Source organism: Nonomuraea sp. NPDC049419 (genome assembly GCF_040676995.1).
Taxonomy (GTDB): Bacteria; Actinomycetota; Actinomycetes; order Streptosporangiales; family Streptosporangiaceae; genus Nonomuraea; species Nonomuraea salmonea.
In genome coordinates this window covers 1-57,671 of the sequence record NZ_JBFAQB010000006.1, presented here as the reverse complement: position 1 = coordinate 57,671, position 57,671 = coordinate 1, and the positions used below count along the sequence as shown (strand labels likewise).

Sequence of the window (57,671 nt, the reverse complement as noted above, 5' to 3'; positions counted from 1 at the left end):
CTGCGCGGCCAGCGACCCGGCCAGAGCCAGCACCAGGACGATCGGCAGGAAACGGCCGAAGGCCATGCACAGGCCGAGCGCCACGGCGTACCAGGGAGTGCCGGCCGTGAGGCCGGCGAAGGCGGAGCCGTTGTTGTTCGAGGCGCTGGTGAAGGCGTACAGGACCTCCGACAGGCCGTGCGGGCCGGCGTTCAGCATGGCCGCACGCCCCTCGCCCGAGCCCAGCGCGGCGGCGCTGCCTGACAGCACCAGCACCGGCGTGACCAGGAAGTACAGCGAGGCCAGCTTGATCTCGCGGGCGCCGATCCGCTTGCCGAGGTATTCCGGGGTGCGCCCGACCAGCAGCCCGGCGACGAACACCGTGATGACGGCCAGCACGAGCATGCCGTACAGGCCCGCGCCGACCCCGCCGGGCGCGACCTCGCCCAGCATCATGTTCAGGAGCGTCATCATGCCGCCGAACGGGGTGAAGGAGTCGTGGGAGGAGTTCACCGCGCCGGTGCTCGTGAGCGTGGTGGCGGCGGCGAACGTGGCCGAGCCTGACACGCCGAAGCGCAGCTCCTTGCCCTCCATCGCGGCGCCGGCCGCCTGCGGCACGGTGGCGGCGCCGGACAGCTCGAAGACGTTCGTGAGCAGCACGCTCGCCACCGCGAGCACGCCCATCACCGCCAGGATCGCATAGCCCTGCCTGGCCTGGCCCACCAGGCGGCCGAAGGTACGGGTGAGCGCGAACGGGATCACCAGGAGCAGGACGATCTCGAACCAGTTCGTCCAGCTCGTCGGGTTCTCGAACGGGTGGGCCGAGTTCGCGTTGTAGAAGCCCCCGCCGTTGGTGCCCAGCTCCTTGATGGCCTCCTGGGAGGCGACAGGCCCGCCGGTGATGGCCTGCGTGCCGCCGGTCAGGGTCGTCACGTGCTGGACGCCGGAGAGGTTCTGCACCACGCCGCCCGCCACCAGCACCAGCGCGCCGGCGAAGGCGATCGGCAGCAGGATGCGCAGCGTGCCGCGGACCAGGTCCACCCAGAAGTTGCCGATCGTGGCCGACTCGCGGCGGGCGAAGCCGCGTACCAGGGCGACCGCGACCGCCATGCCGACCGCGGCCGAGACGAAGTTCTGCACGGCCAGCGCGGCCATCTGCGTCAGCTGTCCCATGGTGGACTCGCCGGCGTACGCCTGCCAGTTGGTGTTGGTGACGAAGCTGATCGCGGTGTTCCAGGCGATGTGGCCGGTCACCGGTTCCATGCCGAGGCTCAGCGGCAGCCGGTCCTGCAGGCGCTGCATGCCGTACACGACGAGGACCGAGACCAGCGAGAACGCCAGCAGGGCGCGGGCGTAGACGGGCCAGCTCTGCTCGGCGTCCGCGCGGACCCCCAGCAGGCGGTAGACGCCGCGCTCGGCGGCGGTGTGCCGGGACGTCGCGTAGACGCGGTACATGTGGTCGCCGAGCGGCTTCCAGGCCAGCGCCAGCGCGGCGATCAGGGAGCCGGCGAAGAGCGTGGCGGCCATCAGAAGCGCTCCGGGAACAGCAGGGCCGCGATCATGAAGACCACCAGGGCGGCGGCCACGATGAGGCCGATGGCGTCGACGGCGCTCACAGCCGCTCCACCGCCCGTACGACCAGCCCGAAGACCGCGAAGATCGCGATCGTCATGGCGACGAAGATGACGTCGGCCATCCCCACTCCTCAGCTCGGATGATCAGATCGCCGCTCCTGGATGGGCGGCGCAGATCAAGCAAACGTCGGAAATATGGGTGTTTCGCCGTTCTTGACGGGATTCATACGGCAGCGGCCCGAATATTGACGACCTCGCTACGCCTGCAACCTGCCGGCGCTCGGACACCCGGCAAGTCCTGCCGCTCAGCCTGAGGTGAGCAGCGAGGTGTAGGCGCTGGAGTGCTGCTGGCCGGACATGAAGGAGACGAACTGCCGGACGAACGCGCTGCGCGAGTAGCCGTCGCCGCTGCCTGCCAGGTCGCGGTGGAAGGCCGTGCGGAACAGGTTGCGGTATTCGCCGGCGTCGATCTTCTCGTCGTCGTCGGTGTCGGTGACGTCGAACAGCACGTCGGCGATCCTGATGAGGCCGGTGCCGGGCAGGCGGGCCGCCGCGGCGGCGTACTCCTCGCGGGTGACCCGCCCGTCGCCGTCGCGGTCGAGCGCGGCCTGCAGCTCGGCCCACCACGCGGCGTACGCCTGGAACAGCCGCTCCTCCTCCTGTCCCCCGAGGTCGAGCCGGGTGGCGATCTCGCGCGCCATGGCGGCCAGGTCGGGCCAGCGCAGGCAGCCGTCGCCGGTCTGGTCGAGCACCTCGGTGAAGAACCGGTCGGCCGAGCGGGTCACCTGCTCGCCCTCGTCGTCGCCGGCAGGGGTGAGCAGGCGTACGAGGGCCGCGGCCTTGCCGGCCTGCCTGCGTACGGTCTCCCACGGGGCTTCGCCCTGGCCGTCCAGGAGGTTCATGAAAAGGTCCACCCGCGTCCAGCTCGCCGGCAGGTGGCGGGTGGCGAGGGCGGCGCCCAGGTAGGCGCTCTGCATGAGCGTGCGGGCGCCCGGCAGGTCGGGCAGCGCGACCCGCCTGCTGAACGCCTCGGGGAGCGAGGCGATGGTGATCGCCGTGGCCAGCGGGCTCGCCACGGCCCGGCCCGCCGTCCACAACGCCGGGTGGGCGCGCAGCACGGGAGGAGCGGGCACGTTCGCGAAGAGCCGGTAGAGGATGACGCCGACCGCCTCGTTGTTCTCCAGGCGGCGCTCGACGATGTCGTCGAAGTAGGGCCAGAACTCGGGCAGCGTCGCGGGCAGGTGGTCGGCGGTGCCCTCCATCAGCGCGAGGAACGTACGGTGTTCGTCGTAGAGGCGGCGCATCGCGTCGGCGCCGAGCGCGTCGCCGCTCAGCCGGCACATCGTCACCGTCGAATCGAACAGGGTGGCCACCACCCACGCGCGCGCCTCGGGGTCGGTCGCGTCGTAGGGGCGGCCCTGGGCGTCGGTGCCGGACATGCGGGCGTGCAGGCGGTTGAGCCGGACCGCCTCGCGGTCGCGTACGCGCGGGTCGGGGTCGAGCAGCCGCCGCGCGCTCGTGACGGTGTTGCGCAGCCGCCGCCACGGATGCGTCAGGAACGTGGAGTTCTCCATCAGCGCCGCGCCGATCTGCGGATGGGCGGCCTCCAGCAGGGTGGCCCTGGTCACCGCGAGCCCCCAGCGCGCCTCGGAGGCCAGGGGGCGCAGGAGCGAGTCGGGGCCGAAGACGTCCTGCTGCGGGTCGGTGTGGCTCAACGAAGGCCCTTTCCTGTCGCGGTGGTGGGATGGACGTCGCCGAAGCGGCGCCGGCGCCGCAGGTAGGCGTCGAGGCATTCGGCGAAGTGGGCGGCGCGGAAGTCGGGCCAGAGCACCTGGGGGAACACCCACTCGGCGTAGGCGACCTGCCAGAGCATGAAGTTGGAGATGCGCTGCTCGCCCGAGGTGCGGATGACGAGATCGACGTCGGGGGTGTCGGGGTAGGGCAGGTGGGCGGCGAAGCCGGCCTCGGTGACCTCGTCGGCCGGCGTCGCGGACCTGATCAGCGAGCGGGCGGCCTGCACGATGTCGCGGCGGCCGCCGTGGTCGAAGGCGACGGTCAGCGTCATGCGGGTGTTGTCGCGGGTGAGCGTCATCAGGTCGGTGATGTCGCGGACCAGCGGGGCGGGGATGCGCGGGTCGCTCATGCCGAGGAAGCGGCAGCGGATGCCGCGGGTGTGCAGCGCGGGCGCGTGCTTGCGGATGGCGCGGCGCACGAGCCGCATGAGGATGTCGATCTCGCCTGCCGGGCGCCGCCAGTTCTCGGTGGAGAAGGCGTACAGGCTGAGCCAGGTGACGCCGGCGGCGCGGGCCGCCTCGATGACGTCCATGACGGCGGCCTCCGCGGCCTCGTGACCCGCGGTGCGCGGCAGCGAGCGCTGCTCGGCCCAGCGGCCGTTCCCATCCATCACGCAGGCCACGTGACGTGGCACGGCCATGACCACCTCCATAGCTGAGTGTTACTGTCCCCATACTTTAAGTGATTCGTAGGTGGGAGTGACAGGTCCTGGATGCCCTTCGGCGCGAAGATCGTTCTGTTCGACATGGATCGAACCAACCTCGCAGGCTTCCTCCGGTGGCGGCGCGCCGTCGCGCTGTCCGCTCTCCTGCTCACCGCCCTTCCCCACGCCGGGACGAGCCTCCGCGACGTACGGGTGCTCGCCCGCTTCGACCGCGCCGCTGGCCAGGCCGCCGAGAGCATCGCCCCGGAGCCCGCGGACACCGCCGCCATCAACCAGAGCAGCCAGCTCGTACGGGTGAACGCGGACGGCACCGGCGAGGTCCTGCTGGACGCCTCCGACGGCATGCAGGGCACCACGGCCGTCGCCGTACGGGGAAACCGCGCGTACATCACCAATGGCGCCACCATCGTAGGCAGGGACTCCAACCTGCTGGTGGCCGACCTGCGCCGCGGCTGAGCAGCGCGGCGCGCCCGGTGATGGGGCAGAATCTTTGGTGTCCGGGTCCTGCAGCGTCGATGACGGTAGGAGCAGGTTTGGCACACCGCGAGCGGCCGTTGGACGAAGGGGACCGGGTGACCCGGTTCGGCATTCTGGGTCAGCTCGACGTGGTGCGCGCGGGCCGGCGGATCGCGGTCCCGGCCGCCAAGCAGCGGATCGCCCTGGCCACCCTGCTGCTGGATGCCAACCAGTACGTCTCCAGCGACCGGCTCATCGGCCACATGTGGCCCGGCTCCGCCCCCGCCAACGCGCAGGCGGCGCTGCACACCCACATCGCCCGCCTGCGCCACACGCTGGACTGCGACGGAGAGCAGCTGATCCAGACCCGCCAGCAGGGATACCTCATCAGGCTCGAAACCGACCAGCTCGACCTCACCCGGTTCCGCGACCTCGTGAGCAGGGCCGGCGACGCGGCACGTTCGGCCGATCCCGGCGAGGCCGCCCTGCTCCGCGAGGCGCTCGACTTATGGCGCGGCCCCGCCCTGGCCGACATCCCGGCGGAGTCGCTGCGCCACGACCACGCCGCCCGCCTCGACGAGGAGCGGCTCAGGACGCTGGAACGCTGGCTCGAGCTCGCCCTGCAGGCCGGCCGGCACGAAGAGGTCGTCCCCGAGCTGATCGCGGCGACGACCGCGCAGCCCCATCGCGAACGGCTGTGGGCCCAGCTCATGCTCGCCCTCTACCGCTGCGGCCGCCAGGCGGAAGCCCTGCGCGCCTACCAGACCGTCGCCGACCTGCTGAGGGACGAGCTGGGCGTCGACCCAGGCGACGAGTTACGCCGGCTGCACCAGGCGATCCTGACCACCGACCCCGCACTCGTCCCGCGCCCCGCGGCCGAGGAGCCGCCGCCGGGGCTGCGCCCGCGCCAGCTGCCCACGGACATCGCCGCGTTCACCGGCCGCGACGACCAGCTCAGAGCCTTGGACGGGCTCCTGCCGGTCACCGGCGGCCGGGCGACGGGCCCGGTCAGGATCGCCGTGATCACCGGAACCGCCGGCGTCGGCAAGACCGCCCTGGCCGTCCACTGGGCCCATCTGGCTCACGAGCACTTCCCCGACGGGCAGCTCTACGTGGACCTGCGCGGCTTCGCGTCGGGCCCGTCCCTCGACCCCGCCACCGCCCTGGAGACGCTGCTCCTCGGACTCAACGTCCCGGTCGAGCGTATCCCCACCGAGCTGGACGCCCGCTCGGCGCTCCTGCGCAGCGCGCTCGCCCAGCGCCGCATGCTGCTGGTCCTGGACAACGCGCGCGACGCCGGGCAGGTACGTCCGCTCCTTCCCGGCTCCGACTGCGTCGTCCTGATAACCAGCCGCGACCAGCTGCGCGCGCTGTCCGTGCACGGCGACACCGTCCACCTGCCCCTCGCCGTCATGTCGCCGGAGGAGTCCACGAACCTGCTCGCCTCCGTCCTCGGCGCCGGCCGGGTGCGGGCCGAGCCCGAGGCCACCGCGGAGCTGGCCCGCCTGTGCGCGCACCTGCCCCTGGCCCTGCGCATCGCGGCCGCCAACCTCGCCGTCGACCACTACCAGAGCGTCGCCGGGTACGTCGCGGAGCTGCGCGCCAGAGGTCCCCTCACCACGCTGCGGATCGAGGGCGACGAGCAGACCGCGATCCGCGCTACCCTGAACCTCTCCTACGCCGCCCTGCCGGGCTCCGCGCGGGCGGCGTTCCGGCTGCTCGGTCTCGTGCCAGGGCCTGACTTCACGCCCGAGGCCGCCGCGGCGCTGAGCGGCACCCCGGTCGAGGAGGGGCGGCGCGAGCTCGGCCGGCTGGCCGGCGCCCACCTGATCTACCGCAACGCGCCCGGCCGCTATCGCTTCCACGACCTGCTGCGCCTGTACGCCGCGGAGCGCGCCCGGGAGGAGGAGGGCCCCGAGACGCTGGAGCGGGCCAGGCAGCGGTTGTACGGCTGGTACCTGCTGAACACGCGCGCCGCCGGCGGCCGCCTCCATCCCTCCTGGTCCAGGCTGCCGCCTCCGGCGACGCGGGCCGACGTGCCGGTGGCCGCCTTCGACGACCCGGGGCCCGCATCGGAGTGGCTGGCCGCCGAGTACGGCAACCTCGTCGCCGCCATCCACCAGGCCGTCTCCGCAGGCCCCCGGAGGTTCGTGTGGCTGCTCTTCGACGCGATGCGCAGCTACTTCTGGATGAGCCGGCGCATGAGCGACTGGCTCTCCTGCGCGGAGGCGGCGGTCGCGGTGGCCGGCGAGGAGGGCGACGCGATGGCGATGGTCGCGGCGCTGCGCGGCCTGGCCGCCGCCCACTCCTACCAGAAGCCGCACGAGGCCATCCCCCTGTACACCCGGGCCCTGTCGTACGCCGACGAGGCCGGATGGCGGGAGGGCAAGAGCGCCACCCTGTCCAGCCTCGCCAACACCTACTGGCGGCTCGGGCAGCTCGCCGACGCGGCCCGCTGCCTGGAGGACGGCATGCGGCTGGACAGGCGTACCGGCCTGACGAGCATGCAGGCCGTCAAGCACACCAATCTCGCGGTGGTGCACACCCAGCTCGGCAACCTGCACGTCGCGTTCGACCATCTCCAGGAGGCCCTGCGGCTCAAACCGGATCACGACGGCGCCAAGCACACCAACCTCGGCGAGGTCTGCCACCTGCTGGGCCGCTTCGACGAGGCGCTGAAGCACCTCCAGGTGTCGCTGGCCCGCATGGCGGCCCGCGGGAACCACGCCGGCGAGCCCTACTGCCTCGTCGTCCTCACCGATCTGCACAGCGACCTCGGCCGCCACGCCGAAGCGCTGGGCTTCGGCGAACGGGCGCTGACCCGCAGCCGCGACATCGAGGACCGTCATGCCGAGGCGCTGGCGCTCACCGCCCTAGGCCGGGTCCACCACGCCGCCGGCCGCCCCGCACAGGCCGTGGACCACCACCGCAGGGCCATCGAGGCGGCCGGCGAGGACAACCTGTTGCCCAGGATCGCCGCGCTGATCGGGCTCGCCGACGCCGTTGAGGACCACGCCGAGGCGGTTTCCTGCGCAGAGGAGGCGCTCCGGCTCGCCCGCGAGCGTTCGTCCCGGCTCCTGGAGGGCCAGGCGCTCACCGCGCTCGCCGAACGCGCGCTCACCGCAGGAGACCGCGCCACGGCGGTCCGGCACGCGGAGCAGGCCCTGCGCGCCCATCGCGACACCGGCCACCGCCTGGGCGAGGCCCGCACCCTGCGCACGCTCGGCGACGCCGGGCACGGGCCGGAGTTCCGCAAGCTCGCCGCCGAACTCTTCGCCGAGTTAGGCGTCACTCAGGCGTCCGACTCCTGATCAGCTTTCTGTGAACCACTCGAACCACCAGCCGGTGGCGTCGTTCCAGTAGCAGGCGCTGACGTAGTGGTCGATGTCCCATTCGCGCTTGGCCTTGTTGCACTCGCCCAGGGTCGGGAACGGCCCCGTCCTGCCGTACGGCGGATCGGCCTGAACGGCCGATGCGGGAGCGTGGCTGGTCGCGATGGCCGGTACCGCCGGTACGGCCACGGCGGCGGCGATGAACGCCCCGGCCGTCAGCTTCTTGATGAGTCCCATCGGTGATCCTTCCTTTCTGGTTGCGACGGATGTTCCGTCGTGGCAGTGCCCCCGGTCAGGTAGCCGGAGGCCTGGAGGGTGAACAGGCGGCTGTAGGTGCCGCCGGCCGCCATGAGGTCCTCGTGCCGGCCGCATTCGGTGATCGAACCGTCCGCGAGGACGACGATGAGATCGGCCTCCCGTACGGCGCCGAGCCGGTGGGAGACGAGCAGGCTCGTCCGGCCGGCACGGATCTCCCGCAGCCTGGCGTGCACGTCGTGCTCGGCCTGCGCGTCGAGCCCCGCGCCAGGTTCGTCCAGGATCATCAGGTCACGCCCGGCCCGCAGGAACGCCCGCGCGATGGCGATCCGCTGCCACTGCCCGCCGGACAGCAGCACGCCGGCGCTCTCGTCGTCGCGGTCGGTGAGCGTGAGGAACGTCCTGGTCAGCAGGGTGTCGTAGCCGCGCGGCAGGCTCCGCAGCACCTCGTGGACGCCGGCCCGGCGCGCCGCCGCCTCGATCGTGGGCAGGTCGCCTGCCGCCGACAGGTCACCGACGGCGATGTTGTCGGCGGCGGTGAAGTCGTAGGTCATGAAGTCCTGGAACACCGCGCCGATCCGGGCACGAAGCTCGCCGGCGGGCACGTCGCGCACGTCGACCCCGTCCCACAGGATCGAGCCGCGTACCGGGTCGTAGAACCGGCACAGCAGCTTGACCAGGGTGCTCTTCCCCGATCCGTTGAGCCCTACCAGGGCGACGCATCGGCCGTACGGGATGAACAGGTGCACGCCGCGCAGGATCCACGGGTGGTCGTCGCTGTAGCGGAACCACACGTCGCGCAGCTCGACTCCGCGCCGCAGAGCGGGCAGGCGCCGCGGCGCGGCCGCCTGGGGCAGGTCGGGTTCGGCGCGGAGCACCGCCATGTAGTGCCCGAACGCCAGAAGCTGGAGATGGACGCCGCCGGCGGCCGACACCGCACCCCCGAGCGCTGTGTGCACGCCTCCCAGCGTGCCGACGAGCATGGCGACGTCCCCGATCGTGCCCTGCCCGCCGGCCACCATGGTGATCATCCAGATCAGGCCGAACCCGGAGACGACGGCCGACATCAGCACCAGCGCGCCGTGCGTGACGAGCTCGCGCCGGTCCATGGCCTGCTGGGCCGCGTTGGCCGCCCGCACCTCGGCGCGGATCCGCCCCCGCAGGAACACCCCGAGGCCGAGCAGCCGTACCTCCTTGGCCGCGTGCCCGCCTCCCAGCAGGTCCTGGTAGAAGAGCTCGCGGCGCTGGGCCGGGGTGATGGCCTGCATCATCCCGGCCCGCCGGCGCGACAGGCGCAGCTCCATGAGCACCATCGGCAGGCCGGAGGCGAGGACGACGGCGGTGATGAGAGGGCTGACCACGGTCAGCGAGCCGAGCAGGCCCAGCACCGTCATCACGTTGCGTCCCACGCCGATGGCGGACTCCAGCATGCTGCCCGGCGCGGCGGCGCTCTGCTGGGCGAGCCGCAGCCGATCGAGGAAGGCCGGATCCTCGAACCGGACGAGCCCCGTCTGACGTTCCAGAGCGGCGAACAGCTCATCCCTGGCCGTCAGGGCCATCCTGCGGTTCGACTCGGCCACGAGGTAGCGGCCGGCCTGCGGGCAGACGGCGCTCAGCAGCCCGGCCCCGGCCAGGCCGGCCGCCAGGAGCCACGCGGTGTCCCGCGAGCCGGGCGCCGCCAGCCCGTCCACGGTCATCTTCGTCAGCCACACCGTCACGATCGGTGCGGCGACGGAGACGGCCGTCAGCCCGAGGTGGCCGAGCAGCCGGCCGGCGGCCGCGCGGCGCGCCAGCGAGACCGTCTGTGCCAGGCCGGACACCATCGAGATCCTGTCCGTGCTCATCCCCGATCCTTCGAGTGAGGTCGCCGGCGGGGCGTGACCCCGCCGGCGTGCCGATCTCAGCGGTGAGTCACCGGCCGGTCGTGAGGTGCGGTCATTCCGACTTGTGGGTCTGGGTGACGAACGGCGTCTCACCGTCGTCGCCGGCGGCCTGCGCCACCGACGCCGCGCCCACTACGGCCGCCGCCGCTATGAGCACGGCTCCGGCCATTGCGGCGGCACTGGAGATCTTGCGCATCACGGTTCTCCTTCTCCTTGTGTTGCGGACGCGTGCCAGCATCGCCGACGGCCCTGTCGACGCCCTGTCGGCGCCCTGTCGCGGCGGTGACGCCGGCGCATGCCTGCCGAAAGCACGACGAAAGGGCTCACACGAGCAGCAGCCGGGCCCAGGCCGGCACCTGCTCGCCGCCCGCCGCCAGCAGTGCCAGCGCGACCCCCGCGGCGCCCCTGAGCAGGCCGGGATTGTCGACCCGGCGCCCGTCGGCCTCCACGTCCGCGTAGCCGAGCAGCGACTGTGGCCGGAAGCGGCCGAGCAGCGCTCCGGCGTGGCCGGCGGCGGCCGAGCGGAGCACGGGGTCGCCCGTGTCCGCGGCGAAGGCCGCCGTGAGCAGCCATCTCCCGGCCAGGCCGTGGCAGAGACTCGGTGAGGGCACCGGTACGGGACCGTGGCAGCGCAGGCGTACCGCGTCCACCGCGAAGTCGCGGATGTCCGCGTCGTCCAGCGCCTCGCCGGCGTGGAAAAGGGCACGGGCGATGCCGGCGTCCCCGTGACACCACGAGCCGCCGCCCGAGCGTCTGCCGTCGTCGGGGCGGGGGCCGAGGTCCACGCGGGCCGGCCACATGCCGTCGCGGACGTGATCCATGAGGAAGCGGGCGCCCCACCGTACGGCCGCGGCGGCGTCCCGGTCCGGTGTCCGCCGGTGCAGCAGGGAGAGCGCGGCGAGCACGCCCGCCACGCCGTGTGCCAGGCCGAGGTCCACCACGGGTCTGCCCGGTTCCAGGAGATAGCCGAGGTTCTCGATCCCGCGCGGGCTCAGCAGCCGGACGAGCGGGCTGGTGACGGCGGAACAGGCCGCGTCCACGGCGGGGGTGCGTTCGCGTACGACGAGGTATCCCACCCAGCCGGAGATCCCGGAGACCACGTCGTAGTAGCTCGGCCCGGACGGCAGCCGGCCCGGCAGGCTCCCCATGAGCGGCAGCATGGCCGCGTCGAGCGCCTCGGTGAGGTCGCGGTAGCGGGAGCCGCCCCGGCTGCAGGCCCACACCGCCGCCGCGTACCCGACACGGCCGGAGAACAGCGCCAGCGAGCCGTCGGGCCGGCCGGCCGTCTCCAGGCCGGCAGCGAGGAACTCGTGCGCCCGCGCGTCCCAGCCCTCCCCGGGGCGGGTCTCGTCCAGCGCGGCGCACAGCAGCGCCAGCCCGGCGTCGCCTCTGGACAGGCCGTCCCGGCTCCAGCCGGCGACCTGCGGCCTGAGCGTGGTCCGCGCCAGGCGGGCCAGGGACTCCTCCCGCAGCGCCGGGTCGATCACGAGCCGGGCGACCCGGCCGGCGGCGTCCTGCATCGTTCCTCCCGCTGAGGTGGGATAGCCGGCCGGCATCGGATTCTTAGCGGACGTTCCTACGATTCGGCCCATGGCGCGAAACCTCCTGTCGATCCTCGATCTCGTTCCTCTGACCCCCTCCGCCGGCCCGGCCGCGGCGCTGCGCGCCAGTACGGAACTGGCCCGCCTGGCCGAGTCGCTGGGCTTTCACCGCTACTGGGTGGGGGAGCATCACGGCGTGGCAGGCGTCGGCGCCTCCGCGCCCGCCGTGCTGATCGCCCACCTCGCCGCCGCGACCTCGACGATCCGGCTGGGCGCCGGCGGGGTGATGCTGTCCAACCACGCCCCGATGGTCGTCGCGGAGCAGTTCGCCACCCTCGAAGGGCTGCATCCTGGACGCATCGACCTCGGCGTCGGCAGCGCCGCCGGGGCCACCGCCGAGGTCGCGCAGGCGCTGCGCCAGGGCGCCCAGGAGAGGTTCGCCGGCAAGCTCGCCGACCTTTCCTGCTTCCTCGGCGGCGCCTTCCCGCCCGGCCATCGTCACGCCGGCATCCAGGTGAGCCCCGCCGCCGTGCCGGCGCCTCCGCTGTGGCTGCTCGGCGCGAGCGAGTCCAGCGCCCTCCTCGCCGGGGAGCTCGGGCTGCCGTACGCCTTCGCCCACCACCTGAACGCGGCAGGAGCAGAAGGCGCGCTGGCGGCGTACCGGGGCTCGTTCCGGCCATCGGAGCGGCAGATCCGCCCGTACGCCCTGGTCAGCGTGGCCGTCGTGGCCGCCGACACGGGGGCGGGCGCGCACCGGCTGGCGCGGGACGCCGGCCTGCCCGACGGCGCGCTCGTGGGCGACGGGCCCGCCGTGCGCGCGGCCCTGAAGGTCATGCGGGACGAGCTCGGCGCCGACGAGCTCATGATCGTCACGAACGTCGTCGACGCGGCGGCCCGCAGGCGCTCGTACACCTTGCTCGCGCCCCTCAGCCGATGAGCAGGGCGGCGTCCCACCGGCTCGTGGGAGCGCCGCCGATGGCGTAGGCGTGCAGGGCCAGTGCGGTGCCGCCGGAGCCGTCGAGCAGCCCGGCACCGTCGGCGGGCGGCTCGTCCGCCGCGATCGGGTAGCGGAACCCGAACGGCAGTGCGGGGTCGAAGTGCCCGATCGTGTGCCGGGCGGCGAGGCCGGCCACCAGGTGGGCGGCCTCGTCAGCGTCGCCGGCGCCGTCCGCGGCGATCCGCCGGGCGATGTGCAGCAGCCCGGCCCAGCCGTGGCACAGACCGGCCCCCGCCAGGTGAAGCCGCCCGGCCGGCCGCTCGATCAGGGAGCGCATGGCGTCGTCGGCGACGCGCGACCAGTCGGTTCGTCCGAGGGCGAGCCCCGCGAGCTGGATGGCGCGGGCGATGCCGGGGACGCCGTAACACCAGGTGGCGTTGCACACGACCGGCGGCTCGTCGTGGCCGAGCCATTGGCCGAGGGTGAGCGTGCCGGGCCAGCCGTCCGGTCGCCGCCATCGCAGCAGGACGTCCGTGATGGCGGTGATCGCCCGCCGCTGGCCCGGCACCCGCCGGCCTTCCCGCCAGGCGATGGCGAGCAGCGCGAGCGGGCCGGCGATGCCGTGCGCGAGCCCGAGGTTGGCGTGGCCGTGCGCGTAGCGGGGGTCGTGCCGGGCCTGGAACCACGGCGGCCCCGTGACCCACCAGCCGGGCACCTCGTGGCCGGCGACCTCGGCCGGCTCGTCCGTGAGGGAGACCAGGAAGGACAGCACCTCGCGCAGGGCGATTCCGCCGGGGTCGGCCATGAGGAGGTAGCGGCCGAGCCCGGTCAGTCCCTGGATGACGTCGTAGCCCGCCATGGTGAGGGTCGCCGGCGCCCGCCGGGTCAGGCGCTCGACGCGCAGGAGGGCCAGGTCGGCCACGTACGGGTCGAGCTGGGCCAGCAGGAGGCGGTAGTCGTCCGGGGTGGCGGCCGTGGCGCGGGCGGCGAAGGCCAGGGCGGGCAGGCCGTCGTACAGGGCGCCGCCGTCGGAGGGAGGCTCCTGCGCGATGGCCCGCGCCAGCAGGGCGTGTGCCGTCCGGCGGCCCTCCGGCCGGGTCGCCGCCAGCTCGGCGTGCAACAGGGCGGCGGCCGGGAGACCGGTGCTGAGGGACAGACCTGAACGGCCCGTCTCCCTGCGCACCGACCGCTCGGCCAGGCGCTCGACGGCGTCCACGTCCGCCAGCCGCCCGGCCAGCAGCGTGGTGATGTCCGCGGCGGTGCCGCGCAGGTCGTTCGTCGTGCCCGCGCCGCTCATAGGGCGTGCCTCCTGTGCCTGGCCGGCAGCGTCGTGACGTCGGCGGTGGTGCTCATCCGGCATGCCTCCTGCGCCCCGCGTCGGCGTCGAGGACGCCTCTGAACGTGGCCAGCGCGTGCCCCTCCGCTTCCCGGTCGAGGCCGAGGAGCCGGTTGGCGTGCATGTGCTGCACGCTCCTGACGATGTCGAGCCGTTTCCGTGTGTCGGTGGCGGCCAGCTCGGCGGCGTAGTCCGCGAGCGCCGTGCGGCGCCGGCGCCAGGTCTCGACGAGCTGCGCGCCGCCCGGCTCGGCCGCCAGGGCCTCCCAGTCGCCATGCGGGTCGATGAGCCGGACCGCCGCCCTCCTGTGCCGCTGGAAGACGGCGTGATGGTCGCCCTTCGGGACGAGGTCCAGGTAGCCGGCGGCCCAGTCGTCACCGCCGAGGTGGCGGGCGATCTCCATCAGGTTCATCGCGGCCACGGACCACGGATCCCAGGGGAGCACGCCGTCGCGGAGCAGGCGCAGTTGCCGCAGCACGGAGTCGCTGTCGGCGTGGAAGAGCCGTTCGGCCGCCGGCATCGCCTTCTCGCCGCCGTAGCGGACGTACTCGGGCTCGTAGGTGTCGAGCGTCATCCGCCGCAGGGCGCCCGCCGCGCAGCCGGCCGCCACCCAGTCGTGCAGCGCCGGCAGCACCTGGCCGGTCAGTACGCCGGGGGTCCCGGCCAGACGCAGCCGCACATGGGGATCAGGGTCGCGGTAGCGCAGGAAGTGCCAGTGATCGACGGCGGGGCCGACCTGCTCAAGCAGCGCGGGCAACCGGTCGACGAGCAGCTCGTCCTGGTGCTCCTCGATGAGGTAGAGCTTGGCGTAGAGCCACTCCCCGCCGGCGTGGTGGCGCCGCCGCGGCCAGTCGAGCGTGACGGCGGGCGGCGTGGGCGGCGGTGTGACGGACCGTCCGGTCAGCGGCACGACGATCTCGTTGCCGTGACCGTCGCACCACCCTGTCCCAGGTGAGCCGCCACCCGGTGGTTCCGCCAGCACGGCCGCGCGGTCCCTGTCCAGCTCCCGCCTGAGCAGCCGCTGGTGCGGGGCGACGGTCAGATCGAGCGGGAGCCGCAGGTCGTGCGAGACGACCTCGACGTGGTCGGGCACCGACCAGCGCCCCCGCCAGGCGCGCAGCGCCTCGCGCCAGCCGTCCCACGACAGGCTGGTGTCGCGCAGCTCGGGGCCGGGCAGCCAGCGGGCCGAGAACAGCACGGTACGCCCGTACCGCACCCGTGGCAGGTACGGCAGATCGGCGAGGCCGTCCCACGACCAGGCCGAGACGCCGCCGGCCCGGCGGGAGGCGATCTCGCCGAGCAGCCGTGCCACGTTCGGCTGCCGGTACGGGTTGAGCATGTTGAAGGACATCGGGACGATCTCGCGTCCGAGCGGCGTGGCATGGACGTACAGGCGGTGGAGGTCGGCCGTGACGACCAGGTCGTCGAGACCCAGCACGCCGTCTCGCCCGCGGTCGGTGTACATGCCGAGCGCCACCTGGTGCGGCAGGACCGGCGGCACGTGGATGACGTTGCCGGAGCGTTCCTCGTTCGGCTGGTAGAACAGCTGCACGGGCACCGCGCCCTGACCCGTGTCGCCGGGCGGCGACACGACCTGCCGCAGCCGGTCCGCCAGGCCGCCGAACATGGCGGTGAAGCGGCCGAAGAACGAGCCGGGGCCGATGGAGCCCAGTCCGGCCGCCACGACCAGCCGGAAGTCCCCGCGCGCGATCTCGGCCATGGAGCCGGCCAGCAGGGAGACGCACACGTCCAGGTCAGGGGCCGGCCTGGAGGTGCCGTCGTGGCGTACCAGCGCGGCGATCGACTCCTCGTCCAGGACGACCTCCTCGTGTCCCGACCCGATCACCTCCATGGCGAGCTCTGCGAGCCGCCGTCGCCGCTGCGTGTCCGCCGGCGGCGGGCGATGAGTGAGCCGGCGGGAGCCGGCGGGCAACGCGTACGTGGCGGGCGCGTCCAGGCCGCGGGCCGGATCCAGCAGTTCGCGCAGCGGGACGGCGCAGCCAACGCCGTAGCGTTCCACGAATGCCCGGTGGTATTCGGCGTAATGCTCTGGCACGTCGTCGGGGGTCATCCGCCACAGCAGGTCCACCGCGCTCTCCAGCTCGCGCAGCACCACGCCGGGCAATCTCACCTCGGCTCCGGCGCGCAGGTCGACCTGCAGCGGCCGCTCGCTCGCGTGCAGGCGCGACATCGAGGAGCCGAGCGAGCGCAGCCGCGCGGTGCCCGCGCCCGGCGGGCTCGAGGCGTACGCGCCGATCGCGGCCTGGATGTCGCGCAGCGCCCTGGCGCGGCCCGCGTCCAGGCGGTCGATGACGTGTCCCAGCGGGTCGGCGCTGTGCGGTGGCGGCGGCAGCTCGCTGACCAGGAACTCCTGCTCCAGGAGGGCGTCGATCAGGCCCGCCGCGGTGTCCTCGGACACGCCGGGGAACGCTGCGCGCAGCTTCGTCAGGAGGACCTCGTGGGGTACGGGCCGGTGGGCCGCCTCCATGCACAGGCGCACCGCCTCGGTGCCGCGTACCGACGTCTCGAAGCCGGCCCCCTTGCCGTGGGCGGCGCGTGTGTACGGCAGGACGAGCCGGTCACCGCGCCACGTCGCCAGGTCGTTGCGGACCAGCAGGAGCCGCGCACGGACGTCGGGCAGGCGCTCCCACTCGCGCACGAGCCCGAGCAGCCAGTCCATGGACGGGCGCACGGCCTTCACGGACGGCCCGCCCCTGAACTCCGCGGGCCCGTCGAACCGCACGACGGTCACGGCGGCCATGAGCCCGAACGGGGTCGGCCTGGACGACATGCGCAGCAGGTATTTCGTCACGGCGTAGGCGGCACGGCGCAGTTTCGGGAACGGGACCGGCCCGCCGCCTTCGATCGTGGCGAGATCGCGCGCGAGCGAACCGCTCGACACTTCCAGTGCCTCACGTACGAAGGGGTCGGCGACGATCTGCTCGATGTACGCCCGCAGCCGGCCGGACGCGGCGGGATCGTCGAAGTCAGGGCAGGTCAGGGTGATGGCGGCCGCCCCGGGTCGCCGGGTGGGAATTCGCAGCAGCCCGAAAGGGGCGCCGCTGAAATTCATGGGCATGAGCCGATGCTAGAAACGCCCGCTAACATTTCCCTGTTATTTCCATGAATTGCGGAAGTGTGGTTGACAATTGCTTTTCCGGGTGCCAGCCTCCGATTTTGAGAAAGGAGGAGAAATGACTCGTAGCAGCGATGTGAACAATGGGGCGTTCGACTTGCAGTTGCGCGTGCTGCCTGCTCGGGGCGGGGTGGCGGCGGCTCAGGAGATGACCGTCCCCACCGCGATCACCTGCAATGAATGCGTGTCCGTCGTGGGTTCCAACACGTGCTGGAGCACCTGCAAGGACACCTGCTGCCCGGCACAGACCCAGACCAGGGTCTGCTGATCCGAACGTGACGGGCGCTCCCGGCGGCCGGCGCCAGAGGTGGCCGGCCGCCGGGACAGCGGGACGACGGAGCGACGACAGGCGGCGGAAAGCGCCGGCGGATCTCCTTGAAGGATGAAGCGTTCATCGCAGAGTCTCGTCAAGGACCCGGAGCCGTCCATGGCCGCCGTCCCCGCCCGCCGCTTCGGCGTGCTCGGCACGTTGCGGCTGGACATCGGCGGCGCAGCGGTCGCCGTCACCGCCGGGAAGATGAAGGTCGTGCTCGCGGCGCTGCTGCTCAACGAGAACGAGCCCGTGACCGGCGACAGGCTGATCGAGTACATGTGGGACATGCCCCCGGCCTCCGCACGCACGCTGCTGCACTCGGTCATCCTGCGGCTGCGCAGGATCGCCGGCGACCGCGGGTTCATCCTGACCCGCGGATCCAACTACGTCCTGAAGGTGGAGCCGGGCGAGCTCGACCTGCACGACCTCGCCGCGCTGCTGGAGCAGGCGGACCGGGCGCGCGCCCGCTCCGACGTCGCCACCGAGCACGCCTGCCTCACCCGGGCCGTCGAGTTGTGGCGTGGGCCGACGCTGGCCGACGTGCCCTCGCCGGCACTGCGGCTGGGGATCGCCACGCGGTTCGACGAGATGCGGCTGCAGGCACTGAACCGGCGCATCGACCTGGACCTCGCCCTGGGCCGGCACGCGCAGGCTGTCAGCCGGTTGCGTGAGCTGACGCACGAGCATCCGTACAACGAGCATTTCTGGGCGCAGCTGATGACCGCGCTGTCCCGCTGCGGGCGGCAGGCGGAGGCGCTGGGCGCCTATCACGAGCTGCGCCGCGTGCTGGGCGGGGAACTCGGCATCGAGCCGGGGCCTGACGTCAGGGCCGTCTTCCTGTCCATTCTGGGGCCCCGCCGCGACGGGGCGCCACGACTACGCAACGTGACGGGCGGTTGACTCTCGCGGGTGTGGCGGTCTGGGGAGAGGGATTCGGGGGCACATCAGGAGATCGGGCTCTTCGGGTGGTAGGGACGGATCGGCGCATCTGCGCAGGTCAAGCCGATGGCTGCGGCGATGGTCACGCATCGTGATCATGGGAACGCTACCAAGCCGTTTTCGTCCCGTTTTAAGGGCATTTATGGGCATTCTTGAGTGCCGTCCACACCATTTGACTATCTTGGTCTGCCCGGAATACTGGGTGGGCGAACGGCGCCGGTTCGCCCTTTCCTCCTAGCTCAGGACTGTCATGCCGTCAGATTTTGTCAGCGTCGCGATAGTGGCAGGCGTCGTCGCCATCGCTCTCGCCGCCGTGCTGATCTACCGAAACCGCGCCGGCCGTGAGCTCGCGCAGACCCGCGCGCAGCTGACCGAAACCCGGCGCGCGCACGAACGCCTGTCCCGCGAGGGCAGCCAGTGGGAGCAGCGCCTGCGGCAGGCCGAACACCAGGCCAGAGAGGCCGAACGCCAGATCAGGGAGGCCGAGCACAAGGTCAGGGAGGCCGAGCACCAGGCCAGGGAGGCCGAGCACCAGGCCAGGGAGAGCGAACGGCAGGCCCGCGAGGTCGAACGGCAGGCCCGCGAGGCCGTCGAGGAGGCCCGCGAGCTGCGCGCCCAGCAGGACCTCGCCCGCGCCGAGACCGACCACCTGCTGACCACCCGCATCCCCGCCCTGGTCTCCCACCTGCGCGCCTCCCACGTCACCGTGCCAGGACTGCAGAACGCGAAGCTGGCCGGCACCGACATCGACCGCCAGCACCTCGCCGTGCTCGACGCGATCTCCAGCGCGGTGCGCGAGGAGTCCGTACGCATCGACGAGGCCGCCCAGGCGATCGTGCGCGGCGCGATGTCGCGCGTGCAGACCCAGGCCCTGCGCGCCCAGGACCTGCTGTCGTCCGTCCAGCAGCGCTACAGCGGCGACGAGCACACCGACCTGCTGCGCGAGGTGCTCGGCCTCGACATGTTCAACGAACTCATCATCCGTCGCGCCCAGGCCACCGGCATCGCCTGTGGCGCCACCGCCGGCCTGTCGCGCGACGACACCTACCTCGTCGACCTCGTGGTCGGCGCCGTCGCCCGCGTCGAGAACTTCGACCAGCGCATCGACGGGCCAGCCAACCACCTGCGCCGCCGCGTCGGCGTGGCCGCCAGGGCCGCCGAGCCGATCCTGTTCGTCACCTCCGAGCTGCTCGCCAACGCCGTCCACCACTCCCACGGCACGCTCAAGGTGACCATCGCCCTCCACGAGACCAACACCGGCGCGGCCATCGTCATCGACGACGCCGGCGTCGGCCTCAACGAGGAGCAGTACGCCCGCGCCGGGCGGCTGCTCAGCGGCCGGCACTCCGTACGCCTGGTCGACCTCGGCAACCCGCCCCACACCGGGTGGGCCGCCATCGGCCGGCAGGTCGCGCAGTACGGCATGCAGGTCACGGTGAAGAAGAGCGCCTACGGCGGCGTCCAGGCCGTGGTGAGCGTCCCCGCGGGACTGCTGGTGGAGATGCCGGAGAACACCCGCCCGTCCGTGCTCGCGCCCGAGCCGGTCAGGGCCGTCGTCGCGACGTCGCCGTACCAGCAGCGCCTGCCCGAGGCGGCGCCGGTGCCCGCCGCGATCGCCCCGCGCCCCATGCGCGCCCCCGAGCCGCCCGAGCAGCGGCCGGTGCGCACGGCCTCCCTGACGGACGCGCCCACCGACCCGGGCACCGGCCCAGCGGCCCTCTCGGACACCGGGATCGACGGCCTGCCAGGGCTGCCGCAGCGCCGCCGTCAGACGCCGCGGCGCGCCCCCACGGGCCCCGCCACCACCCCGCTCACCACCCCCGAGGAGGCCCAGAAGCGGTGGGGCGACTTCCAGACGGGCGCAGAAGCGGGCCGCCGCGAAGCGCTGCCGTCTCAGCACGACGACGCGACCGAAGGGAACTGAACCCTCCATGGACCACACCCCCGCCGCCACCCCCCGCCCGCGCCGCCGGCCGCTGACGCTCGACGTCTCCTGGGTCCTGTCACCGCTCCTCGCGCTGCCCGGCGTCACCAGCGGCGTGGTGCTGAGCCGCGACGGGCTCATCCTCGGCGGCTCCGCCAACGTGAGCGTCGAGGCGGGAGAGCGTACGGCCGCGATGACGAGTTCGGTGCTGGGAGCCGCCCGCGCCCTGTGCGAGGGGCTCAGCAACGGCGCCGACGGCGAGGTCGTGGACATCGTCATCTCCGCGGGCACCGGCTACTACTACCTCGCTCCCGCCGGTGACCGCGCCGCCATCGTCGTGGCCGCCACCGGCGCCGTCCAGATCGGGTCTCTCGCGTACGAGGTGCAGCTCCAGGTGCAGAAGCTCATCAAGGCGCTCAACGACGCCAGCGCCGCCAGGACGCCGGAAGCCCCGGCATGACCTCCGGACGGCAGCGGCGGCGTGTCGTCCCCGACTTCATGGCCGCCGCCAAGCTGGCCGTGCCAGAACACATCAGCGTCGAACGGACGACCCTCGTCTACGTCGCCCCCGAGGCGGTCCACGGCGCGCTGGACCCACCGGGCTCTCACCTGGTGAACCTCCTGGAGGAGGGCCCGCTGTCCGTCTATGAGTGCGCGGCGCACCTGGGCCTGCCGTACTGCGTGGTACGGCTGCTCGTGGCGGGGCTGGCGGCCTCCGGCACGCTGCTGACCCGGGATCCGCCGCGCGCGGACGGACCCGACATAGAAATCTTGGAGTTGGTACTCAGTGGCCTCCGCGCTCTCTGAAAGCCGGATCAGCGCCGACCACATCCCGGTCAAGCTGATCATCGCCGGACCCTTCGGCGTGGGCAAGACGACCATGGTCAGTGCCCTGTCGGAGATCGAGCCCCTCAACACCGAAGAGGTCCTCACCCAGGCGGGCACACTGGTCGACGACCTCACCGGCGTCAACGAGAAGACCACGACCACCACCGCGATCGACTTCGGCCGGCTTACCCTGCCCGGCGTGGTGCTGTACCTCTTCGGCGCTCCCGGGCAGACCCGCTTCCAGGTGCTGTGGGAGGAGCTGGCGCGCGGCGCGCTCGGCGTGCTGGTGCTCGCCGACACCCGCCGCATCGACGACAGCTTCGCCGTGCTCGACCTGGTCGAGAACGCCGGCATCCGGTACGCGGTCGCGGTCAACCACTTCCCCGACTCGCCCGAGTACCCGGCCGAGGCGCTGCGGCAGGCCCTGGACCTCGACCCGCGCACCCCGCTGCTGGTGTGCGACGCCCGCGACCCCGTCTCCGCCCGCGCCTCCCTCATCGCGCTGGTGGAGCACATCAAGGAACTGATGTCGACATGACCCTGCGTTATCTGCCCGACGCGGGCAAGCTGTACGGGCCCGAGTTCACCAACGACCCGCAGGCGGTCTACGCGCGGTTGCGCGAGCGCCACGGGGCCGTCGCGCCCGTGGAGATCGCCCCCGGCGTCCAGGCGCACCTGGTGATCGGCTACCAGGCCGCGCTCGACGTGCTGACCAACGCCGGCGGCGTCTGGAGCAAGGACTCGCGTCCATGGCAGGTCAGGCTGCCGGACACGCCCGGCGCGGCGGCCGCGCTCGGCATGCTCGCCCACCGCGACAACGTGCTGTTCTCCGACGGCGCCGACCACGCCCGCTACCGCCGGGTGGTGATCGACTGCTACAGCATGATCCAGCCGCACAAGCTGCGCGACATGGTGATCGAGGTCTCCGACTCGCTGATCCGCGGCTTCGCCGCCAAGGGCTCGGCCGACCTGGTGCACGAGTTCGCCAGGCCGATCCCGCTGCGCGTGTTCAACCTGCTGCTCGGCCGCCCCGACTCCGACAGCGCCGCGCTCATCTCGGCCCTGTACGACATGATGGAGGCCGACCCCGAGGCGGGCGCGCGCGGCTCCGAGAACTACTACCGCTACATCATCGAGCTGATCGAGTCGAAGTACGCCAGCCGCGGCGACGACCTGACCTCGTGGTTCATCGACCATCCCGCCGGGCTGACCCAGCAGGAGGTCATCGAGGCGCTCGTCGTCACGCTGGCCGCCGGCTTCGACCCGATGGCGAGCCTCATCTCCAACACGATCTCCCGCATGGTCAGCGACGACCGCTACTACAGCTCGCTGACCAACGGCGCGCTCAGCACGTACGACGCGCTCATGGAGGCGCTGCGCGCCGAACCGGCCATGGCCAACTACGGCCCCTACTTCACCACGCGGGCGGTCGACTTCCACGGCACCTGGATCCAGCCGGCCGAGCTGGTCCTGGTGTCCTACGCGGCGGCCAACACCGAGCCGACCCACCTACCGGACGAGCTGCGCTCCGACGGCGGCTCCTACCTGGGCTTCGGCGCCGGCGCGCACCGCTGCCCCGCCTCCGACCCGGCGACGCTCATCGCCATGACCGCCATCGAGCGGCTCACCTCGTACCTGAGCGACCTCGAGCTGGACGTGCCGCGCGAGAAGCTCGAGTGGCGGCCGGGGCCGTTCATCCGCTCACTGGCCGCCCTTCCGGTCAGTTTCACCCCCATCCGCCCCGACCAGCCTGGAGAATCCCCTTGGTCAGCGCAGAGCGCGTCGCCCTCGACCCCTTCGGAACCGACCTTCCCGGCGAGTCCCGCCGACTACGCGACCTCGGCCCCCTGGTCCTCGTAGAGCTCGCCGGCGGCATCCCCGCCTGGGCGGTCACCCGGCACGACCTGCTCAAGGAGCTCGTGCTCAATCCGCTGGTCAGCAAGGACAAGCAGCACTGGCGGCTGTGGGAGGAGGTCGGCGGCCGGCCCGAGTGGATGTGGATCGCGGGCTGGATCGGCGTGCGCAACATGCTCAGCACGTACGGCGCCGACCACCGCAGGCTGCGCAAGCTCATCGCGCCGAGCTTCACCGCCCGCCGCAGCAAGGCGCTGCAGCCCGTCATCGAGCGCATCATCGCCGAGCTGCTCGACGACATGGCCGCCACGCCCCCCGGGCAGCCGGTCGATCTGCGGTCGGCGTACGCGCACCCGCTGCCGATGCGGGTGATCTGCGAGCTGTTCGGGGTGCCCGAGCACATGCGGACCGACATGGCCGAGATCATGGAAGCGGTCATGGACACCACGGCCACGCCCGAGGCGACGGCGGCCAACCTGCAGCGCATCGCCACCGTGCTGCCCGCCCTGGTCGCCTACAAGCGCGAGCACCCCGGCGACGACCTCACCACGGAGCTGATCGAGGCCCGCGACCAGGGCGACCGGCTCAGCGACGACGAGCTGCGCGACACGCTGCTGCTGCTCATCGCCGCCGGGCACGAGACCACCGTCAACCTGATCGGCAACGCGGTCCACGCCCTGCTCACCCACCCCGAGCAGCTCCGCCGGGTGCTGGCCGGGGAGATCACGTGGGAGGCGGCGGTGGAGGAGACGCTGCGCTGGGCGCCGTCCATCGCCAACCTGCCGCTGCGTTTCGCGATCGAGGACATCGAGATCGCCGGTACGCGGATCCCGGCCGGCGACGCCATCATCACCACGTACCTGGCGGCCAACCACGACCCCGCCCAGCACGGCGAGGACGCCGACCGGTTCGACGTCGCCCGGGAGCAGGCGGAGCACCTGGCCTTCGGCGTCGGCGTGCACCGCTGCATCGGCGCGCCGCTGGCCAGGCAGGAGGCGCTCACCGCGCTGCCCGCCCTGTTCGCCCGCTTCCCCCATTTGCGCCTGGCCGAGCCGAGCGGCGAGGCGCCGCACGTGCCGTCGTTCATCGCGCACGGCTGGAGCGAGCTGCCGCTGCTGCTCGACGACCCGTCCTGACGCCGTGACACGATCATGACATCGCGCTGACGGCGCGCGGACATCGCCGCACCACAGTGATTCGGAGCCGCCCCCGGGCCGGCTCCGAACCACTGCAGGAAGGCTGATGAATCGTGACAGAACGCGTACGCGTGGCCGTCTTGGGAGGCGGGCCGTCCGCCGAGCACGAGGTGTCGCTGCAGTCGGCGCAGGCCGTGCTCGACGCCTTGCCCGCCGACCTTTATGAGCCCATCCCGGTCATCATCGACCGGCGCGGCCGGTGGCCGGTGGAGCTGCGGCGCGACGTGGTGGACGTGGTCTTCCCCGTGCTGCACGGCCCGTACGGCGAGGACGGCGTCGTCCAGGGGCACCTGGAGGCGCTCGGCCTGCCGTACGTGGGGTGCGGCGTGCCGGCCTCGGCCGTCGCGATGGACAAGGTCGCGATGCGGCGCGCGTTCGTCGCGGAGGACGTGCCGGTCACCCCGCACGTGTGGTTCTCCGGCCGCGAGTGGCGCGCCACCACCGACCCGTGGGCGCTGGTGAAGCCGCTCGACTGGCCGATGTACGTCAAACCGGCCAACATGGGCTCCTCCATCGGCATCTCCCGCGTCACCTCCATGGACGAGCTGCGGGCCGGCGTGGAGCTGGCGCTCACCCACGACCGGGTGGTGGTCGTCGAGCAGGGCGTGACCGCGCGGGAGTTCGTGTGCGGCGTGCTGGGCGACCACGACGAGCCGGACGTCTCGGTGCCCGGCGAGCTGCTCGTGCCCGGCGACTGGCTCGACTACGAGGCCAAGTACCTCGGCCAGGCCGAGATCGCCGCCATCCCCGCCGTCCTGCCCGACCGGATCGCGGGCGATGTGCGCGAGCTGTCCCTGCGCGCCTACCGCGCGATCGGCGGCTACGGGCTGGCCCGGGTCGACTTCCTCTACGAGGAGGAGACGGGCCGCCTGTACGTCGGCGAGATCAACACGATGCCCGGCTTCACCGCGCGGTCCGTCTACGCCAGGTGCTGGGAGGCGAGCGGCGTCCCGTACCCGGAGCTCCTGCGCCGCCTGATCGACCTCGCGTTCGCGCGGAGCCGCGGATGATCCCCATGACGCTGCGCGAGATCGCCGAGGTCGTCGGCGCGCGCCTGCACGACGTGGCCCGCCCCGGGACGGTGGTGTCGGCCCCGGCTGCGGTGGACTCCCGCGAGGTGCGGCAGGGCGGGCTGTTCGCCGCCACGGCCGGCGCCCACGTGGACGGGCACGACTTCGCCGGTGCCGCCGTCGCGGGCGGCGCCGTCGCGGTGCTCGCCGCGCGGCCCGTCGGGGCGCCCGCGCTGGTCGTCGAGGACGTCCAGCTCGCGCTCGGGCGGCTGGCCGGGCACGTGCTCCGGCGGCTGCGCCCGGCGGTGATCGGCCTGACCGGGTCCGTCGGCAAGACCACGACCAAGGACCTGCTGGCCCAGGTGCTCGAACCGCACGGGCCGACCGTGGCCACCGAGCGGTCGTTCAACAACGAGCTGGGGCTGCCGCTCACCGTGCTGCGGGCCGACGCCGGCACCCGCTACCTGGTGCTGGAGATGGGGGCGAGCAGGAAGGGCGATCTGACCTATCTGACCGGCATCGCGCCGCCCGGGCTCGGGCTGGTGCTGAACGTCGGGGCCGCGCACGTGGAGCGCATGGGCGGCGGGCTCGCCGACGTGGCCGCGGCCAAGGGCGAGCTGGTCGAGGCGCTGCCCGCCGACGGGTGCGCGCTGCTCAACGCCGACGACCCGTACGTGCTGGGCATGGCCGGCCGTACCCGGGCGCCGATCCTGCTGTACGGGCGCGCGCCGCAGGCCCAGGTGCGGGCCGAGCACGTGCGGCTGGACGGGCGGGCACGTGCCGCGTTCGACCTGATCACCCCGACCGGCCGGGCCCCGGTCCAGCTGGACCTCATCGGCGCGCACCAGGTCGCCAACGCCCTGGCGGCCGCCGCCGTCGCCACCGCGCTCGGCCTGGACGCCGCCGGGATCGCCGCGGGCCTGACCGCCGCCCGGCGCCGCTCGGCCGGCCGCCTGGAGATCGTCGAACGGCCCGACGGCGTCACCGTCGTGGACGACGCCTACAACGCCAATCCCGAGTCCATGCGGGCCGGGTTGCGGGCGGTCCGGGCCCTGGCCGGCGACCGCCGTACCGTCGCCGTGCTCGGGGCGATGGGGCAGCAGGCCGACGCCTCCCGCGCCCGGCACGCCGACGTCGGCGCGCTCGTCGCGCTGCTCGGCTTCGACGTGCTGATCGCGGTCGGCGCGGGCGACCCGCAGGCCATGGCGGAGGCCGCGGCATCCCGCGGCGTGCACGTCCACACCGTCGCCGACCCCGCCGAGGCCGCCGCCCTGGCCTCCGCGCTGCTGCGGCCAGGGGACGTGGTGTTCGTCAAGGCGTCCAGCGAGATCGGGCTCGGCGCCTGCGCCCGCGCCCTCACCCACTGAACGGAGAACGCACATGCGCGCGATCGGCCTCATCGGCGGGCTGAGCTGGGAATCGACCGTCATCTACTACCAGATCATCAACCAGCGGGTACGCGAGCGGCTCGGCGGCAGCCACTCGGCCGACAGCCTCATCTGGTCCGTCGACTACACCACCGTAGAGGACCTCATCTTCGCCGGCCGCTGGGACGAGGTGAGCGCCCTGCTGGCCGACGCCGGCCGCAAGCTGGAGGACCTCGGCGCCGGCGTGCTGCTCGTCTGCAGCAACACCTTCAGCAAGGTCAGCGACGACGTGGCACGGGCCACCGGCGTGCCCGTGCTGCACATCGCCGACGCCGTGGGCGCCGAGGTCCGCTCCCGGGGCATGCGCAAGGTCGGCCTGCTCGGCACCCGCTTCACCATGGAGCAGCGTTTCTACCGCGACCGCCTGGCCTCCCACGGCTTCGAGGTGATCGTCCCGCCGCGCGAGCAGCGGGACCTGGTGCACGACGTGATCTTCGGCGAGCTGGTGCGCGGCGTGATCCGCGAGGCGTCCAGGGACGCCTACGCCGAGATCATCGACGGCCTCGCCGCCGCCGGGGCCGAGGGCGTCATCCTCGGCTGCACGGAGATCGAGCTCCTGATCACCGAGAAGGACACCACCGTCCCGCTGCTCCCCACCGCCCGCCTGCACGCCGAAGCCGCGGCCACCTTCGCCCTGTCGGGCTGACCCCAGGGGAGCCGCCTTGACCTTGGCGGGCCGGCCCCGGATCGCCGCCTTCACCCCGGCAGGCCGGCCTCAGGGCGCCACGCGTGAGCGCGGGCGCCCTGGGCGGTCATGGGGCGGTGAGCAGCGCGTGCAGGTTGCGGCATTCGTGGGCGAAGCGGGACTTTCTGCGGGTGCCGGCGTGGCCGGTGATGACCGGGATCTCGCCGCGGGCGTCCGTCCACGCGGCCACCTCGGCGGCGAAGGCGACCCAGGTGGTGTGGGTGACGGTGATGCGCCGATCCGTCCCCGTACCGGGGACCAGCTCGGGGAGCAGGCCCCGCAGGATGCGCCACACCTCGTGGTGGCCTCCCGCCTCGGCCAGCTCGGTCAGCGCCGCGATGGCCGCCTTGGTCTCCCGCCAGGTGCGGCGCAGCACCAGCGCGAGCTGCCGGCCGATCGCCTCGCACGGCAGCGTGCCCCGCGCGGCCAGGCTGAGGACCAGCGGCAGCGTGCCGTGCAGCTGACCGCCCAGCATGAACGCGATGATCACCCCCGTGGCCTCACCCAGCGGACCGTCCGAGAGCTCCAGGGCGGCGACGTCCGCGGGGAACAGCCCCGCACCCCAGTAGTCGTGGAGCAGGGCGGGCAGGGCGCTGACGGCCACGATCTCGGGATGCGAGGGCACCATCGCCGCCCAGGCGGAAAGCCGGCCGCGCGACTCGTCCCGCCGCCAGTAGTCCGGCTCCCGCAGCAGCACCTCGTCGATCAGCCGATGACCGCTCGGCGCCGTCACCCGCACCACGGGCCGCAGCTTGACCTCGGTGAAGTGCTCGGGCTCGCTGTCGCCGAAGTCCACCATGGACGCGCCGACCATGTGCTGCCACACGTGCCCGCACTCGGGGTCGGCCATGCCGCCCTCGGCCAGCCACCGGGCGGCCGAGGCCGCCGCCTCCGAGCCGATCTCCGCCGCCCGCGCGGCCGCCGCAGGGTGCGTTCCGCGCGGCAGCCGCAGCAGCGCCTGGGCCAGGTCGGCGGGCAGCGGCTCCACCCCGGCGGCGGCGCAGAGCGCCAAACGATCGACCAGCACGCCGGGGTCGAGGTGACCGCTCGTCGAGGTCGGCGTGGCCAGCAGCACCGGCGGCAAGGCGTCGGCGCGCAGGGCCTCGGCCAGCTCGGCGTAGCGGTGCAGCAGGAAGTCGTGCAGCGGGGCGACCGAGCCGCCACGCGGCAGCCGGTTGCGCCGCCGCCACTCCTCGGGCTCGGGCAGCTCCTCCGGCATGAAGGACCGCAGCCGGGCCGGCATGTAGGAGACGGTCACCTCGACCAGCGGCTCGTCCGGGGCCGGCGCGGGCACCGGCTGCCCGGCGCGCATCGCCGCGATCCTGTCAGGGGCGACGCCCAGCTCGGCCATGCGCTCGTAGACGTCCTCGAGGATGTGGAACGGCATGGCCTCGTCGGAGGCGTCGTAGCGGACGCCGGGCCGCGACCGTGACGCGCGGCGGTGGACAGGCGCCCCGAAGAACGCGTGGTCCTCTTCGTCCTCCCCAGGGGCCGGAGCGGTGAGGACGTCCCACCGAGACTCCTCTTCCGGTTGCCGGTGGTCAGCGGGGGAGTCGAGGTGGATCCGGCCGCCGCTGAGGGGGACCTCCTTGCCGTTCTCGCGGGCCACCGCGGCGCCCGGACCCTCGTCGCTGGTCCAGGTGATGTCGATGACGCGCAGCGGGCTGTCGTCGTCGAGGTAGCGGCCAGGACGGTAGCCGCCGAACACCACGAACCCTCTGACACCGCGACGCGGCTCCGGCGGGGGCTCCTCGCCGCGCGGGATGGCGCGTACCCGTACGGAATGGCTCGCGTTGTCCCAGGCTTTCTGCGGCTGGACCGGCGGCACCTCCGGCAGAGCGCCGGGAGTCACCAGCTCGGAGGCCAGCGCCAGCTGCCAGTGGTCGGGCTCCTTGAGCACCTTCCTGGGATGCCAGTGGCCGCGCTCGACCTGCGGCTTCAGCTCGCCGCTCAGGCGGGCCCGGTCGTCGGCGACGCCCGCGACGAAGGCCGCGAGCCAGCACTCCCTGCGCACCCAGTGCTCCTCGGCGTCCGGCTGGATCGACGGCTCGGGGAACGGCTCCGCCTGCCGCGGCGCGGGCAGCGGCGGGAACACCCTGCGCTGCTGCTCCTCGACCGGGACCTCCCCGCCGAACCGCGCGGCCAGCCGCGCCCGCTGGTCGGCGGGCAGGTGCTCGAAGCCGTCGCGGACGGCCTCGGCGTGATCGGCGAGCAGCCCGGCGTGCTTGAGCGTCAGCTCCACCGCGCGGTTGCGCACCTCGAAGGACGTGTGCGCGTACGCGGTCGTCAGCGCCGGAACGAAGTCGCCGGCCGTGTCGGGCGTGTCGGGCGTGGCCCGCAGCCCCTCGTCGAGCCAGCGCAGGCCCATGACCGCGAGCTTGGCCTCGGCTCTGAACGTGAGCGCCTCCACCGCCTCGACCAGGTCGGCGTGGCCGAGCGGCGGCGCCGCGCGCACCTGCCCGGCGGCCAGCTCGGCGACCGTGCCGGGCGCCGACGGCAGCAGCCGCAGGTAGTCGCGCAGGCGGGCGGCGGACTCGGCGGGCGTGGGCTCCAGCAGCGTGTGCAGCCGGACGAAGAACCGCAGGTCCTGAATGTCGCCGCCGCGCAGGAAACGGCTCACGCACCCGTCGAGCGCCTCCTGCCGCGGCAGCTGGCGCGCGGCGGCGGCCAGCCAGCGGGTCGGGCGAGGCTCCAGGCGTTCCTCACGCAGGACGCGGCCCGCGCCGTCGGCGGTGAAGATGCGGGGCAGCAGCACCGGCAGCAGGGGATCGTCGGACACGCCGGGCGCGGCCAGCCAGGCGGCCACCAGCGGGTCGTGGTCGGGCGGCGTGGCACCGGATGCGCGCAGCAGCGCCACGGCCAGTGGCGCGATGCGATCGGCCGGACGGCGCACCCGCAGCGCCAGCCGGGCCGCGACCTCACGACGCCACTCCGGCGAGCGCGCGGCGGCCACCCGGCACACCTGGGCGACGTCGATGTCGCGGGCCCAGCGGCGGTTGACGTCGCGGCTGGTCATCCACGACACCGCCGCAGCGGGCCCGCCGATGACCCCCACCCCGGCCAGCAGCAGCCCACCGGCCACCATCCTGATCGCGTCGGCGACCTGCCAGGAGATCATATCCTCGTGGCTCTCGTGGTATTCGGCGCGCAGCTTCTCCGTTAACGCCTCGCGCAGCTCCTTGACCAGGCCGGGCAACCGGCCCGCCAGCTCCGCGCGCTCCTCGTCCGTGAGCGCGACCAGGCGGTCCGCCAGTCTGGCGGTCCGGTTCTCGCTGATCAGCGTACGGATCTCCGTCCAGAGGCTCATCGGGAGACCTCCACGGCGGCGCGGGCGACGATCCTGGCCGCGAGCACGTGCTTGCACGGCCCGCGGGAGCCGCGATGGTCCCACCACCACTCGCACGTACACGACCCGTCGGTCAGCGACACCCGCCGCTCGCCGCCCGAGGTGCGCACGGTCGCCAGCTCGCCCTCAAGCCGCACCGCGCCTGCCTCGACCAGCTTGCGCGCCTTGGCCAGGCGCGGGTTGAGCAGCAGCACGTTGTCCTTGTCGTACGGCAGCTCGCGGTGGAAGTGCGCGGCCTCCGCCAGGTCGTATCCGACCCGGCCGGCGACGCCGAGCTGCGTCAGCGCGGCGCGTACGCGGCCGGCCGGGATGCCCGCCCGGTCGGCCAGCAGGCCGATCTCGACCTCGGGCTCGAAGTTGAGCAGCATGCCCACCACGTCGGCGTCGTTCTCGGCCTCGTCGGTGGCGAGGTCGTGGAGCACCGCGCCCTCGCCCGAGAAGCCACGCCAGCCCTCGGGGGAGAGGGTCAGCGTGTAACGCATGCCGGGCAGCTCCAGCTCCCAGGCGCTGGAGGCGGCGTCGGCGGCGCCGTAGACGCGCAGGGTCTTGGCGAAACGCAGCAGCGGCAGCAGGGTGGCCAGCCGGTTGGGGCCGGCCAGGCGTACGGACCCCGGAGCCTGCCGCTCCGACGCCTTCAGCTCCCGCCCCGCCTGCGTCACCCACAGCGTGCCGCGCTTGGGCAGCCCGCGCAGGAACCGCACCGCCGCCATGCCCGCCAGCTCGCCCCGCTGGTCCATGCCCGAGGCGATCACCTGCACCTCGGCGAACCCGCGCAGCCAGCGCTCGGGCAGCGGCACCTTCTTCTCCACCACCGCGCCGTCGCCCGTGGTCACCACCAGCTCGTCGAGGCCGACCCCGAGGTGCAGCGGGTCGCGCGCGCCGATGCGGGCCAGCGCCTCGCGCAGGGGCGCGTTCACGTCGACGTTGGTGGTGCCCCGGTCGAACACCTCGCCGTCGAGCGCGCCGCCCAGCAGGTCGAGCCGGGCGTAGACGCCGCCGCAGGCGGAGAACGACTCGAAGCGCAGCCGGTCGCCGTTGCACGTGACGACGGGGTCGCGCACCCAGCCGGGCCGCGACTGCGGCTGGTGGTAGCGGGCGAGCGCCACATCGGCGACGCCGAGCAGCGCCGCCGCGGCCGGAGCCGCCTGAGTGACCACGCCGCTGAAGAAGCGGGGGGCGAGGGCGGGCCCGGACAGGGCCCTGCCACCGGAGGTCGCCAATCCGAGGCGGCCGTCGACAAGGGAGGAAGGCGCGGCGTACGTGTACGCCTGCGTCGCTGCAGTCATGGCGGGGACGATAGATCGCCCCACCGACAATCTTGGACCCGGAACGATCGGGGCCCGGCTGGAACAAGCCTGGACCGTGCCAAGGCGGTCGCCCATCATGGCTTCATGACAGCCCCAGAAGACCAAGCACCTCCGCCGGACGACCTCCAAGAACCGGTTGCGCCGGGGAAGTCGCCCGACGATCCTCCACTAACGGTGGCGGCCCAGAAGAAGCGGCCACCGGACCGCAGCACGAGCTGGGCGCCTCCAACGGAGAGCCCTCCTTCTTACCGCGAAGCCCCACCTGCGGTCCGACCCGTTCAGCCGCCCGGCCAGGAGAAGCCCGGCGAAGATCGATCCCAGCGCAGGATCGCCATACTCACCGGCGTCACCGTGCCGATCGTGCTGGCCGTCATAGTTTTCGTGGCCACGGTAGTAGCCGGACCTTTCCAGGAGGACGTCAAAGAAGGGGTGTCCGCAGCGGAGCCACCGGTCCGAGTCGGCATCGAGGAGTCGTGGAACGAGGATGTCGACATGGGGTGGGTGTTCGATGAGCCGTTACCGGAGCACGCGCTGAACGAACTGAGGAATCTGCCGTCCACGCCGAGGTCGGTGATCGACTTCGCCGCCGCCAATGGCGGCATCCGATACTCAAGCTACTGCCTGACCTCGGCCTGCGACGCGGCCAGGACTCGCTTCAAGTTGTCGCTGACCGGACGCAGAAGGGGTGAAGTCAGAATCACCGATGTCGTCGGCAGGGTTCTGGAACGTCGAAAGCCGCCAACGGGATTCAAGCTCAGGGGCCCTACCGGCGGTGCCGAAGAAATCGAACCCGGCATCCTCATCTTTGACGCGAGCTCGACCATGGAGCGTCTCAGGAGCGTCGACGAGAGCGGACGACCGGGGCGCGCGTACTTCGATGAGAAGTTCGTCTATCTCACTCTTAACGAACCGATAGTCTTCGAGGTTCTCGCCGTCAGCTCCACCTGGGATATCGACTGGGAGCTCGTCGTCAAGGTGATCGTCGATGGAAAGCCTGGCGAAATGATCGTGAGATCCGACGGCACACCTGCCGGCAAGCCCTTCCGCAACCCGGGAAAGCTCCACGAGCACACCGCCTACCAGGGCGGTTACATGTGCGAGGTGGGCGCTCCGTCCTGCGAGCCCATGAGGGGATTCTGACGTCGATGCCGGCCCTCATGCTTCGAGGACGGTCTTCACCCGCTGCGTCGCCGAAGGCATGCCGCACGACCTCGGCCAAGGATCTGCGTCCCTCGTCGGGAACGATGACGGTCCAGCACATGGCCACCGAGAGCCGCCCGATCTCGCGTCACAGCGCCCTGTAGTGCTCGAACGTCTCCACCCGGGAGGCTCTCATGCGTCGTCTCGTGTGTCAGACGGGTGGGGCGGTGCTTGCGCGGATGATGAGTTCGGTGGCCAGCTCGACGCGGTTTTGCGTCAGTTGTTCGCCTTGGGCCAATGTCAGGAGCATCGACGTCGCGGCGGCGGCCATGTCGGCCAGCGGCTGGCGGATCGTGGTCAAGGGTGGGATGGCCCAGCGGACCGAGGGCAGGTCGTCGAAGCCGATGACGCTCAGGTCCTCGGGGATGCGCAGGCCGAGCTGGTGGGCGGCGTGGTAGACGCCGATGGCCTGGCCGTCGTTGGTGGCGAAGAAGGCCGTGGGGCGGTCGGGCAGGCGCAGCATGCGCAGGGCCTCGGTCAGGCCGCCCTGGATGAGGAAGTCGCCGCGGCCGATCAGCGCGGGGTCGACGGGCAGGCCGGCCATGTCGAGGGCGGTGCGGTAGCCGTCGAGGCGGGCGCGGCTGGACAGCGCGGAGTCGGGCCCCGTGATGATGGCGATGCGGCGGTGGCCGAGGTCGAGGAGGTGGCGGGTGGCGGTCAGGCCGCCGTGCCAGTTGCCCGCCCCGACGGACGGGACGTCGCCGCCGGGGGTGTCGGCGGGGTCGAGCAGGACGAGCGGGATCTCGCGGCGGGCGAGCAGGTCGTGCTGGGCCAGGGTCAGGCCGGAGAACACCGCGATCACGCCGCTCGGCCGCCGCCGCAGCACGCCCTCCAGCCAGGCGTCGCCCTCGGCGCTGTCACGGTGGACGTCGGAGACCGCCACCGTCAGCTCGTGCTTGCGGGCGACCTGCGCCACGCCCTTGGTGATCTCGACGGGGTAGTCGCCCTCGAGGGCGTGGAAGACCAGCTCGACCAGGGCCGTGGGGGTGGAGCGGCGGCGCTGGCGGCGGTAGCCGTGGCGGCGGATGAGCTCTTCGACGGCGGCGCGGGTCTCGGAGGACACCTCTGAACGGCCGTTCACGACCTTGGAGACCGTCGCGGTGGAGACGCCGGCCAGCTCGGCGAGCTGAGCGATGGTGAGAGGAGACGACTCCGTGGTCATGGCCGCAGTCTAGCCAGGCGAAGCCCGAACCAGGGCGATCCCCGCCTGTCAAGATCAGGCCCTCAGCGTACGTTTCGCGCTCTGGCGGTGCTGTCGCGGGCTATGAGCTGGGGCGGAACGACCAGCACCTCGTGAGCGACAGGTTCCGTCGCGTCCATCCGCCCGAGCAGCAGCTCGATGCTCAGCCTGCCGACCTGTCCGAAGTCCTGCCGGACGGTGGTGAGGGCGGGGGTGAAGTACGCGGACTCGGGAACGTCGTCGAACCCCACCACGGACACCTGCTCGGGCACCCTGATCCCCGCCTCGCTGAACGCCCGCAGCAGGCCGAGCGCCATCTGGTCGTTCGCCACGAACACCGCGCTCAGTCCGGAGACCCGGGCCAGCTCCCCGCCTGCCGCGTATCCGGATCTGGGCGTCCAGTCGCCCGTCAGCGGCTCGGGGATCCCGCGTCCCGCAGCCGACAGGGCGGCTCGCCATCCCTCGCGTCGTCCCTCGGACTCCAGCCAGCCGTCCGGGCCGCTGACGTGCCAGACGGTCTCGTGGCCCAGCGCGAGGAGGAGAGCGGTCGCCTGCCGCGCGCCTTCGGCCTGGTCCACGCGGACCACGGGCACGTGGCGGTGGTGTGGATACTCGATCGCCACGGCGGGCAGGCCGGGAGGCAGGCCGGCCAGGGCTCGCGCGGCGGCGAGCTGCGGCGCGACCACGACGACACCGTCCACGCCCTGCTCGACCAGATGCCCGATGGCCTCGTCCACGCCCTGCTCCACCAGGCTGCTGACGGCCGCGGTCGCGGTGGGGGCGTTGATGGTGCGCAGGCTGAGGACGCTGACGGAGTAGCCCGCTTCTCTGGCCGCTTGTTCGATGCCGTGGACGGTTCTGGCGGGGCCGTACAGGGTGGTGTTGAAGCCGATGACGCCGAGCCGGTGGGAGCGTCTCGTGACCAGCGCTCGCGCGGCCAGGTTGCGGCGGTAGCCGAGGATGCCGATGGCGTGCAGGACGCGCGCCCGCGTCGCCTCGCGCACTCTCGGGTGCTTGTTCAGCACGCGGGAGACGGTCTGCTGGGAGACGCCCGCCAGCCTGGCCACGTCGGCCATGATCGGGAGGTGGCGCTCGGCGGGTGGCCGCAATCTGTCCCTCTTCCGGCGTACGGCAGCATGCGGCGTCAGGCTAAGCCGCTCCGGCGACGAGCGTCAAGATTGTTTTCGGTGATTCGACAGTAACGTTCGGCTGTCCGCAGGGGATGCGGTGCTGCCTCGGAGGATGAGGTCGGTGCCCAGTTCGACGCGATGCCGGGCGGGGCGCTCGCCCCGGGCCAGGGCGAGGACCAGGTCGGCGGCGGTCGCGGCCATCTCGGGGAGCGGGCGGCGGATCGTGGTGAGGGGCGGGTCCATCCAGCGGCCGGCCAGCGGGGCGTCGAAGCCGATCACGCTGACGTCCTCGGGGATGCGCAGGCCGCGCCGGTGCACGGCGCGGTAGACCCCGGCGGCCTGGCCGTCGTCGCAGGTGAGGATGGCCGTCGGTGGTGACGGCAGGCGCAGGAGGAGCTCAGGGGCGTCTCCCGGGCCGGCGATCAGCTCGGGGTCGGCGGGCAGGCCGGCCATGTCGAGTGCGGTGCGGTAGCCGTCGAGGCGGGCACGGCCGGCCAGGGCGTCGGCGGGGCCGCCGACGGCGGCGATGCGGCGGTGGCCGAGCGAGAGCAGGTGGCGGGTGGCCATGAGGCCGCCGCTCCAGTCGCTCGCGCCCACCGAGGCGACCTCGGCCGGCTGCTCGTCTCGTGGATCGAGCAGGACGAGCGGGATGCCGCGGGTGGCGAGCTGCTCGCGTTCGGTGCCGGTGAGGCTGGAGAACACCGAGATCACGCCCGTGGGACGGCGGCTGAGCACCCCCTCGATCCAGTCTCTGCCCTGGTCGTCGCCGTGCCGCAGCCGCGACAGCGTCACGGCCATGCCGTGCTCGCGCGTCACCCGTTCGACGCCTGCCGCGACCTCGGCGGGCGCCTCGCCGTCGAGGGTGCCGAAGGCCAGCTCCACCAGGGGCGCGAAGGGGGCGCGGCGCCGTTGCGGCCGGTAGCCGTGCTCGTGGATGAGCCGCTCGATGAGTGCGCGGGTCTCCGGCCTGACCTCCGTACGGCCGTTGACGACCTTCGAGACGGTGGCCGTGGAGACTTGGGCCAGCTCGGCGAGCTGCGCGATGGTCAGCGGCCGTGACTGCGCGGCGCCGTCGTCGGGCGGCCCTGCGACCATGCTCATGCCGAAAGTCTAGCCAGCTGTTTTCGGGCCTTCGGACCTTAGTTTTCGGTGGCGTTGATGACAGCGGGAGGCCGGGGCCGCCGTGCGGCCCCGGCCTGGATTCACGGCCTCAGCGCTGCAAGGTGAGCAGGCCGGGGCGGTAGGGGAGGAGGCCGTAGTCGCCGCCGCTGTTCGGGCTGCGGCCCTGGTAGAGGAGCTGCAGGTTGCAGGGGTCCACGGTGAACGTCTGGTCCGCGCTCGCCCTGACCAGCTCGCCGTGGCTGATGTCGTTGGTCCACGTGGCGCCGCTGTTGGCCTTGCCGGCGAACGGGTTGCCCTCGCTCGCCGCCTGCGGCGTCCACGTGCCGTTCAGGCTGGTCGCCGTGAACGAACGGAAGTAGCGTCCCTGCGAGCCGATCGCCTCGACCAGCATCAGGTACTTGTTCTGGCCCTGCAGCTTGTAGACCTGCACGCCCTCGAACAGGTTGTTCGTCGAGTCGCTCATGATGATCGTCGAGGACGAGCCGAAGTTGCCGGGGAAGTTCCCGATGGGCATGCTCGCCCGGTAGATCCGGCCGTTGTCCCCGGCGAAGAACAGGTACATGTTCGAGCCGTCACCGATGAGCGTCTGGTCGATGGGGCCGGTGCCGGAGCCGGAGATGCTGCCGGTGAACAGCGGCTGCTCGCCCGACCAGCCGTTCGGGTTGGCGGGGTCGGTGGAGGTCCGGTACGAGAAGGCCGAGCTGCCCCACTGGTAGGCCAGCACCCAGATGTTGCGCGGCGCGAAGTAGAACAGGGTGGGCGCGACGGTGCCGGAGTTCATGGCGTTCTGGCTGGCCGAGCCCATCTCCGACCAGTTGCTGAACGGGCTGAAGTTCATCGACCCCCAGCGCGTGCCGGTGTCGTGCGTGGTCGCGTAGACCAGGTGCCGGCCGTTGTAGGGGGCGACGGTGAAGTCCTTGAGCGACACCCAGCCCGACCGCGGCTGCGCCAGCGGCCCCGTCGAGGTCCAGCGGTAGCTCGACGGCAGATCGCACTGTCCGGGGTTGCCGGGGTCGGTGCCGCCGTCCACCTTGACGAGCTGCCACTGCTGGTTGGCGCCGCCCCAGTCGTCGTACTGCACGATGTTCGCGCCGTCCGCGGTCGACGCGCCCTGCACCTCCAGCGCCTTGTTGCTGTTGCGGTTGATGAACCGCACGTGGCCGTCGGAGCTGTCGGCCAGCCGCCACTGCTGGTTGGTGCCGTTGTGGTCGCTCCACTGGACGATGGAGCCGCCGTTGGCGGTGGAGAAGTTGTAGACGTCGAGCACCTTGCCGGAGTGGCGGGACTTGATGCGGTAGTAGCCGCCGCCGGAGTCGACGAACTGCCACTGCTGCTGGTTCTGGTTGTTACGGCTCCACTGGGTGATGCGGGCGCCGTCGTTGGTGGCCAGGTTGTAGACGTCCAGCGCCTTGCCGCTGTTGCGGTTGACCAGGACATACCAGGCGTTGGTGTCCACGGTGGCCGCGCGGGCCGGTAGGGCGACGAGCAGGCTCGCCAATAACGAGCCCAGCGCCGCGAGGACGGCCAGGAGTCTGCGGTTCACGAAGCATGCCTTTCTCGAGAGGGGGGTTCGATCAGGGTGCGGTGAGGTCGAAGCGGCGCACGGTCACCGCGCCGCCGAGCGACCGGGTGGCGTAGTTGAAGATCCCGAAGCGGTAGCCCATGAAGAACTGCCAGGCGTTGTTCAGTGTGAACGCCCGGCCGAGGCTCACGTACGTGCTGCCGTCCGTGCTGTAGGAGAAGCGCGCCTGCCGGCCCGACCCCGGCCGGACGTCGGCGGTGACCCGCAACCAGATCCGGCCGCCCGAGACGGGAGCGCTCGCCGCCTCCGTGCCGGTGCCGGTGGTCTGCCACGAACTGTTCATGGTCAGCCCGTCGGTCATCGCGACCCGGGTGACGCCGTTGTCGCGCCGGACGCCGACCCACGCCGACTGGTCGCGCAGCATCGCCAGGCCGGCGCGATCGCCGTCGGCCATCTGCGAGTAGTCGAGCTCGATCGTCGCCGTGGACTGCGGCCCCTGGATGCGGTGGGTCAGCGTGTTGCGGGCGTTGTAGAGGTCGTTCGTGACGGTCGCCGTCTGCAGGCGCAGGCCGTTGCCGGTGGAGTAGCGGCTGGTGTCGGGGTTGTGGTTCCACTCCCAGCGGTGGCCGAGGGTGCCCGACGAGAACGTGTCGGGGCCGATCATGGGCGCCACGGTCTTGGACGTCTGGATGTTCGGCTTCGGGTACGTCACGCCCCAGCGTCCGTTGACGGTCTGCAGCACCGGCCAGTCGCCGCTCCACGTGATCGGCGCCAGCGCCGGGACCCGGCCGCCTGGGTAGGCGTCGACGAAGGACATGTAGTACCAGTCGCCGTTCTGCGTCTGGACGAGCCCGCCCTGGTGCGGCACGCCGCCGCCGGAGATGGGACCGGGCAGGTCGAGCAGGACCTGGCGCATCTCGTACGGGCCCCACGGGGAGGTGGAGCGGAGCACGTACTGGCCGTTGGCGGGCCTGGTCAGCCAGATGTAGTAGTAGCCGTTGCGCTTGTAGAAGCGGGCTCCCTCGAGGGTGCCGACGCTGCTCGGCGTCTGGAACACCTGCTGCGCCCGCACCTGGCTCAGCCCGTCGGCGGACAGCTGGGCGACGCTGATGGTGCCGTTGCCGTAGGCGACGTACATGGTGTCGTCGGTGTCGATGAGCAGGCCCGCGTCGTAGTAGCAGTTGTTGATCTGCGAGCGCTTGGTCCAGGTGCCGTCCACGGCGGAGGCGGTGTAGACGTACGTGCGGTTGAACTCGATGCAGCCGATCCAGTAGTAGGTGGAGTTGCTCGGCCGGTAGTTGAGCGTCGAGGCCCAGATGCCCTTCACGTACGCCCGTCCGCCGCTCAGGTCGTACGCGCCCGAGCCGAAGTCGAGCCGCGGCACCGAGTGCCCGGCGTACTCCCAGTCGACCAGGTTGTACGAGCGCAGGATCGGCGCGCCGGGGGAGTAGTGCATGGTCGAGGCCGAGTAGTAGTAGGCGTCGCCGACCCGGATGATGTCGCCGTCGGCGAAGTCCTGCCAGACGACGGGGTTGCCGTAGGTCTCGCCGGAGCCGCCTCCGTCGGTCCTGACGAGTTGCCATTGCTGGTTGGCGCCGCCCCAGTCGTCGTACTGGACGATCTCGGCGCCGTCACTGGTGGAGGCGTTCTGCACTTCGAGGGCCTTGTTGCTGTTGCGGTTGATGAGGCGGACGTGGCCGTCGGAGCTGTCGGCCAGCCGCCACTGCTGGTTGGTGCCGTTGTGGTCGCTCCACTGGACGACGGGTGCGCCGTTGGCGGTGGAGAAGCCGGACACGTCGAGGACCTTGCCGGAGTGGCGTGACTTGATGCGGTAGTAGCCGCCGCCGGAGTCGACGAACTGCCATTGCTGCTGGTTCTGGTTGTTGCGGCTCCACTGGGTGATGCGGGCGCCGTCGTTGGTGGCCAGGTTGTAGACGTCGAGCGCCTTGCCGCTGTTGCGGTTGATCAGGACGTACCAGGCGTTGGTGTCGACGGTCGCCGCGTGGGCCGGTGGTGTCAGCAGCACACCGATGAGCAGCAGGGACGAGAGGATCGCGAGCGCGCGCCTCACGGGGAACTTCCAATGCTGATTGTTAGCGCTAACATTTCGTTTCGCATGAAGCCGTGACCCTCCTTCTTCAGGCGCGTTGTCGGGGAGTACATCCGACGGTTCCGCCTGGCGTCAACGATGGACGTTTCACGCCGGGAGGGACGAGACCGCCGTGCGGGCGCTCCTGCCTGGCGTTTCGCGCCGTCCGGAGGACGAGGCGAGGTCATGAAAATTTCATGCGGAAATCCAGTACGTTACGACCGGCCGGTGACCGCGCCCCCGAGGGACGTGGTCACCGGCCGGCTCGATCTCGTCCCGGCACCCGCCCGTCCGGGACCGGGACGAGAGCTCAAGCCGCGGTCAGGACCCGGAGTTGTAGGTCCACCGCTGGTTCGCGCCACCGTGGCAGGTGTAGAGCTGCAGCCCCGTGCCGTTCGCGGTGCCCTGGCCGACGGCGTCGAGGCAGAGGTTCGACTGGACGCCGGTGATGCTGCCGTCGGAGTTCACGCGCCACTTCTGGTTGTCGCCGCCCCAGCACGAGTAGATCTGGATGCGGGCGCCGTTGCCGCTGCCTCCGGCGTCGAGACACTTGTTGCCGTAGACGCGCAGCTCGCCGGATGAGGTCTGGCTCCACTGCTGGTTGGTGCCGGTGTTGCAGTCCCAGAGCTGGACGGCGGTGCCGTCGCTGGTCGAGCCGTTCGGCACGTCCACGCAGCGGCCCGAGCCGGCGCCCCTGATCTGCCCCTCACCCTCCGGGTCGGGGCCGGGCGTCCCGGTGTCGCCGCCGTTCAGCGCGTTGAGCACCGCGGTGTAGGCGGCCTTCTTGTTGCCGTTGCCGTCGAAGAGCAGCGCCTGGGCGCCGCTGCCGAGCCAGGAGTCGGTGTCGCGCACGCCCCAGACCGTGATGCCGGTGCAGCGCGACACGGCCAGGCAGTCGTTGACGACGTTGGCGTACGTGGTGGCCGAGCCGCCCTGGATGTCCAGCTCGGTGATCTGCACGTCGACGCCCAGCGCCGCGAAGCTCGAGATGGTCGTGCGGTAGTTGCTGTTGTACGGGCTGTTGCTGTTGAAGTGGGACTGCAGGCCGACGCAGTCGATCGGCACGCCGCGCGCCTTGAAGTCCCTGACCATGTTGTAGACGCCCTGCGTCTTGGCCCAGTTCCAGTTGTCGATGTTGTAGTCGTTGTAGCAGAGCTTGGCGCTCGGGTCGGCGGCGCGGGCGGTGCGGAAGGCCACCTCGATCCAGTCGTTGCCGGTGCGCTGCAGGTTGGAGTCGCGCCGGCCGCCGGAGTTGCCGTCGGCGAAGGCCTCGTTGACCACGTCCCAGGCGTAGATCTTGCCCTTGTAGTGGTTCATGACGCCGTTGATGTGGTTGATCATGGCCTGGCGCAGCGAGCCGCCCTCCATCGACCGCATCCAGTTCGGCTGCTGGTTGTGCCAGGCCAGGGTGTGGCCGCGCACCCGCTTGCCGTTCTGCACGGCCCAGTTGTAGATGCGGTCACCGGCGCTGAAGTTGAACTGCCCCTGGTTGGGCTCGGTGGCGTCGATCTTCATCTCGTTCTCGGCGGTGATCATGTTGAACTCGCGCGAGGCGATCGAGGTGTACTGGCCGTCGCCGAGCTTGCCCTGAGCGATGGCGGTGCCGAAGTAGCGGCCGGTCTGCGCGGCCGCCGCGCCGAGCGTGCTCTCGGCGGCCTGCGCGGGTAAGGGCGCCGTCATCGCCGCGATCACGCCGATCCCGGCGATGGCGCTCACCACGCCGGCGATCAGTGCCCGCTTGCGCCCGCCGGGCGCGGGCGGGAAGGTGGGTGGGGACATGGCGTTCTCGCCCATGCCTGAGCCTCCATGTACGTGTCGGGGGAAGGAAGCCGGCGGGGGACACCCGCGGCGGCGACGCCGCGGTGCGCACCACGGCGGTCGTGACGGCGCCCCCTGCCGCACACCACCGTTTCTGACAGGGGAGATCGTCGTGCGGTCTCAGTCTGGGAATCGCTCCGAAAGTTGTCAAGGATTCAGTGAAACTTTCGGAATCACGCCTCTCCGACGCCTCGTCGCGGCATGCCGGAACACCTGATCAGCCGGAGAGAAAGTTTCGGAAGGCGGTCCGGAGCGCTCAGCCGTCGATGAAACTTTCACGGCGTCCCTCTCCGATGCCGCAGGTGGGCCGCCTGCACGCGGCGCGAGGCCACCCGGAGGCCCTTGACAGAACGTTGCGGCTCGGATTTGCTCCGATCCGCCACCACCAACACCACCTTGTTAGCGCTAACAGCAAGCGTCCGGCCCCCAGAAAGGACGTGCAGCATGAGAACGCGAAGGTACGCCGGCATCGGTGCCGGCCTGGTGGCGCTCATCGCGGCGCTCGCGACCGGCCTGTCCTTGTCCCTGACCGCCCCGCAAGCGTCGGCGGCGGCGCTGACCGAGGTGACGAACTTCGGCAACAACCCCGGCGGCCTGCGTATGTACCTCTATGTCCCCGACCGTCCCGCGGCCCGGCCGGGCGTGCTGGTGGCGATGCACGGGTGCAACGGCTGGGCCCAGGGCTTCCACCAGGGGACCGAGTTCGCCTCGCTGGCCGACCGCCACGGCTTCATCGTCATCTACCCGCAGGCCAACAAGAGCGCCAACGGCATGTCGAACTGCTTCGACGTGTGGTCGAACGAGGCCCTGCGGCACGGCGGCGGCAGCGACCCCGTCTCGATCGTCTCCATGGTCGACTACGTGCTCCAGCGCCACTCGGGAGACCCGGAACGGGTGTTCGCCACCGGCTTCTCCTCCGGCGCGATGGAGACGCTCAACCTGCTCGCCACATACCCCGACGTGTTCAAGGCCGGCGCCCCGTTCGCGGGCGTGCCGTACGCGTGCCTCGGCCCGGCCGGCTGCGGGGACAAGTCGCCGCAGCAGTGGGGCGACCTGGTCAGGAACGCCTACCCCGGCTACACCGGAGCCCGGCCGCGCGTGACGGCCTGGCACGGCACCAACGACTCCGTCCTGCCGTACTCGATGCTGCAGGAGGAGATCGACCAGTGGACCAACGTGCACGGGCTGAGCCAGACCCCGACCTCCACCGACAGCCCGCAGTCCGGCTGGACCCGGCGCGTCTACGGCTCCGGGCAGGTCGAGGCGTACACGATCAACGGCGCCGGCCACGACCTGCCGCACAACGGCATGGCCGCGCACGCCATCCGCTTCTTCGGCCTCGACGGCGGCGGCACGACCCCGCCACCGGACCCGGAGGGTGAGGGGCAGATCAGGGGCGCCGGCTCGGGCCGCTGCGTGGACGTGCCGAACGGCTCGACCAGCGACGGCACCGCCGTCCAGCTCTGGGACTGCAACACCGGCACCAACCAGCAGTGGGCCCAGACCTCATCCGGCGAGCTGCGCGTCTACGGCAACAAGTGCCTGGACGCGGCCGGCTCCGGCAACGGCGCCCGCATCCAGATCTACGCCTGCCACGGCGGCGCCAACCAGCAATGGCGTCTCAACTCCGACGGCAGCATCACCGGCGTCCAGTCGAACCTCTGCCTCGACGCCGTCGGCCAGGGCACCGCGAACGGGACCCGCCTGCAGCTCTACAGCTGCCACGGCGGCGCCAACCAGCGCTGGACCCACACCTGACCGCCACCGTCCGGCCCTGCGCCTGGGGGCCATAGCCGCGGACCCGCCCGCACCGGATGGGTCGCAGACCCGCCCGCGCCGGAAGCAGAGGACGACTTCCGGCGCGGGCGCTCCGGCCTCGCGTCCGGCGGCAACGCGGACCGTCCCGCGCTCCCGCATCGCCACCGGCATGATGGGGCGTCATCGGGCGCGGCGGGCGTAGGCGCGGGCGGCGCGGGCACGGTCGCCGCACCGGGTGGAACACCAGTGGCGGCGGCCGTGGCGCAGCAGGTAGCGGTTGCAGGGGGTGGAACCGCAGCCGGTGAGGCGTTCGGCGTCCGGCCCCGTGAGCAGGTCGGCGGTGTCGGCGGCGAGGGCCGCGAGCGCGTGGTCGAGGATCTCGTTGACGGGGCACGGCGCCGCACGATATGGGCCGGTCTTCTCGTCCCAGTACAGCAGGGCGGCCGTCGGCGCCCTGGTCAGCGCGTCGTTGACGGCGGACAGAGCCGCGGGCAACGCGGGCAGCCCGGCGACCCGGGCGGCGAACAGCGCCCTGACGTGCTCGCGCAGCGAGCGCAGCTGTGTGGCGCACATCTCCCGCACTCCGGCGTCGGGCGGGGCGAGGCCCCGTTCGGCGAGCCACCGGTTCGTCGACGCCGGGGTGCCGAGGAGGTCGATGAACTGCCCGCCCGGCAGCGCGATCGCGCTGTTGACGAAGTCGAGAGCGACGTAGTCGGCCGCCCCTGGCGCGGGCGGCAGGACGGGCGCGGCGGTCGGGGTCTCGCTCATGCCTCTCATGGTACGGCTTGCGCTCATCCGTGATACTCCTCTACCTTCATCACGGATGAACCGCTTCCTATCCGTGAGGTACTCGACATGACCGACCCGGCCCCCGAGCCGTTCCCCGTCCGCGTCATCGGCGGGCCCACCGCCCTCTTCGACTACGGCGGCCTGCGCTTTCTGACCGACCCGACCTTCGACGCGCCCGGTGACTACGCCGTACCGGGTGGGCGGCTGACCAAGACGGGCCACTCCGCCGCCACACCGGCCGACCTCGGCCCGATCGACGTGGTCCTGCTCTCCCATGACGAGCACCCGGACAACCTGGACACCGCCGGCCGGGCGCTGCTCGCCGACGTCCCGCTCACGCTCACCACGCCCGGGGGCGCGCGGCGCCTGGGAGGCGGAGCCAAGGGGCTCGGTGCGTGGGAGTCGATCGAGGTGGAACGTTCCGGCGGCGGCACCGTCACCGTCACCGGCGTGCCCGCCGTGCACGGGCCCGGCCCGCGCGAGCAGGTCGAGGCGATCCTCGGGGAGGTCACGGGGTTCGTCCTGACCGGCGAGGGGCTGCCCACGGTCTACGTGAGTGGTGACAACGCCTCGCTGGACGCGGTCAGGCAGGTCGCCGAGCGCTACCGCCCGGTGGACACCGCCATCCTCTTCGCCGGAGCGCCCCGATTCGACATCCTCTTCGGCGGCGAGCAGATCGTCCTCAGCAGCGCGGAGGCCGTCACGGCGACCGAGATCCTGCACGCCCGCCGCGTGGTCCCCGTCCACTACGAGGGCTGGGCCCACTTCACCGAGGGCCGCGACACCCTGATCGCCGCCTTCACCACCGCCGGCCTGGTCGATCGCCTGGACCTGGGCTGGTGGGGTTGACCCTCAGCCCTGCCGGGCTCGCCGAGCCCGGCCGAGCCCGGCCGAGTCCGGCCGAGCCCGGCCGAGTCCGGCCGATCGCCTGGTCCCGGGTTGGTGGGGCTTTCCGCTCGCCGGGACCGCCACCGAACCGGCCGATCGGCCGGTCTTGGGCCGGCGGAGTGAGTGTCCGGCTCGCCGGAATCGTCGCCGGCGGCTTCTGGGTCGTGTCTTTTTCCTGAGATGAGCCTTCATCGTGACAACCAACGCGCCTGTCCGGAGCCGGGATGTCTCCCGCCTCCGGGCACAGCGCCGTTCCCTGATCGTCCTGGTGGCCGCGCAGATCCTCAGCGGTGTCGGGCTCGCGGCCGGTGTGACCGTCGGAGCCCTGCTGGCGCAGGACGTGTTCAGCTCCACCGGCCTCGCCGGGCTGCCCAGCGCCGTGGGCACCGCCGGTTCCGCGGTCGCGGCCGTCGCCGTCGGGCGCGTGTCCCAAGCCCGCGGGCGCCGGCCCGGCCTGGCCGCCGGTTACCTGGCCGGTGCCGCCGGCAGCGCTGGCGTCGTCGTCGCCGCCGTCGCCGGCAGCCCGTTCCTGCTGCTCCTCGCGCTGTTCGGCTACGGCGCCGGCACGGTCACCAATCTGCTGGCTCGTTATGCCGGCGCCGACCTGGCCGCCCCCGGCGGGCGAGCCCGCGCCGTGTCCACCGTGCTGGTCGCCACGACCCTGGGAGGAGTCGCCGGTCCCAACCTCGCCGCCCCCGCCGGCGATCTCGCCCGGTCCTTGGGCATTCCCGCACTGGCAGGACCGTTCGTCCTCGCCGCAGCCGCGTACGCGCTGGCCGCCGCCGTCCTGGCCGTCTGGCTCCGCCCCGATCCGCTGCTGCTGGCCCGAGCTCTGAGACCCGAATGCGACAGCGATGGGGACGGGGAGGGGACCGATGACCGGCCCCCCGTGGCGGCCGGGGGTGCTGCCGGGTCGGCCAAAAGCGAAGCGGATGAACGGTCGCGGCCGGTGGTCCAAGGTACCGCCGCGTCGGCTGAGGGCGATGTGGATGGACGGTCGCGGCGGGTGATCCCGGGTGCCGTCGTGTCGGCTGAGGATGTGGATGGACGGTCGCGGCCGGTGGCGGGACGGCGACGTCCCGGTGTGCTGGTGGGTGCGGGGATCATGGCTTTCACCCAGCTGGTCATGGTCGCGATCATGACCATGACGCCCGTCCACATGCGCGACCACGGGCACGGCACCGCCGCCGCCGGGCTCGTCATCGCCGTCCACATCGGTGCGATGTACTTGCCCTCGCCGCTGACCGGCTGGCTCGTCGACCGTTACGGTCGCCTCGTGGTCGCCGCCGCCTCCGGGCCGGTCCTCCTGGCCGCCGGGGTCGTCGCCGCCGCCCCCGCCGGCTCCGCCACCGCGTTCGCGGTCGCCCTCGTCCTGCTGGGGCTGGGGTGGAACTTCGGCCTCATCGCCGGGACCGCCATCATCACCGACGCCGTCCCGCCGGCCGTCCGTGCCAGGAGTCAAGGCTCGGCCGACGTCGTCGTCTCCGTCGCCGGCGCCACCGGCGGCATGGCCTCGGGCCTCGTCGTCGCCGTCGCGGGCTACCCCTTTCTCGCCATCTGCGGCGGCATCCTGGCGCTGGCCGTCGTGCCGGCGACGGTCGCCGCAGCGCGCAGCCGGTGAGCGCCGGCCCTCCGCGGCACGCCCGGTGAGTGCTGATCGGCCCGCCGCCGCCCCCTCGGCCGATCCGGGCCCACCCCGTCCACCCTGTCCACCCCGGCCCGCCCTAGATCCGCTTTCGGCCCCTCCCGGCCCGCCTTGGCGCTGCCGGTCAGGGCCGGTCCTTCGTTGTGCACGGGGGTGGCCGGCCCCGCTTCGCAGTGAGGCCGGCCGGGTGGTCAGCGGGTCTTGCCGTGCGGGCCCGCCTGGTCGATGATCTTCTCGGCCTCCGCCGGGAGGTCGTCGGCGGTGACGGTGGTGTTGCCGCGGACGGTGTTGCCGCGTTCGCCGTCCACCAGCCCCGTGATGGCGGGGTTCGTGGTGTAGTTGCCGGTCAGCGTGATGTCGCCGGTGTGGTTGCCGTTCTGGTTGTTGGCGTGCGCCCACTGGGCGGCGGTGCCGACGAACACGTTCTTGTCAGCGGACATGTACCGGGAGCCCTCGTCGAAGTACACGCCGAGCTGCCCGCTCTTCTCGCAGTAGTTCTGCTCGATGTGGCTGCGCGGCATCGCCGACAGCGTGTAGATGCAGCCGGCGTCGAACATCGTGTGCACGACGTCGCGCACGTGGTTCCCCACGACGCGGACCTCGGTGGACGTGGTCGGCGTGTCGTAGATCGGCTGGAAGTCGTACAGGCCGCGGTTGATGTACTCGGGGCTGCCGCCCGGGTCGTTGGCGCCCCAGCCGAAGCCGATCCCGATCCCGGTGTACGGCAGGTCGGCGACCTCGTTGTGCTCGATGGTCAGCCGCGTGACGTAACTGGCGAAGATGCCGTCCTGGTCGAGGTACTCGCGGGCGGTCGAATAGATGCGGTTGCCACTGATCCTGATGTCCTTGTTGACCATGCGCGGATCGGAGGGGTGGTGCGCGTCGGGCCGTACGCCGCCGACGACGATGCCGCCCCCGGCGCTCGCGGTGAACGTGCTGTCCTTGACGGTCACGCCGTGCGCGCCCAGCCCGACCCCGGTGGCGTGGGCGTTGGCGTCGTTGCCGATGCCGAGCCCGACGGAGCCGAGGTTGACGAACGTGTCACCGGTGAAGGCGATGTTCTCCGCGGCCGACACCTGCACCGCCGCGGGCGTCTGCGACCAGTTGTTGCGCGAGCCCTCGAAGCCCTTGCAGCCGAAGTCGCACGAGGTGAACGCGTCGTCCGGCCGGTGCTCCTGGACTCCGGCGATGAACACGCCGGTCTGCTGGTTGGCGTATCCCTCCGAGGTGCCGGGCTGGAGCCAGGTCGTGCCGGTGAAGGTCAGCCCCTCGAAGCGGAGGTTGCGGGCCGGCTCGTCGTACGTGCCGCCGATCTCCAGCAGCCGCTCCAGCCGGGGCAGCTCGACCCGCGCCCGGGACAGGTCCTGCCCGGCGAGCGGCTTGTAGGAGAGCGTCCCGGTGCGGCGGTCCAGGTACCATTCGCCCGGCTCGTCGAGGAACGCCCGGGAGTTGAGCAGGGAGAAGGTGGGCGTGCGCAGCGGCGACTGGATGGTGTCGTAGCCGTAGGTGTTGTTGTCCCAGGCCGGCTGCTGCATGGTGACCGTGGTGCCGGAGATGCTCTGTACCGGCGCGAACCGGTTGGTGAACGACAGCTTGGCCTGCAGTTCGATGCGCTGCTGGTCGGGCAGGTCGGCGAGGTGGGCCAGGCCGGGGTCGTCGAGGGTGAAGCCGGTCGCGGTGAGCGTGATGGCGTCGCGCGGCACGTCGATGCGGGCCCGCTGGGCCAGGGCGCCGTCCACGTAGAGCTGCCGGCTGTCGGCGCCGGAGCCGACCTGCGCCTTGTAGACGCCGTCTTCGCCGGGTGTCCAGCCGGTGACGGGGCGGGCGCCGCTCAGCACGGGCTTCGCTCCGCGCCTGGCCTTCCAGGTCACCACGTGCCCGTTCCTGCCGGAGTCCGCGGCGCCGAACCGCAGCGGCTCGCTCAATCGGTAGGTGCCGCCGAGCAGCTCGACGGTGACGTCGTGCCGGCCCTCGGCCGCCGCCGCGCGGGCTCTGCGCTGCGCCTCCTCAAGGGTGGCCAGCGGCCGGCCGGCGCTGCCCGGACCCTGGTCGTCGGCGTTCTTCGCACCGGTGGGGGCGACCACGATGGTCCGCGCAGGCGCGGCCGCGGCCGGGCTCGCGAGGAGCCCGGTGACGGTCATCAAGGCAGCGGCCGCCACGACAGATGTCCTGAACGATGGGCGCACGAAATCTCCCTTTCTTTCATGAGTTCTGACGATCAGGGGTGGGTCAGTGCAGCCGCAGCCCGGCACGCTCCGGCCGTACGTCGGGGGTGCCCTCCGAGCGCGGCGCGGGCGTGGCGATCGCGCCCGCGTCGAGGGTGATGCCGAGGCCGGGGGCGTCGCCGAGCACGAAAGCGCCGTCCTCGACGGTCAGATCGACGGAGACGCCCAGCGGAGGCTGCAGGTCCTGCAGCTCGCTGACCAGGTGATTCGGTACGGAGGCCGCCGCGTGCAGCAGCCCGACGGGCGTGGTGCCGATCGGGCTGACCGGCAGGTCGTGGGCGTGCGCCAGCGCGGAGACCCGCAGGAAGTGCGTGACCCCCCAGACGGCGGCCGCCTGCACGATGTCCACCGCGCCCGCGGCCAGCAGCGGACGGTACTGTTCGAGCCCGGTGAGGTTCTCGCCCGTGGCGACCGAGGCGCGGATCCCGCGCCCGACGGCGGCCAGCCCTTCGGCGTCCCACCGCCGCACCGGCTCCTCGATCCATACCAGGTCGAGCGCGCGTTCCAGCTTGCCGACGTGTCTGACCGCCTGCTTGCGGGTCCAGGACTCGTTGACGTCGAGCATCAGGGCCGGTCGCGCTCCTTGCCCGGCTTCGGTCAGGACCTCGCGGACGAGCTCCAGGCGCCGCCGGTCGCGGCCGATGTCGAGCCCGCCCTTGAGCTTGGCCGCCCGCAGCCCGCGCGCGGCGTACTCCTGGTGCACGGCGATCAGCTCCGCGTCGGTCAGCGCGATGTCCAGGCCCGACGCGTACGCGGGAATCCGCCGGTCGCGCCCGCCCAGCAGCCGCCACAGCGGTTCGCCGGCCGCCTGCGCCTTGATGTCCCACAACGCGGTGTCGAGCGCGCCGATCGCCCCGAACACCGCGCCCGCGTGCCCGGCCTTGAACGTCCGCCGCACCATGCGGTCGTAGAGCGCGGTGACGGCGCGCGGGTCCTCGCCCTCGATCGCCGGGAAGACGGCGTCGAGGTGGGCGTGCGCGCCGAGGCCCACGCCGGTGATCCCTTCATCGGTGTCCACCAGGACGATCGGCACGGGAACGTTCCCGTCGGCGTGCACGCCGTTGGCGTCGCCGACGGGACGGCCCCACGCCTGCACCGTCGTCAGTGTCCGATACCCCGAGATTCGCAATGTCAGCCCTTCGTGGAGCCGGCGGTGACCCCGTCGGCGATCTGGCGCTGGAGGAAGAGATAGATGAGCAGCACGGGGATCGCGGCGATGAGCACGCCCGAGGCGAACTGCGGGATGTTGTCGGAGTACTGCCCCCGCAGCGAGGTGACGCCGACCATGAGCGTGCGGTGCTCGGGCGACGGCATCATCAGCAGCGCGATCAGCACGTCGTTCCAGCAGAACAGCGCGTCCAGGATGCCGACGGACAGCAGCGCGGGAGCGCCGAGCGGGATCATGATCCGCCGGTAGACGCCGTAGGTGGAGTTGCCGTCGATGCGGGCCGCGTGCACGATGTCCGCCGGGATCGTCCGGTAGTGGCTGGTCATCAGAAAGATCGTGAAAGGCAGGAACTGCGCGACGTACGCGAGGATCAGGCCCGGATAGGTGTCGATGAGCCCGGTGTCGGCCATCACCCGCGCCAGCGGCACCATGATCACCTGGAAGGGGATGAACAGCGCCGCCAGGCAGCCGAGGAACAACGCCGTCGAGCCGCGGAAGCGCAGCTGGCTGAGCGCGAACCCGGCCATCGACCCGATGAGCAGCAGCAGGACCACCGAGACGGTCACCACGAGCAGCGAGTTGGCGAAGTAGCGGGCCATGCCGACGCTGCTCCACGCCGCGGTGAGGTTCTCCAGGTGCAGGCCGCTCGCGGGGGAGAAGCGGTCGAGGATGTACTCCCGCCGGGTCTTCATGGCGACGTTCGCGGTGAACACCAGGGGATAGATGGTCGCGAGGGCGAGCAGTGCCATGGGGACGGCGGCCACCCACCGGCCGAGACGCCGGCCGCGCATCAGTCCTCACTCCCCGCGCGGCGCAGCAGCGCCACCTGCGCGACGCCGACCACGAGCATGATGAGGAACAGCACCGTGGACGCCGCCGAGGCGAGCGCCGGGCGGTTCATCTGTCCCTGCTGCATCCACACGTAGAACTCCGGCAGGTACGTCGAGCCCTCCGGGCCGCCGCTGGTCATGATGTACAGCAGGCCGAACATGGACGTCAGCATTCCGATCATGGTGGTGACGACGACGAACTGGATGGTGCGCGACAGGCCCGGAATGATGACGTGCCAGATGATCCGGGGCAGCGACGCGCCGTCGATCTTCGCGGCGTCCAGGAGCGCGGCGTCCAGCGTGGAGAACCCGGCGAGGAAGACCACCAGCGCCATCCCGAACGTCGCCCAGACGTGCACGCCGATGACCGTGAACTTCGCCAGGCCGGGGTCGCCGAGCCAGTCGATCGGACCGAGCCCGATCAGTGCGAGCGCGGTGTTCAGCGGGCCGTCGTAGCCGAGCATCAGGTTGAAGATCGCGCCGACGATCACCGGGGAGAGCACGGCGGGGAAGAAGTAGACGCTGCGGAAGAACCGGTGTCCCGGCACCCGCAGGTAGATGAAGGTGGCCAGCAGGCCGGGGATCGCCACCGCGACGGGCAGCAGCAGCACGAGCAGCCCCACGTTGCCCAGCGCGGTCTGGAACAGCGGGTCGGCCAGCAGCTCGGCGTAGTTGTCGAGGCCGACGGGGGTGCCGTTGCGCTCGCCGTCGCCGGTGAAGGAGAAGTTGACGCCCAGCACCAGCGGCCACAGCCGCAGCGCCACGATGATGAGCACGGCCGGCGCCACCAGGACGAAGGGCGCGAGCCGCTCGGCCCGCGCCCCCCGGGGCAGGCCGAGCGTGTTTCCGATCGGCACGATCAGCTCGCCTCGTCCGCGGCGGCCAGCTGCCGTACGACGTCGTCCACCTCGGCCGATCCGCTCAGCAGCTGCTGCGACAGCCGGCCCATCAGGTCGAGGACCTTGCTGGACAGCGCGACGTGCAGCGCGGGCTTGCCGCTCTTGATCTGCGGCACGATCGCGGCCACCGCGGGCGCGCCGCCGGAGGCGTCGATGGTGGTGTCGGAGGTGATCGCGCCGGCGCCGGTGGAGAAGGCGGTCAGCGCGGCGGTCGAGGTCAGCGACCGTACGAGGTCGGCGGCGAGCGCCGGGTCCTTGGCCGTCTTGGCGACCCCGTAGCCGATGCCGCCGTCGTACGGCAGGACGGGCTCGGCCCCCTCGGTGACCACGGGAGCGGCCATGACGCCGACGTTGTCCGGGCCGAGGAACTCGCCGAAGTCCTTCCAGTGGCCGACGTCCGACATCAGCCCGATGACGTGGGCGGCCTTGCCGGTGTCGAAGAGCGCGAAGGCGTCGTTGAACAGGGCGGTGGAGTTGGCGCCGTCGTTGTTGAGGCCGTCGTCGCCGGCCTTCTTCCAGAGCCGGAAGATCTCCTTGACGTGCGGGGACGTCCAGTCGCGCTTTCCTGCGATCCAGTCGTCGTACTCCTTCGGCGTCAGGATGCCCGGTCCGAGCCCCGACATGAAGAACTGGATGCCGAAGCCCTCCTTGTTGCCGAGCGCCAGGCAGTCGGCGCCGGCGGCCTTCTTGATCGCGGCGCAGCCGGTGACGAAGTCGTCCCAGGTCTTCGCCGGTTCCACGCCGGCCTTCTGGTAGATCGTCTTGTTGTAGTAGATGGGGTGGCCCTGCAAGGTCACCGGGGCGGCGTAGACCTTGCCGTCCTTGCTGAAGGCGTCCCAGCCGGCCAGCCGCTGCCGGTCGGCGGCCACGTACTCGTCGAGCGGCACCAGCAGGTCCACCCGGTCGCGCAGCTGGCCGCCGCCGTTGAACAGCATGACGTCGGGGCCCTTGCCCGACTGCGCCGCCGCGCCCAGCAGCGTGTAGTACTGGTCGAACGGCTGGGCCACGAACTCGACGGTGACATCGGGATGTCGTGCGGCGAAGTCGGCCTTCGCCTTCTCGAGGTAGGACGCCACGCCCGGTTCGCCGGACTTCCAGTCCCAGACCACGATCTTGCTCGGTGCGCCCTTCGACGAGGGCTGGGTCGGTGCGGCGCTGCCACAGCCTGACAAGGCCAGCCCGGTGACGAGGACGGCAGCCCAAAGGCTTCGCTGCTTCATGGCTTCACTCCCAGAGCGCGGCCGACGTCCCCGGCCGCAGTGCCCGAAAACGTAACTCGTATGACGTATTACGTCAATGGGGGTGGCCTATACTGGCGGGGCGCCGCCCCGGCGGCAGCGCAGCGTGGAGGGGGACATGACGGCATCGCAGGAATCGCCCGGCAGCGTCTCGGTGCCTACTGGGCCGCCTACTGGGCCGCCCAACTGGGTCCGGCGGCCGGCCAGCCTGGCCAAGGCGGTGACCGCGGAGCTGGTGGAGCGCATCGTGCGCGGCGTCCACCCGCCCGGCACCCCGCTGCCCCCCGAGCCCGTGCTGTGCGAGACGTTCTCGGTGAGCCGCACGGTCGTCCGCGAGGCCGTGAAGATCCTCCAGGAGAAGGGCCTCGTCCAGGTCAGGCAGGGCGCGGGCACCACCGTCACCCCGCCCACGATGTGGGACATGCTCGACGAGCTCGTGCTCGCGGCCACCATCGACATGGACGAGAGCCTGGCCATCCTCGACGACCTCGTGGTCACGCGCCGCCTGCTCGAATCCGACATGGCCTACCTCGCCGCCCGGCTGGCCGACGACGAGACCATCGGGCGGCTGCTAGCCCTGGTCGATCGCATGGACGAGCTGGTGGGGGACCACGTCACCTACGCCGACCACGACCGCGCCTTCCACGACGTGATCATGCAGACCTCCGGCAACCGCATCGCCCGAGGCGTCGTGCGCTCGCTGGAGAGCCAGGTCGTCAACACCGCCCGCTACCTCGGTGAGCCCCAGCGCGCGCTGTGCGTGGCGTCCAACCAGGGCCACCGCCGCATCTACGAGCGCATCGCCGCGCACGACCCCGAGGGCGCCAGCGCGGCGATGTTCACCCACATCACCGAGGCGTGGCTGGTCAGGCGCAAGGCCCCCACCGCCCCGGTGCGCCTGCAACGCTAAGCAGACTGCCGCAGTGACAGCACCGCCCAGGGCGCCAGCTCGACGTCGAGCTCCAGCACGCCGTCGTCGGGCACGGTCAGCGTGGACGCGTGCAGCGCGTCGGCCACCCTGCGCAGGTGGTCGCGCTGCGCCGGCGACAGGTTGAGCGGCCCGCCGAGAGCGTGCCACGCCTCGGCGACGTTGCCGTGCTCCCAGTCCAGCACCTCGACGAGGAACGTGGTGCCCGGCTCCAGCCCTTCGATCGTGTGGCGGATCCTGCGGCCCGGCCCGACGTCCGCCAGCTCGCGGGTCGCCTCGTACGTGCCGCGCGCGCTCAGCCCCTTCAGCCCCATGCCGTCCGGATAGTTGAAGAACAGCGCCGACACGGCCGACGTGCGGCTGTCGCGGGTCACCACCCCGTCGGGCGTGGCGAGCAGCAGCCGGTCGCCCAGCCGTTCCAGCATGGTGAACGCCTGGAACGTCGGCTTGTGGATGCCGTCCTCGTTGACCAGCCCGAACCCGCCGTGGAACGGTCCGATGCCGGCCCCGCCCTCCTCGAACACGTCGGTGAACGTCCAGTAGGAGATGGAGTCGGCCAGGGACGCGCACTGCAGGTAGGAGCGGGTGATGGAGGTGGCCGCGAACACCGTGTCGTGGATGAAGTCGCGCGACGACGGCGACGTGGACCACTCGGTGATGTGGATCTCCGCGTCCGGGTAGGCGCTCTCGCGCAGCAGCGCCCGCAGCAGGGTCAGGTCGTCGTAGGTGGCGTCGGCGTACCGGGTGATCTGCACCGCCTGGCCGTCGGCGCCGTAGGCGTAGTCGGTGGGGTAGAGGTGGGTCGAGACGAAGTCCACCGGCAGGTTCCGCTCCGCGCACCAGGACAGGAAGTCCTCGATCCACACCGGCCGCCAGTCGAGCGCGTCCACGTCGGTCGCGGCGGCCGTCTCCAGCATCGCCGAGCGGTCCTCGACCTCGCCCTTGTAGCGGTCGTCGGGCACGAAGACGCTGGTGGACGGGCCGCCCACCTTCAGCTCGGCGTCGATGGCCTTGATTGCCCGCACGCTCGCCTCGTACAGCTCGAAGTACTCGGTCTTGGTGCCGGTCCAGAAGTGCGGGACGAGGTTCGGCTCGTTCCACACCTCGAAGCGCCACTGCCGCACCTCGTCCAATCCGTACCGGCCGATCCAGTGCTCGACGGTCGCGGTGACGAGGTCGCTCCAGCGCCGCATGTCCTTGGGCGGGCTGCAGTGCGCGCCCCACCAGAACAGCGTCTCCGTCTGGGTGGCCAGCTCGCGCGGCATGAACCCCAGCTCGACGAACGGGCGTACGCCCTGCTCCAGCAGGAAGTCGAAGACCTTGTCCACGTAGGAGAAGGTGTGCACGGGGGAGGGGAGCGGGCTGTTGGGGCCGAAGCCGCCGCCGTAGCTCTCGCGGTAGACGAACATGTCGTCGTGGAAGAGGCCGTGGAAGCGGACGTACTTCACCTTGAGGGTGTCCGCCACCTCGGCGAACTGCCGCTGCCAGTCCGCGCGCAGGGCCTCGTTGGCCCGCCCGGCCCCGATGCAGGCGCTCCAGACGTGCGGGAACGCGCTCTCCTCGCGCGGCTCCCCGTCGATGCGCAGCAGGGATCTCGTCATGGTCTCTCTTTCTTGAGGGGGCGTCAGCCCTTGACGGCGCCCATGGTCAGGCCCGACTGCCAGTACCGCTGCAGGCAGAGGAACGCGATGATCAGCGGGATGATGGTGAGCAGCGAGGACGTGATCACCAGGTTCTGCACCAGGGCGCCGTTGCCGGCCGACGAGCCGAGCTTGTTCCACTGGTTGATGCCGACGGTCAGCGGATACCAGTCGGGGTTCTTCAGCATGATCAGCGGCAGGAAATAGTTGTTCCAGATCGACACGAACGAGAACAGCAGCACGGTCACGCCCGCCGGGGCCAGCAGCGGCAGCGCGATCTGCAGGAACGTCCTGAACTCGCCGGCGCCGTCGATCTTCGCCGCCTCCAGCAGCCCGGTCGGCACGGCCTCGGCCGTGAACACCCACATCAGGTACAGCCCGAACGGGTTGATGAAGGACGGGATGAGGATCGCCCACGGGGTGTCGGTCAGGCCCAGCTCGGCGAAGAGCAGGAACTGCGGGATCGCCAGCGCGATGCCGGGCACCGAGATCGACCCCAGGATGACGAGGAGGAACACCCGCTTGCCGGTGAAGTGCAGCTTGGCCAGCGCGTACCCGCCGAGCGCGGCGAGGAACGTCGAGACCGTCGCGCCGACGACCACGTACAGGACGGTGTTGAGCAGCCACCGGGAGAAGATGCCGTCCTGGTAGGTGAAGACCTGCACGATGTTGTCCCACAGAGCGAACTCGCGGCCCGGCGCCAGCCCGAACGTCGAGACGAAGTCCTCCTGCGACTTGGTCGCGTTGATGACCAGCCACACCAGGGGCAGCAGGCAGTACAGCGTGAACAGCCCGGTCATCAGCGTGAGGGTCTTGCTCTTACGCGGGTTGTCCACGGTGTGGAGACGCGGGGAGAGCCGGAGGCTACTGGTCGGTCGCATTCCTCAGCCCTCTGATCTGGACGGCGTAGGCGACGGCGATCGTGATCGCCGCCATGACGAGCGCGAGCGCTGCCGCGTACCCCTGCTGGGAGCCGGTGAAGGCCAGGTTGTACGCGTACAGGTTCGGCGTGTAGAAGCTGGTGACGCCGCTGTTGGCGACCATCGTCGGCAGGATCTGCGGCTCGTTGAACATCTGGAACGTGCCGATGATCGAGAAGATGACGGTGACCGCCAGCGACCCGCGCAGCGCCGGCAGCTTGATGGCCCGCACGATCTGCCACTCGTTCGCCCCGTCGATCGCCGCCGCCTCGTACAGCTCGCGCGGGATCGCCTTGAGCGCGGCGTAGAAGATGAGCATGTTGAAGCCGGTGAACGCCCACGTCACCATCACGCCGATGGAGATGAGCGTGGTGCCGGGGGAGAAGGGGTCGACGTCGGTGCCGAGGGCGTCGTTGAGGCTGCCGAACAGGCCGTACTTGACGCCGAGCAGGAAGCCCCACATGAGGGTCGCCACGATCGCCGGCACCGCGTACGGCAGGAAGATCGTCACCCGCAGGAACCGGGCGCCGTGCAGGCGCAGGCTGTCGAGGGCGAGCGCCAGCGCCGTCGAGAGGAGCAGCATGATCGGCACCTGCACGAGCGTGAACCGCACGACGCGCCCCACGCCGTCCCAGAACTGCGGGTCGGCGACGAGCTTGGTGTAGTTGTCCAGGCCGACGAAGACGTTGCCGCCGACCAGCTTGTCCTGGAAAAGGCTGAGGTAGGCGGCGTACGCGATGGGCACGATGAACACCAGGGCGAACAGCGCCGCGAAGGGCGCGATGAACGCCAGCCCGGTCTGCGGCCTGCCCCGCCTGCGCACCGGCGCGGGTGCGTGGGTCATGTCGGAGTTCCTTCCTGAAGCAGGCCCGCTAGGTCGTGTTTCATAAGGCACTGAGCCACTGGTTGATCGCAGCGATGATGACGACGGCTTCGTAGCGTACGGCGAGCTTGTCGTAACGGGTC

At 71.8% G+C, this 57,671-nt stretch carries 46 protein-coding genes (1 of these 46 running past the window's edge); 19 read left to right on the top strand and 27 right to left on the bottom strand.

What is annotated here, in order from left to right:
- The 4 genes from kdpA to uppS form a co-directional block, all read right to left on the bottom strand.
- Positions 1–1,506, bottom strand: the 5' portion of a protein-coding gene (kdpA, locus tag AB0K12_RS19910; RefSeq protein ID WP_364562853.1) for a potassium-transporting ATPase subunit KdpA. It extends 144 nt beyond the left edge of the window; 1,506 of the gene's 1,650 nt are visible here — the first part of the coding sequence; its start codon is at positions 1,504–1,506; the stop codon falls past the left edge of the window.
- A complete protein-coding gene (gene kdpF / locus AB0K12_RS19905; protein WP_364562850.1) occupies positions 1,506–1,595 on the bottom strand; it encodes a K(+)-transporting ATPase subunit F in 90 nt (29 codons plus the stop codon). Before kdpF ends, kdpA begins: the two co-directional genes overlap by 1 nt.
- 263 nt (positions 1,596–1,858) lie before the next feature.
- On the bottom strand, positions 1,859–3,268 hold the full coding sequence (locus AB0K12_RS19900) for an oxygenase MpaB family protein (protein ID WP_364562846.1): 1,410 nt from the start codon (positions 3,266–3,268) through the stop codon (positions 1,859–1,861).
- Positions 3,265–3,987: a polyprenyl diphosphate synthase gene (uppS, locus tag AB0K12_RS19895; RefSeq protein ID WP_345405356.1), complete on the bottom strand. Its 723-nt coding sequence runs from the start codon at positions 3,985–3,987 to the stop codon at positions 3,265–3,267. The genes AB0K12_RS19900 and uppS overlap by 4 nt, the downstream gene beginning before the upstream one ends.
- A 105-nt stretch (positions 3,988–4,092) precedes the next feature.
- Between uppS and AB0K12_RS19890 the strand changes: the two genes are divergently transcribed.
- Entirely contained in the window at positions 4,093–4,467 is a 375-nt protein-coding gene (locus AB0K12_RS19890; protein ID WP_364562842.1) for a hypothetical protein, read from the top strand.
- Positions 4,468–4,583: 116 nt separating this feature from the next.
- Positions 4,584–7,778 (top strand): BTAD domain-containing putative transcriptional regulator, encoded by a 3,195-nt coding sequence (locus AB0K12_RS19885; RefSeq protein WP_364562840.1) that lies wholly within the window; start codon positions 4,584–4,586, stop codon positions 7,776–7,778.
- On the opposite strand, the gene AB0K12_RS19880 is transcribed toward AB0K12_RS19885, so the two are convergent.
- The 4 genes from AB0K12_RS19880 to AB0K12_RS19865 all read right to left on the bottom strand — a co-directional run bounded on the left by AB0K12_RS19880 (position 7,779) and on the right by AB0K12_RS19865 (position 11,457).
- Positions 7,779–8,036 carry a hypothetical protein gene (locus tag AB0K12_RS19880; RefSeq protein ID WP_364562838.1) on the bottom strand — a complete coding sequence of 86 codons (258 nt, stop codon included), beginning with the start codon at positions 8,034–8,036 and terminating at the stop codon, positions 7,779–7,781.
- Positions 8,015–9,898 carry an ABC transporter ATP-binding protein gene (locus tag AB0K12_RS19875; RefSeq protein WP_364562835.1) on the bottom strand — a complete coding sequence of 628 codons (1,884 nt, stop codon included), beginning with the start codon at positions 9,896–9,898 and terminating at the stop codon, positions 8,015–8,017. Before AB0K12_RS19875 ends, AB0K12_RS19880 begins: the two co-directional genes overlap by 22 nt.
- 91 nt (positions 9,899–9,989) lie before the next feature.
- Entirely contained in the window at positions 9,990–10,133 is a 144-nt protein-coding gene (locus AB0K12_RS19870; protein ID WP_364562832.1) for a hypothetical protein, read from the bottom strand.
- Between the two features lie 127 nt (positions 10,134–10,260).
- Positions 10,261–11,457, bottom strand: coding sequence for a lanthionine synthetase LanC family protein (locus tag AB0K12_RS19865; RefSeq protein ID WP_364562829.1), 1,197 nt, complete (start codon positions 11,455–11,457; stop codon positions 10,261–10,263).
- Between the two features lie 70 nt (positions 11,458–11,527).
- Between AB0K12_RS19865 and AB0K12_RS19860 the strand changes: the two genes are divergently transcribed.
- A complete protein-coding gene (locus AB0K12_RS19860; RefSeq protein WP_364562827.1) occupies positions 11,528–12,415 on the top strand; it encodes an MsnO8 family LLM class oxidoreductase in 888 nt (295 codons plus the stop codon).
- On the opposite strand, the gene AB0K12_RS19855 is transcribed toward AB0K12_RS19860, so the two are convergent.
- Together AB0K12_RS19855 and AB0K12_RS19850 are read right to left on the bottom strand one after the other, a co-directional pair.
- A complete protein-coding gene (locus AB0K12_RS19855; protein ID WP_364562825.1) occupies positions 12,405–13,712 on the bottom strand; it encodes a lanthionine synthetase C family protein in 1,308 nt (435 codons plus the stop codon). The genes AB0K12_RS19860 and AB0K12_RS19855 overlap by 11 nt on opposite strands.
- Positions 13,713–13,764: 52 nt before the next feature.
- Entirely contained in the window at positions 13,765–16,830 is a 3,066-nt protein-coding gene (locus AB0K12_RS19850; protein WP_364562822.1) for a lantibiotic dehydratase, read from the bottom strand.
- Between the two features lie 115 nt (positions 16,831–16,945).
- Between AB0K12_RS19850 and AB0K12_RS19845 the strand changes: the two genes are divergently transcribed.
- The 11 genes from AB0K12_RS19845 (at position 16,946) to AB0K12_RS19795 (ending at position 27,024) form a co-directional block, all read left to right on the top strand.
- Positions 16,946–17,155, top strand: a complete 210-nt coding sequence (locus AB0K12_RS19845; RefSeq protein WP_364562819.1) for a hypothetical protein — start codon at positions 16,946–16,948, stop codon at positions 17,153–17,155.
- A gap of 114 nt (positions 17,156–17,269) precedes the next feature.
- A complete protein-coding gene (locus AB0K12_RS19840) occupies positions 17,270–18,100 on the top strand; it encodes an AfsR/SARP family transcriptional regulator (RefSeq protein ID WP_364562817.1) in 831 nt (276 codons plus the stop codon).
- Between the two features lie 319 nt (positions 18,101–18,419).
- Positions 18,420–20,063 (top strand): hypothetical protein, encoded by a 1,644-nt coding sequence (locus tag AB0K12_RS19835; RefSeq protein ID WP_364562814.1) that lies wholly within the window; start codon positions 18,420–18,422, stop codon positions 20,061–20,063.
- Between the two features lie 7 nt (positions 20,064–20,070).
- Positions 20,071–20,523: a roadblock/LC7 domain-containing protein gene (locus tag AB0K12_RS19830; RefSeq protein ID WP_345405362.1), complete on the top strand. Its 453-nt coding sequence runs from the start codon at positions 20,071–20,073 to the stop codon at positions 20,521–20,523.
- Positions 20,520–20,870 carry a DUF742 domain-containing protein gene (locus tag AB0K12_RS19825; protein WP_364372198.1) on the top strand — a complete coding sequence of 117 codons (351 nt, stop codon included), beginning with the start codon at positions 20,520–20,522 and terminating at the stop codon, positions 20,868–20,870. The genes AB0K12_RS19830 and AB0K12_RS19825 overlap by 4 nt, the downstream gene beginning before the upstream one ends.
- Entirely contained in the window at positions 20,851–21,429 is a 579-nt protein-coding gene (locus AB0K12_RS19820; RefSeq protein ID WP_355418269.1) for an ATP/GTP-binding protein, read from the top strand. Before AB0K12_RS19825 ends, AB0K12_RS19820 begins: the two co-directional genes overlap by 20 nt.
- Positions 21,426–22,751, top strand: coding sequence for a cytochrome P450 (locus AB0K12_RS19815; RefSeq protein ID WP_364562810.1), 1,326 nt, complete (start codon positions 21,426–21,428; stop codon positions 22,749–22,751). Before AB0K12_RS19820 ends, AB0K12_RS19815 begins: the two co-directional genes overlap by 4 nt.
- A complete protein-coding gene (locus AB0K12_RS19810) occupies positions 22,655–23,881 on the top strand; it encodes a cytochrome P450 (protein ID WP_364562808.1) in 1,227 nt (408 codons plus the stop codon). Before AB0K12_RS19815 ends, AB0K12_RS19810 begins: the two co-directional genes overlap by 97 nt.
- A gap of 113 nt (positions 23,882–23,994) precedes the next feature.
- Positions 23,995–24,951 carry a D-alanine--D-alanine ligase family protein gene (locus AB0K12_RS19805; protein ID WP_364562806.1) on the top strand — a complete coding sequence of 319 codons (957 nt, stop codon included), beginning with the start codon at positions 23,995–23,997 and terminating at the stop codon, positions 24,949–24,951.
- Complete coding sequence (gene murF, locus AB0K12_RS19800) at positions 24,948–26,318, top strand: UDP-N-acetylmuramoyl-tripeptide--D-alanyl-D-alanine ligase (protein ID WP_364562804.1); 1,371 nt, start codon at positions 24,948–24,950, stop codon at positions 26,316–26,318. The genes AB0K12_RS19805 and murF overlap by 4 nt, the downstream gene beginning before the upstream one ends.
- Positions 26,319–26,331: 13 nt before the next feature.
- A complete protein-coding gene (locus AB0K12_RS19795) occupies positions 26,332–27,024 on the top strand; it encodes an aspartate/glutamate racemase family protein (protein ID WP_364562801.1) in 693 nt (230 codons plus the stop codon).
- Positions 27,025–27,130: 106 nt separating this feature from the next.
- On the opposite strand, the gene AB0K12_RS19790 is transcribed toward AB0K12_RS19795, so the two are convergent.
- Both AB0K12_RS19790 and AB0K12_RS19785 read right to left on the bottom strand, forming a co-directional pair.
- A complete protein-coding gene (locus tag AB0K12_RS19790) occupies positions 27,131–30,370 on the bottom strand; it encodes a hypothetical protein (RefSeq protein ID WP_364562799.1) in 3,240 nt (1,079 codons plus the stop codon).
- Positions 30,367–31,695 carry an SWIM zinc finger family protein gene (locus AB0K12_RS19785; RefSeq protein WP_364562796.1) on the bottom strand — a complete coding sequence of 443 codons (1,329 nt, stop codon included), beginning with the start codon at positions 31,693–31,695 and terminating at the stop codon, positions 30,367–30,369. Before AB0K12_RS19785 ends, AB0K12_RS19790 begins: the two co-directional genes overlap by 4 nt.
- Positions 31,696–31,800: 105 nt before the next feature.
- Here AB0K12_RS19785 and AB0K12_RS19780 point away from each other — a divergent pair, with 105 nt between their 5' ends.
- Complete coding sequence (locus tag AB0K12_RS19780) at positions 31,801–32,856, top strand: hypothetical protein (protein ID WP_364562794.1); 1,056 nt, start codon at positions 31,801–31,803, stop codon at positions 32,854–32,856.
- 211 nt (positions 32,857–33,067) lie between these two features.
- Here AB0K12_RS19780 and AB0K12_RS19775 read toward each other — a convergent pair whose 3' ends face one another.
- The 6 genes from AB0K12_RS19775 to AB0K12_RS19750 all read right to left on the bottom strand — a co-directional run bounded on the left by AB0K12_RS19775 (position 33,068) and on the right by AB0K12_RS19750 (position 41,753).
- The gene (locus AB0K12_RS19775) at positions 33,068–34,078 is read right to left on the bottom strand and encodes a LacI family DNA-binding transcriptional regulator (protein WP_364562792.1); all 1,011 of its coding nucleotides are present in this window, start codon (positions 34,076–34,078) and stop codon (positions 33,068–33,070) included.
- Between the two features lie 62 nt (positions 34,079–34,140).
- On the bottom strand, positions 34,141–35,205 hold the full coding sequence (locus AB0K12_RS19770; RefSeq protein WP_364562790.1) for a LacI family DNA-binding transcriptional regulator: 1,065 nt from the start codon (positions 35,203–35,205) through the stop codon (positions 34,141–34,143).
- A gap of 63 nt (positions 35,206–35,268) precedes the next feature.
- Positions 35,269–36,327 carry a LacI family DNA-binding transcriptional regulator gene (locus tag AB0K12_RS19765; RefSeq protein WP_364562787.1) on the bottom strand — a complete coding sequence of 353 codons (1,059 nt, stop codon included), beginning with the start codon at positions 36,325–36,327 and terminating at the stop codon, positions 35,269–35,271.
- A 109-nt stretch (positions 36,328–36,436) separates the two neighbouring features.
- Complete coding sequence (locus AB0K12_RS19760; RefSeq protein ID WP_364563938.1) at positions 36,437–37,858, bottom strand: non-reducing end alpha-L-arabinofuranosidase family hydrolase; 1,422 nt, start codon at positions 37,856–37,858, stop codon at positions 36,437–36,439.
- Positions 37,859–37,922: 64 nt separating this feature from the next.
- Entirely contained in the window at positions 37,923–39,941 is a 2,019-nt protein-coding gene (locus AB0K12_RS19755) for an RICIN domain-containing protein (protein ID WP_364562784.1), read from the bottom strand.
- Positions 39,942–40,280: 339 nt separating this feature from the next.
- Positions 40,281–41,753: an endo-1,4-beta-xylanase gene (locus AB0K12_RS19750; protein ID WP_364562781.1), complete on the bottom strand. Its 1,473-nt coding sequence runs from the start codon at positions 41,751–41,753 to the stop codon at positions 40,281–40,283.
- Positions 41,754–42,221: 468 nt separating this feature from the next.
- On the opposite strand from AB0K12_RS19750, the gene AB0K12_RS19745 reads away from it, so the two are divergent.
- Positions 42,222–43,535 carry a PHB depolymerase family esterase gene (locus tag AB0K12_RS19745; RefSeq protein WP_364562778.1) on the top strand — a complete coding sequence of 438 codons (1,314 nt, stop codon included), beginning with the start codon at positions 42,222–42,224 and terminating at the stop codon, positions 43,533–43,535.
- 180 nt (positions 43,536–43,715) lie between these two features.
- Here AB0K12_RS19745 and AB0K12_RS19740 read toward each other — a convergent pair whose 3' ends face one another.
- On the bottom strand, positions 43,716–44,303 hold the full coding sequence (locus AB0K12_RS19740; protein ID WP_364562775.1) for an ABATE domain-containing protein: 588 nt from the start codon (positions 44,301–44,303) through the stop codon (positions 43,716–43,718).
- 87 nt (positions 44,304–44,390) lie between these two features.
- Here AB0K12_RS19740 and AB0K12_RS19735 point away from each other — a divergent pair, with 87 nt between their 5' ends.
- A complete protein-coding gene (locus tag AB0K12_RS19735; protein WP_364562772.1) occupies positions 44,391–45,173 on the top strand; it encodes an MBL fold metallo-hydrolase in 783 nt (260 codons plus the stop codon).
- A gap of 307 nt (positions 45,174–45,480) precedes the next feature.
- On the top strand, positions 45,481–46,833 hold the full coding sequence (locus AB0K12_RS19730) for an MFS transporter (RefSeq protein WP_364562769.1): 1,353 nt from the start codon (positions 45,481–45,483) through the stop codon (positions 46,831–46,833).
- Between the two features lie 215 nt (positions 46,834–47,048).
- Here the strand turns inward: AB0K12_RS19730 and AB0K12_RS19725 are convergent, their stop codons facing one another.
- From AB0K12_RS19725 to AB0K12_RS19705, 5 genes are read right to left on the bottom strand one after another with little or no spacing between them, the layout of a single operon-like run.
- A complete protein-coding gene (locus AB0K12_RS19725; RefSeq protein ID WP_364562767.1) occupies positions 47,049–49,043 on the bottom strand; it encodes a right-handed parallel beta-helix repeat-containing protein in 1,995 nt (664 codons plus the stop codon).
- Positions 49,044–49,086: 43 nt separating this feature from the next.
- Positions 49,087–50,178, bottom strand: coding sequence for a mandelate racemase/muconate lactonizing enzyme family protein (locus AB0K12_RS19720; protein WP_364562764.1), 1,092 nt, complete (start codon positions 50,176–50,178; stop codon positions 49,087–49,089).
- Between the two features lie 35 nt (positions 50,179–50,213).
- Positions 50,214–51,041: a carbohydrate ABC transporter permease gene (locus AB0K12_RS19715; protein WP_364562761.1), complete on the bottom strand. Its 828-nt coding sequence runs from the start codon at positions 51,039–51,041 to the stop codon at positions 50,214–50,216.
- The gene (locus AB0K12_RS19710; RefSeq protein ID WP_364562758.1) at positions 51,041–51,937 is read right to left on the bottom strand and encodes a sugar ABC transporter permease; all 897 of its coding nucleotides are present in this window, start codon (positions 51,935–51,937) and stop codon (positions 51,041–51,043) included. The genes AB0K12_RS19715 and AB0K12_RS19710 overlap by 1 nt, the downstream gene beginning before the upstream one ends.
- Before the next feature lie 2 nt (positions 51,938–51,939).
- Positions 51,940–53,199, bottom strand: a complete 1,260-nt coding sequence (locus tag AB0K12_RS19705; RefSeq protein WP_364562755.1) for an extracellular solute-binding protein — start codon at positions 53,197–53,199, stop codon at positions 51,940–51,942.
- A gap of 136 nt (positions 53,200–53,335) precedes the next feature.
- Here AB0K12_RS19705 and AB0K12_RS19700 point away from each other — a divergent pair, with 136 nt between their 5' ends.
- Positions 53,336–54,127 carry a FadR/GntR family transcriptional regulator gene (locus AB0K12_RS19700; protein ID WP_364562752.1) on the top strand — a complete coding sequence of 264 codons (792 nt, stop codon included), beginning with the start codon at positions 53,336–53,338 and terminating at the stop codon, positions 54,125–54,127.
- Here the strand turns inward: AB0K12_RS19700 and AB0K12_RS19695 are convergent.
- The 3 genes from AB0K12_RS19695 to AB0K12_RS19685 are packed head-to-tail and all read right to left on the bottom strand — an operon-like array spanning position 54,124 to position 57,549.
- The gene (locus AB0K12_RS19695; protein WP_364562749.1) at positions 54,124–55,746 is read right to left on the bottom strand and encodes a beta-xylosidase; all 1,623 of its coding nucleotides are present in this window, start codon (positions 55,744–55,746) and stop codon (positions 54,124–54,126) included. The genes AB0K12_RS19700 and AB0K12_RS19695 overlap by 4 nt on opposite strands.
- A gap of 23 nt (positions 55,747–55,769) precedes the next feature.
- Positions 55,770–56,621: a carbohydrate ABC transporter permease gene (locus tag AB0K12_RS19690; protein ID WP_364562747.1), complete on the bottom strand. Its 852-nt coding sequence runs from the start codon at positions 56,619–56,621 to the stop codon at positions 55,770–55,772.
- 28 nt (positions 56,622–56,649) lie between these two features.
- On the bottom strand, positions 56,650–57,549 hold the full coding sequence (locus AB0K12_RS19685) for a sugar ABC transporter permease (protein ID WP_364562743.1): 900 nt from the start codon (positions 57,547–57,549) through the stop codon (positions 56,650–56,652).
- Positions 57,550–57,671 lie beyond the last annotated feature (122 nt).

Excerpts from the sequence above, each read along its gene's own strand:
- uppS (WP_345405356.1), bottom strand. The coding sequence starts at position 3,987 with ATGGCCGTGCCACGTCACGTGGCCTGCGTGATGGATGGGAACGGCCGC.
- AB0K12_RS19890 (WP_364562842.1), top strand. The coding sequence starts at position 4,093 with ATGGATCGAACCAACCTCGCAGGCTTCCTCCGGTGGCGGCGCGCCGTC.
- AB0K12_RS19880 (WP_364562838.1), bottom strand. The coding sequence starts at position 8,036 with ATGGGACTCATCAAGAAGCTGACGGCCGGGGCGTTCATCGCCGCCGCC.
- AB0K12_RS19875 (WP_364562835.1), bottom strand. The coding sequence starts at position 9,898 with ATGAGCACGGACAGGATCTCGATGGTGTCCGGCCTGGCACAGACGGTC.
- AB0K12_RS19870 (WP_364562832.1), bottom strand. The coding sequence starts at position 10,133 with ATGCGCAAGATCTCCAGTGCCGCCGCAATGGCCGGAGCCGTGCTCATA.
- AB0K12_RS19865 (WP_364562829.1), bottom strand. The coding sequence starts at position 11,457 with ATGCAGGACGCCGCCGGCCGGGTCGCCCGGCTCGTGATCGACCCGGCG.
- AB0K12_RS19860 (WP_364562827.1), top strand. The coding sequence starts at position 11,528 with ATGGCGCGAAACCTCCTGTCGATCCTCGATCTCGTTCCTCTGACCCCC.
- AB0K12_RS19855 (WP_364562825.1), bottom strand. The coding sequence starts at position 13,712 with ATGAGCGGCGCGGGCACGACGAACGACCTGCGCGGCACCGCCGCGGAC.
- AB0K12_RS19850 (WP_364562822.1), bottom strand. The coding sequence starts at position 16,830 with ATGCCCATGAATTTCAGCGGCGCCCCTTTCGGGCTGCTGCGAATTCCC.
- AB0K12_RS19845 (WP_364562819.1), top strand. The coding sequence starts at position 16,946 with ATGACTCGTAGCAGCGATGTGAACAATGGGGCGTTCGACTTGCAGTTG.
- AB0K12_RS19840 (WP_364562817.1), top strand. The coding sequence starts at position 17,270 with ATGAAGCGTTCATCGCAGAGTCTCGTCAAGGACCCGGAGCCGTCCATG.
- AB0K12_RS19830 (WP_345405362.1), top strand. The coding sequence starts at position 20,071 with ATGGACCACACCCCCGCCGCCACCCCCCGCCCGCGCCGCCGGCCGCTG.
- AB0K12_RS19825 (WP_364372198.1), top strand. The coding sequence starts at position 20,520 with ATGACCTCCGGACGGCAGCGGCGGCGTGTCGTCCCCGACTTCATGGCC.
- AB0K12_RS19815 (WP_364562810.1), top strand. The coding sequence starts at position 21,426 with ATGACCCTGCGTTATCTGCCCGACGCGGGCAAGCTGTACGGGCCCGAG.
- murF (WP_364562804.1), top strand. The coding sequence starts at position 24,948 with ATGATCCCCATGACGCTGCGCGAGATCGCCGAGGTCGTCGGCGCGCGC.
- AB0K12_RS19795 (WP_364562801.1), top strand. The coding sequence starts at position 26,332 with ATGCGCGCGATCGGCCTCATCGGCGGGCTGAGCTGGGAATCGACCGTC.
- AB0K12_RS19790 (WP_364562799.1), bottom strand. The coding sequence starts at position 30,370 with ATGAGCCTCTGGACGGAGATCCGTACGCTGATCAGCGAGAACCGGACC.
- AB0K12_RS19785 (WP_364562796.1), bottom strand. The coding sequence starts at position 31,695 with ATGACTGCAGCGACGCAGGCGTACACGTACGCCGCGCCTTCCTCCCTT.
- AB0K12_RS19780 (WP_364562794.1), top strand. The coding sequence starts at position 31,801 with ATGACAGCCCCAGAAGACCAAGCACCTCCGCCGGACGACCTCCAAGAA.
- AB0K12_RS19775 (WP_364562792.1), bottom strand. The coding sequence starts at position 34,078 with ATGACCACGGAGTCGTCTCCTCTCACCATCGCTCAGCTCGCCGAGCTG.
- AB0K12_RS19765 (WP_364562787.1), bottom strand. The coding sequence starts at position 36,327 with ATGAGCATGGTCGCAGGGCCGCCCGACGACGGCGCCGCGCAGTCACGG.
- AB0K12_RS19750 (WP_364562781.1), bottom strand. The coding sequence starts at position 41,753 with ATGGGCGAGAACGCCATGTCCCCACCCACCTTCCCGCCCGCGCCCGGC.
- AB0K12_RS19745 (WP_364562778.1), top strand. The coding sequence starts at position 42,222 with ATGAGAACGCGAAGGTACGCCGGCATCGGTGCCGGCCTGGTGGCGCTC.
- AB0K12_RS19740 (WP_364562775.1), bottom strand. The coding sequence starts at position 44,303 with ATGAGCGAGACCCCGACCGCCGCGCCCGTCCTGCCGCCCGCGCCAGGG.
- AB0K12_RS19735 (WP_364562772.1), top strand. The coding sequence starts at position 44,391 with ATGACCGACCCGGCCCCCGAGCCGTTCCCCGTCCGCGTCATCGGCGGG.
- AB0K12_RS19715 (WP_364562761.1), bottom strand. The coding sequence starts at position 51,041 with ATGCGCGGCCGGCGTCTCGGCCGGTGGGTGGCCGCCGTCCCCATGGCA.
- AB0K12_RS19705 (WP_364562755.1), bottom strand. The coding sequence starts at position 53,199 with ATGAAGCAGCGAAGCCTTTGGGCTGCCGTCCTCGTCACCGGGCTGGCC.
- AB0K12_RS19700 (WP_364562752.1), top strand. The coding sequence starts at position 53,336 with ATGACGGCATCGCAGGAATCGCCCGGCAGCGTCTCGGTGCCTACTGGG.
- AB0K12_RS19695 (WP_364562749.1), bottom strand. The coding sequence starts at position 55,746 with ATGACGAGATCCCTGCTGCGCATCGACGGGGAGCCGCGCGAGGAGAGC.
- AB0K12_RS19685 (WP_364562743.1), bottom strand. The coding sequence starts at position 57,549 with ATGACCCACGCACCCGCGCCGGTGCGCAGGCGGGGCAGGCCGCAGACC.